The organism is Flavobacterium succinicans LMG 10402 (genome assembly GCF_000611675.1).
Classification (GTDB): Bacteria; Bacteroidota; Bacteroidia; order Flavobacteriales; family Flavobacteriaceae; genus Flavobacterium; species Flavobacterium succinicans.
Genome location: NZ_JATV01000004.1, coordinates 115,344 through 173,014, shown reverse-complemented (window position 1 = coordinate 173,014; position 57,671 = coordinate 115,344). Strand labels below are relative to the sequence as shown.

Here is a 57,671-nt window from a genome sequence, read left to right as displayed (position 1 = left end):
CAACGATTATTGTCGCACCATTTGTACAGTCAGCAGTGGCTGATACATCAATTAACAATTGATCAGGTGGCGGAAGTACTTGTATGTTACTAATAGTTTTAGAACAACCTTTAGAATCTGTTACTATCACTTCAAAATTACCAAAACTCAAGTTAGAGAATGTAAAGCTAGCTCCTGTTGGATCTGTATGAGTGATTACTGCACCTGTAATAAGATTTCTTAACGTATAGTTAAAAGGGCCAAAACCATTCGTAATTGCACTAACAGTAATTGAACCTAATTTAATATCTAAATCACATTTCATATTAACTGCTGAAACAGTGTATTCAATTTCAAACGGTTGATTCACAACTGCAAATCCATTAAATAAACAACCTTTACTATCTCTTACAACATAAGGATAACCAAGACCTGTAGAAGCAGCGAGATTAGAATAAGTTGATACATTTGAGAACCCTAAACCATTAAAATTATATTCAAATGGTGCTACACCTGCTGAAGGATTTATGGTTACCACACCATTTCCTGATTGATAACATGTCAAATTTGTTATCGATGTTGTAGCAGCAACTGGAGTTGGTGTATTAGTGTTTACAGTATTTGTAACTCTTGTACAACCATTAGCGTCTGTGATTTCAAATTGATATGAAGTACCTAATAAAGATAAAGCAGTATAATTTAATGTTGATGAGCCTGTAGTTGGGAAAGGAATTACTGGACCAAAAAAACCTGTTCCACCAATATTCACTCTATATCCAAAATCTGCTTTACCACCTGTAACATCTACTCTAATAGTAGCTTCTTCAGGTGTTGAGCAAGTAATGTCTTTCGTTTTAATAGCGGTTGCTGTTAATACTTCGCTTACAGTAACCGTTTCTGTATCAATACAACCAAAAGCATCTCTTACCGTAATAATATAATCGCCGGGGGCAACGTTAAACGTATTTAATAAAGCACCAGTTGGAGCGACCCCTGTATTGATAGAATAAGTATAAGTACCTGAACCTCCCGTTGCCGAAGCTACAATTACATTCGTATTTCCTGCAACAGAACAAGCCGCAGTAACTGTTGGAGTAAGTTCTAGTGCGGTGTAAGGTGCTATAGTAAATGGGATAGAAACGATACAACCATTAGCATCTTTAACGCTTGCGGTATAATCACCAACCGCCAGATTGTTAAAGGTTCTAGTCGTTTGTGTTACTGGAGCTACTACTGGTGCAGTTCCTGTAACGGTATAACTATTAGATCCCCATCCACCAGTGGTATTGATGGTGATACTTGCTGTAGCTTTAGAACAAGTAATAGGTGAAATAGTTGGAGGGGTAATAGCCAAAGGAGCACTTGGCGCTGCTACTGTTGCAGAAGCCTTTACGCTACATTTGGTCGTAGTGTTGGTAATTTCTAATTCATGAAGTCCAGCCGCTAAATTAGGAACTAAAATATCAAATGTAGATCCTGTTAATGGTGAACTTGCTGAACCTGCCGCTACACCATCTATAGTATAAGAATAAGGGGTATTATTGCCAAATCCGCCAACCGTATATCGAATAGATCCGTTGCTCTCACCAACGCATACTACATTGCTCACCACTACTCCACTAGCAGAAAGTGTTGGTAATACAGGTACTGAATAGGTCGTAGAGAAAAGACAATTTTTAGCATCTCTAACTTCAAAACGATAGGTTACGCCGGGATCTAGATTGGTAAAAGTAGCGCCAGACTGAAACGGTCTTACTGCAGCAGCCGGAGCACTAATTCTATATTCTACAGCTCCAAAACCACCTGTATAGGTATCAATTGTGATGTCTGTTTTATTATCTGGACAAGTAACTGGAGTATTCTTAAACGTCATTGCCGTTGGAGGCGTCAAAGCAACAATTGGCATTGCAGCCGAAGTAATTGGACATCCTTTGGCATCGGTAGCCGTTACCGTATAGCTTCCTGCTACAGTTAAATTAGGGAAAAGTCCAGTCGTGTTGGTAGCTACTGTTGTTTCTACCGTCGCAACGGTTCTTTTCAATACATAGGTAAAGCCTCCATTTCCTTTGGTAGCTATAGCTTCAATTATAGCTTCACTGTCACACGTATAAGGCGTTTTGATACTAGCGTTGATCTCTATAGCGTCTGGTTGTTTTACTTCAAATGAAAATTCTTCTTGACAATTTTTTTTATCGGTAACCGTGTATTTATAAGTTCCTGGCGCTAAACCGGAATAATTTGCCGTTGTATTAGTAGACAAACCGGTTGTAGCAGTACCAGCAGTGATCGCAAAAGTATAAGGCGCCACTCCAGTCAACGCTTCAAGAATGACACTTCCGTTATTTTCACCATTACACTTAACATCGGTTACTGTTGCTTTTGCAGTCACCGCAATTTTTGCATTAATAGTGGCAGAAGTAGTGGTTTTACAACCAATAGCATCCGTAATTTCAAATTGGTAGGTACCTGACACACCTGTTGTATAGGTAAAAGTAGTAGCAGTCCCTACAGGTCCAGCAAGTGTTCCTGTCGTTTGTCCAGAGGTTAGTACCACCGTAAAGGGTGCAGTTCCGCCTGAAATAGTTCCTGTAATCACAGCATCTGGAGATCCTGGCGCTGGATCACAATCCAAATCTGTAGTTACTTGCGCATTCGCGGTTACTTTAGCGTTAATTACTTGTTGTGCTGTTTCAGCAGGACAACCGTTACTATCGGTTACTCTAAAGACATAATTGCCTGTTACAGCAGCCGTATGGGTAAATGATAGTGTAGTAAACGTCGCGCTAGAGGCACTAAAAGTACCACCGTTTAAACTGGTTTGGTAGCTGTAAGGTCCTACGCCTCCATTAATTTCCACCTTAATCTCCGCCCCAGTAGTTGGATCAAAACACATCGCTGTGCTCGGAACAACTGCTGCAGATATAGTTGGAACTGCATCAATAGTAATGCTGTACTCTGTTGGATTCGAACAACTATTGGCATCAGTAGCTTTGATGAGATAGGTACCAGGAGCAACATCGGGCAAAACTCCATTAGCTGGAAACGCGATCACCGTATTAGGTGCCACAGTATTTATTAATTCAAATTTATAAGCTGGAGTTCCTCCTGTTGTACTTCTCGCATCAATGGTCGCTCCAGTAAGACAAGTCGCTTTAGTTTTTGTAGCATTCACAACAATTGGAGCTGGTTGACTAATGTTTACTGGAGGAAACGTTTTGGTACAAGCCGTAACGGTAGACCCAATTGGGCGAACAGCTACCGTATATGCCTTAGGTCCTAAATTGGTGATTGTATAAGGCGACGTGGTTAATACGGTTGTATCCCAATTCGTTCCGTTATCTAGGGAATATTGGTAGCCTGTAGTGGTATCAAAATTAGTGGCACTAATAGTGATTTCGCCATTGATTTCGCCATTACAAGTTACGTTTTTAGTACCTGTAATTTCAGCGGTAAAGGCTTTTCCGGTATCAATAGTTAAAGGGAAACTTTTTGAAGCAATACAGCTTTTTGGGAGTTGGAATACTTTAATGTCATCAATAGCTACATCGTTCCCATTGGTATTACTTTTATTAGAACGAATAATAAACGTTAGCGTGGTATTATTTCCTGGATCTAAAGTAATAGGCGTTTTTGGATATTTTTCCCATAATTCAGATTTGGGGACATCACCGGTTGTAAAGGTTTGGATTTCCTTTCCTGTGGCATCCACTAAGGCTACTGCCAGATTACAATCTATTTGATTGTTAGTTTTGTTAAGCAAATTCTTTACAAATAACTCAAAATTTATGGGTTGGTTGGGGATGATGTCCTTAATTACTTTTTTATAAATAACATCCGTTGTACCAATTTTGTCTCCTAAGTTCACCACTAAACATCTTCCATTAGGCGTTGGAGGGACAGTTTGGGGAGTGTGATCGCCAGGTTGTATCCAAGGTCCAAAAGGTTTAACGATTCTTGCAGTTACCGAATAATCACCATCATTTATTTCAATACTATTTCTACATTGTGTAGCGACTACTTGTCTTTCAAAACAATAAAAAGTAGTATTGATTCCAGGAGATTCAACATCTGCTCCGTATCCAAAATTTTCAAAAAGCAAATTACTTGGTGTAGGTACGCTATTCAATTTGTAGTCTACTCGTATGGAATGAGGATTAGGTACTGATGAAACATTAACGAATACATTACTTGGCACGTTGGTATTTTTCACACCATCCAAATAGTATTCATAGGTATAGGAAGCATTGGCTGGATTTTCCACCGTTACGGTACTTGTTGCCGTTCCATCACAATTGTAATCAATTTGTGGTGTAGCTTTAATTACGGGTTCTGCGGGTTCTGGATCTAAGATAACAGGCGCACTAAAAATACAACCGTTAGCATCTTTTACATACAAGGTATAAGTCCCTGGAGCTTTATAAGCATCCATTATGGTTGAACTCCAAGTGCCCTGATTGTCAAAACTGTATTCATATGGCGCAACACCTCCTTGCGGGTTGGTGATACGTACTCTACCGTAGTTTTTTGGAATAGTTACACCATCTCCACAGCCAGCCAATTCTGATACTCCAGCAGAAGCCGATAAGGCTGTAGTGGGTTCAGTAAGATTAATATCAGGTCGGGTTTCAAAACAGTTTACACCGCTTAAAGTGTATCTTAGGATTGGTTTGTAGGTACCTGCTGGTAAGTCAGAGAAAGTGCCATTGGCTACATAGGTCACACCATTGTCAATACTGTACGCCAAGGTATAACCATTGGCATTGGTTACATTAAACTTAATAGTTCCTGTTTTGGCGCCATAACAGTTGATGTTAGTCCCCGCCACAGTGAATTCTGGTTTAGGGTTGGCGTCTATTTTAATACCTGGGATGGTGTAGGAGCAGTTGTTTTTATCCAACACCCTAATGGAGTAAGTCCCTGCGGTAGTAATCACAATTTTAGGATCGGTTTGTGAAGTTGTGGATCCGTTTACATAATAGTAATAGGGAGCCGTACCATTTTTTGGTGTAACGGTAATTTCCCCATTCTCACATGTTAAGGGTTTGGTGATTGCTGGGGATGCGGTTAAGGCAGCTGGTGCAATAATTTCGGCCGTTCCATTATAGCTACAGCCGTCTTGAGTGGTCACCGTATACGTATACACTCCCGCGTCCTTACCAGTAAATTCATATTCTGAAGCTGTACTATTAATTACCTTTTCAACAGAAACTCCTCCTTTAAATAGCTCATAAGTGTATTGGGCGCCGTTATAAGCTGTTCCATATACTTTAATACTTCCTTTTGAATCATGACATAACGGTTGTGTGATGACAGGCGCAATAGGATTGAAAACAATTTTATAAATAGGAATATTTTTTACCTCAAAAATACAAGGATTGGTAGCAACACCTACTTGTCTAATGAAAACGGTATAAGTGCCCTCAGTAGTAATATTAAACGTATTACTAGATTGATAGCCAGAATCTTTGCTTAAACTATATTCGTAATTCGTTCCAAGACCATTGATGGTAATACTTCCGTCTTTCCCACAAATCATGTCTTTCTTGTCAACAGTATAGTTTAATTCATTTTTATACACATTAAAATAAAAACGACTAAAACAACCTCCGAAATAGATAGAAACGCGGTATTGCCCTGCGGTATCTGCTCTAAATGTGTTACCATCAGGGATGGCAGTGGTCCAAGTACAAGTCGGACTTACATTGGCACATAAATCAGACAAATTAGGATCAGGCACACAGGTAGTTTTTTCCCATGTGATTCTTGTTGCTCCTAAAGAAGATAAATTGATGTCTTTATATGCCTCATTCCCACATAAGAAAAATTTAGGCAATACACTACCGTCATTCACACACTTATCAATTAGACCCGTTGCTGGGTTTATGTTATCGGCAATATCAATTAAAGGATTTTTTGGTTTTGCAGCATAGTCGGCCACGGTGATTATTTCCTCTAAATCCACACAAGGCGGTGTTGCAGTATTTTTTACATAGTACGTTCCAGGTTTGGTCACTGTCAGCGTTTGAGAAGTTCCTATTACCGGAATACCCGTAGGACTAGTAGACCATGAATAAGAAGCATATCCACCAGTAGCTGATATCGTTACATTATCACCACACAATACATCATTTCTCTTTTTACAATCGTCTACCCCTACCAAAAAGTTGGTCGATTCGGGCACACTAATAGTACAAGCAGAATAGGACGAATAACTATCTTCTCCAAAACCTTTTCCATCATTGGTATTGATTTCTCCTGTATATTTAGATTTGGCGGTATTTTTTATAATATTATTACAAGGCTCCGTTAAGTTTTCACAAGTAGGCACCACTTGAACTTTAAAACGAATAGGGGTACTAAGATTTCCATTCTTATTGACTAAGTTATCTGGTATCCTAAAAGTAATTGTTCTTGTAGTTGCATTGTAGGTATGCGTCACTCCTGCTGGTAATGGCGCCTCAATGTCTGCTGGATAATTAAAATTAGTATTTGCAGGTAATTTATCTTCTATAGTAAAAGTTTTAGCGTTGTCATTACCTACATTTTGAAATTGAAGTTCATAGGTCAAAACTTCACTTAATTTTACCGGCTGATTAGCTGCATCCACACCACCTTTCAATACCTTTTTGGTCAAAATAATTTTGGGTTCAATAATTTCAACAGCGATTGCGTTAAAATAATAAAAGTAAACATCCCCAGTACTTCCTAAAGTGATCTTTGCGGAAGTGGCATCGTTCTTTATAGCAGAATTGTTATCGTTTTTTAATTCAATAATACCTGCATCATACCCCAAAGTATTGCTACTAGCTGGAGTACGGTTGGGTGCTGTAAAATTGGCTGTTTTTTTAGTATTTGGATCGATGTAAGTAATCGAACTATTGAAAAAATTGTCCGTAGGTCTCAGAGTAGTTCCTGTTGCTGTCGCAGCACTTTGCTTCACCCCATTAATTTCCAAATAATCGCCATCTATCTTCTTATCACCTTCTAAGGCCGCAAAAGCAAAACTTGCATTTACAGGTCCTTTAGGTATGGTTCTAAATCCAGAAACAGTTATGTCCAAAGTAGTTGTTCCACTAATCCCACTAAAACCATCATACGATGTTATTGAACGTGCGGGTAATTTAGGGTCTTCATAAACAATATACAACGACCAGCCCGCAGATAATCCCGTACTAGAATTATACCCAGTACTAGAAAGTACATTCGCTACAGTATACGTTCCATTAGCATCGGTTAGAGGCTGTACTAAAGAAGTAACATCGGCATAACAAGCATAAGGTCTGTTTTTATCTCTTCCAATTCCATTAGACTGATTAATAGCATCATAAATTAATTCTCCAGTTATATCTTTATAACCTCCAACTGGCGTTTTGAATTTAATAGAAGTAAATTTAGTTCTATCCACCGTATTATCTCCCTCTCTGATAATTCCCGACCAATACAAAGCGGCATACACGATTTTATAACACGCAGCGGCCGGAGCATTAGAATTTGGCACTGTTAATTCGGCGCTACTAGAACTAAAAGTAGTAGGATCACTGTCAATATTCACATATTGCATGTCAATATCTGAATTGTAAGAATCTTTATCATTGAAATTAGTATTATCCTGACTCAGAATATTATTTCCAATCATTAGTTGATCACCCTTTACATTTTTGTCAAAACGAATATTGAAAGGTTTCAAATTTTGCCCATACGAGCCTTGTGACATAAAAAACAACATCCCAACCATAGCCAAAGCATACGAAAGGCATCTGTTTTTAGACTGCTGAACAATTGGAAATGTTGGCAAATGGAACTTGCGCAACAAAGATATATTCTTGGAAATAAAGGTAAAAAACTCCAAAAATAGCAGGTGTAAAATAGTAGGTTTCTTCATGGTTTTGGTATGGTATTTACTTTTATCGTTGCTAATTCTTGGGGAGGAAAAAGCAACGATAAAAAAAACTTTTATAATGGTTATCTATATGGTATATCGTAATATTTTAACTGTTCTTCTTAATTTTCCACTTTTATAATCACCATTTTACTGGTAGAGGCATTCGTGGTTTTGTTTTTAATTTCTTCTTGTGCTTCTTGTAAATTATCAAACATGCCGTTATAGATGTAATAACTACTAGTGCTGGCATCGTAGTAGAATGATACATTTTTCATTCCCGAGGCTACGGCTTTGGTCAAAAAGGCATCACGTTTAGCGACATCTTTGTGAACCGCCATAATCATATAATAGCCACTAGGTGTATTTTCTACACGTTTCATAATTTGCATGTTCGATTGTTCTTCTCCAAAATCAAAATCGCTTACCGTCAAAGGAGTGGCACTCAGCTTCGTGGTCTCCTTGATGCGTTTCAAGGCGGCTTGATCCTGCGCCAAACGATCAGAAGAATTCAACGAATTGGCACGTTTGATGCGTCGTTTTTTCTCAACTTCTACTGCGACCTTAATGTTCTCTAACGACTGTACTAATTTTGTATTAGTTTGAACACTTGCCGCTTGTTCTGCTTTTAATTGATCAATCGATTTTAAATAGTTTATACTCAACGCATCGGTAGCGCTAGCTCCTTTTTTGATACGTTCATCAAACAAGTTTTTGATTTTAACAATGTTATCCTCTTGCATCTTGTTCATGGCTGAAATTTGTGATTTCAACGATTCAATCACTGCATTATCATTAACAGTGCTCTTAATTTCTTGTGGCTCTTTAAAAATACCTTGCTCGCTCAAATCATTTTCTTCCTTCATGTCTCTCAATTCTTTGGCTTTAGCCGCAACCTTCTGATCTAATTGAGCGATTAACGATTTTTGCATTTGACTAGAGGTTTCTGCTTGTTTGGCCAAATCATCAATAGCTATAGCACTCGCGTCTTTAACAACTGGAACAACTGCAGCGGCAGCAGCTATTTTAGCCAAGCGAATTCTCTCTGCTTCAGCATCCGATTTTTGTTTCGCGTCGGCAGCAGTTTTTGCTTTGGCATCAGCTTCTACTTTAGCTTTCGCTTCTGCATCGGCTTTTGCTTTGGCTTCTGCAGCTAATTTCTCTTGACGTAAACGCTCGGCTTCCGCAGCAGCTTTGGCTTTTGCGTCCGCTTCTACTTTAGCTTTCGCTTCTGCATCGGCTTTCGCTTTGGCTTCTGCAGCTAATTTCTCTTGACGTAAACGCTCGGCATCCGCAGCAGCTTTAGCTTTTGCGTCCGCTTCTACTTTAGCTTTCGCTTCCGCATCAGCTATTTCTTTGGCTTTAGCGTCGGCTTTCGCTTTAGCTTCAGCGGCTAGTTTCTCTTGACGTAAACGCTCAGCATCGGCAGCAGCTTTGGCTTTAGTGTCTGCTTCCAATTTAGCTTTGGCTTCTGCATCAGCTATTTCTTTTGCTTTAGCAGCTAATTTCTCTTGACGTAAACGTTCAGCATCCGCAGCAGCTTTGGCTTTAGTGTCTGCTTCCAATTTAGCTTTGGCTTCTGCATCAGCTATTTCTTTTGCTTTGGCATCCGCTTTCGCTTTGGCTTCAGTAGCTAATTTCTCTTGACGTAGACGCTCAGCATCGGCAGCAGCTTTGGCTTTAGTGTCTGCTTCCAATTTAGCTTTGGCTTCTGCATCAGCTTTCGCTTTGGCTTCAGCAGCTAGTTTCTCTTGACGTAAACGCTCGGCATCCGCAGTAGCTTTGGCTTTGGCGTCAGCTACTACTTTAGCTTTTGCTTCTGCATCGGCTATTTCTTTTGCTTTAGCGTCAGCTTTCGCTTTGGCTTCAGCAGCTAGTTTCTCTTGACGTAAACGTTCAGCATCCGCAGCAGCTTTAGCTTTGGCATCCGCTTCTAATTTAGCTTTCGCTTCTGCATCGGCTTTCGCTTTAGATTCTGCAGCTAATTTCTCTTGACGTAAACGCTCGGCATCCGCAGCAGCTTTGGCTTTGGCATCCACTTCTACTTTAGCTTTTTCTTCTGCGTCGGCTTTCGCTTTGGCTTCAGCAGCTAATTTCTCTTGACGTAAACGCTCGGCATCCGCAGCAGCTTTGGCTTTGGCATCCACTTCTACTTTAGCTTTTTCTTCTGCGTCGGCTTTCGCTTTGGCTTCAGCAGCTAATTTCTCTTGACGTAAACGTTCAGCATCCGCAGCAGCTTTGGCTTTTGCATCGGCTTCTAATTTAGCCTTCGCTTCTGCATCGGCTATTTCTTTTGCTTTAGCGTCAGCTTTCGCTTTGGCTTCAGCAGCTAGTTTCTCTTGACGTAAACGCTCGGCATCCGCAGCAGCTTTGGCTTTTGCATCGGCTTCAACTTTAGCTTTCGCTTCTGCAGCTAATTTTTCTTTACGTAAACGCTCGGCTTCTGCATCTGCTTTTGCCTTGGCATCGGTTGCAAGTTTAGCCAAACGTGCTTTTTCAGCTGCATCATTTACTGTAGTAGACGGCACTGCTGTTTTAGCCTTAGTAGCCGCTTCTGCTTTTAGTTTTGCATCAGCAGCCAATTTGGCTTGCTTCAATCGTTCCGCTTCTATAGCCGCTTTTTGTGCTGCTTCATTGGCCAATAGCTTCGCTTTCGCATCTGCATCTGCTTTGGCTTTCGCATCAGCAATTTCTTTTAATTTGGCCAAACGCAATTGTTCTCTTTCTGCTTGGGCCTCTTTACGTGCAGCCTCCAAATTCGCCTTGTCTATTGGAGACAATAGCGTACTTTGTTTGGGTTGTACTGGGGCTGTTTTTACAGATTTTTTTGGAGCAGGTGCTACATTAGGCACAATCAACGCAGCAGTCTCCTCATCATCTCCGTGGTAATAGTTTTTACTTTTAAACTTATAGGCTAGAACAATTTCATGAGAAAATCCAAAATTAGAAAACCCTGACAATCCTTTTTCTGTTATATATTCAAGGGAAATCGTCGGTGTAATATTCATTCCAATACCCCCTGACAAACCATACAAACTGTTATATCCCGCTTGCGCCCAAATCCCTAATGGGGTAGCAAAAGTAGCGGTCCCAGATAGGATGGTTTTTTCTTTTTTGAACTCGGAACGAATTAAAGCTGAAAATTTACTTTTATCAAAAAGACCATAGGTGTCCAAATAGCCTGTGTACATGACATGCGCTTGAATGCCCTTTTCTAGATCGTCTTGCAGCATTTTAGCACTTGAGAAGTTGTAAGTGATCATATTATTAAAGGCCACTCCAAAATCTAAAAATGCAGTACCATAGTTAATCCCTGGACTCACGGTGAGTAAAAAATTAGAGGGGATATTGTTTAAAGAGGGATCGGCAACGCCATTAGTAATTACTTTACCAGCATTTAAACCGCTTTTGTAAGCACCAAGATTCAATCCAAAAGTAAGATTGCTGTCTTGTTCCAATTCAACATTATGTGTGAAATTTACTATTCCTCCAAAAGTGGTCAATACGCCAATATTGTGTTGAAAAACACCAATTCCAATTCCTTCATTGTCTAAAAATCGACCCGAATAACTCGCAACATAAGTTGTGGGTGCATCATTAAACTGCAACCATTGTCGTTTGCTATATATCGTTGCAAAGGTGTTTTGCTCTCGAACAAAACTAAATGTTGGATTAATTACAAAGCGATTAAACTTTAAAGAATTTCTAAAGGGTAAGGAAAATGAAACAACTCCATCCTCCACCTGATTGGTTTGAGCATAGAGTTCTTGGTGTAAACCAACTGAAATGATAATAAATAGTAAAATTTTCCTCATATTATTTAATCACAGTTATGGATCCTTTTTTTACCTTGTTGTCGGGGGTCGTGATAATATAATAGTAGATCGGATTCACATTTTTAAAATCAATAGGATTGGTGATCGTAGGCCAATCGTTTTGGTAATTACGGGTTTGAACTACCACTTCGCCAAAAGCACTAACAATTACCACTTCAACATCTTTTCCATTGACATATTCTAAAGGGAGCACCCAGGTGTCATTGATAAAATCACCATTAGGACTGATGATATTTGGAATATTGGAAACTTCAGGAAACGGGTTGGGATCCGTCGTATAGGTTACTTCAAAAATAAGATCTTTGAAAATCGCACAATTACCTGGCTGTGTTATGGTCACTTTATAAGTTCCTTTAACGGTCGCGCTATAAGTACTGGCTGTTACATTTGGAATTTGATTCCCGTTTAAAAACCACTTATATGAGGGATTCGTAGCATCAGTAGAAACTGCCACATTTAAATTTTCTCCAGGAACAATGGAGCTAGTCGCCAGCACGTTTAAACTAGCATTAAATGTCCCTTCTTGCAAATCGATACTGGCATTGGCATCACAAGAGCCAAAACCAATTTTAACACTGTATTTACCTGGGATAGCCGTTGAATACGTTTGATTTGTTGCATTAGCGATGGCCTGATTGTCTTTAAACCATTGATAAGTATTTCCTTGGGTAGCCGACAAAACAGTAGCGCCTTGACTACTACAAAAAGGATTACCTAAACTTGACGTAATCACCGCAGTTGCGCCAGAAGTAGACGAAGTGACCGTTACCCTATTAGAATAGGAATCAGAGGTACAACTGCCATAATTCGTTTCAGCATAGTATACCCCTGGAGTAGATACCGTATAATTGCCTCCTACAGCTGAGGCTACTTTTGTAGGCAACACCGTGGGACCATTATCACGAAACCAATTGAATGTAAGTCCTGGATATTTGAGAGGAGAATCATTAGCTCCTGTTCCAGGATTATCGATAGATAAAACATAGGAACCGCCTGTGCAAATCACTACATTAGAATCGTTGTTGTTTATCGTAAATTGGGCATCTTGCGGTTTGTAATAGGCTGGAAAAGAATTAGACGATTGGCTGGTGGCTATTGGTGCAGTACTACGAACGCGAATTCTATAATTCTCACCACTAGTAGTAACCGGAACTGCAAAAGTAATCTTAGCAGGAGAGGTAGTAATAGCGCCTGCTGCACTAGTATGTAGCACTGTTGGAGTCGCAAAACTTCCTGCCCCATCTGAAAGTTCTACAATGAACTGATTGGAAGCACTAAGTCCTGTGGTAGGCGTAAAACTAAAATTGACTTCAAAGGTATTGAATACCGGATTGGCACAAATTTGTGTAAAAGGGAAAGTAGGTTTTCCTATTGAGACTTGAGCTTTTAACGATATAAACGGAGCTAATCCAATGTATAAAAATAAAAAACGAAGCAAAAAAAAGACTTTATTGTGCTGCCTGTACATATCGAAAATCAGATTTTTACATAAATTTATGATTATAAAAATAAAAACTTCGATCGTTGGGGGACAATCAAAGTTTTTATCTTTAAAAATAAACTAGTTGTTATTTGAAGCCGTAATTTTTGAAATTTTTAATCTGAAATCAGGTCTTTTTTCATTAAAAGCATCTAAAAAAGCTTCAGAATTATTTTGTTTGTCATACACATTAAAAAAAGCACTATTTCCGTACCAATTTTCTAACTCTTCATTATTAGGGTTAAACTCTGTAAAAATATTTCCTTTACAAGAATTAATGTACAATTGCTCTAACTTAATTTTTTTCAAATTGGTAGCAGTTACTTCAATATTTGCATCCAAAATTACAGCTGGATTAAAACCTGAAATCACACTTCTTTTTAATTCAAGAAAAGAATTTTCGGCCACTCTAACCGCATCCTTAATAAGATTTTTTTGCATGTCTGCTAACAAATCGGCACTATCATTAACCAATGTCATGTTCGTAGCTACTACATTGGTTTGTTTTTTAGTAAAATCAACTTCAGCTTTTTGCAAATAAGAAGCTACATCTAAACATCGGTAAGCAGTAGTACTACTAGAAATGTAAGAAGAACGAATAGCCAAAGAATTATCTAATTTACATTGTGCTCCATAATTAAATTTATAATCTATAGCACTAGATTTCAAAGAAACCATTTTTTTCATGGCTACGTCTCCACCGTACACAGTGAAAGAATCGCCTGCCGAAAAACTTACCATCACATTTTCAAGTACAGTTGCATTTCCTATTCCTGCTAATAGTAAACCATTGAAGTTTTCATCTCCTCTAACTTTGCTACCTGCATACTCTATGCGAACATAACGTAAAACACCAGCATTAGCAGCAGGATTTGAACCACCATAAACCGTCATAGCATTATCCAAACCATAGTTCACAGAAGAGACACCGCCAAACTTGTTAATTGGTGCATCACCAAGTATAATTATTCCTCCCCAGTCTCCTGGTTTTTTCAAACTACGACTAGAAGTAAAAACAATAGGATCTGTTTCTAAACCATCAGCCATAATTTTTGCTCCTTTGGTAATGACTAAAGCAGCTCCTGAACCAAAATCACCAATAATTACTGTACCTGGTTCAATAGTAAGAACGGCATTATTATTTACATAAACAGGACCTTGCAAAAGATAAATATTTCTTTTCAGCAATTTGGTGTCCGTTGATATGTTACCTGCTAAAATTTGATTCGCCTCACCATAATCCAATCGGGTAGGCTTAAATTCCGTCCAATTGTTTAACCAATTCAAAGAACCAAAAATACCTTTTTCTTGTTGTGCCTGAACAGAACAAGTAAACAATAGCATTAAAGCTAAAATCTGAGTTATTTTTTTCATAAGATTTAAAGATTTAGGGCGTTTCTTTTAAAAATCGATGACTTGCGATAAATTGGTTATTTTAGTAGGTAGGTTATTTGTAAACTTATTTATAAAAAACAAGTCTTAGGAGTTAATTATCTCCTAGACTGTTTAAAGATTTTAAAGTTTCTTCGTAGAATAAAATAGCTGAAATTAAATTTCCTTTATCTGCATAAGGCACCATTTTTCTTTGAAAATCAACGGTTACATCCAAAAATGAATTCATACTTTCCGCTTGAGTATTCAATGCTTTAGTATTGTTTGCATCTTCTGGAATACCTAAATCCGTCAAAGTAACTCCTGGTTTGCTAACCAAGGCAATATAAGGTAACGTTTTAACCAACACTTTGATTCTCTCAATATACAATTCCAACAAAGGTCCTTTTTGCAAAGTTTCCAATTCTGGCTTTGAATAGTATTTTTTTACCAAAGCTGTTCTACTAATAATACTCTGAGGCGCTTTAGTTTGTGCTGAAGCAACTCCAACTGTTAATAATAATACTAACCCAAAAAAAATAATTTTCCCTTTCATGCTTTTCTTTTTTGTTAATTAAAATGTTAATAACAAAAATAAACAAATTAAATTAACTCACAACTTTTAGCCATAATTTTATGCGTAAAAAATAGTACATATATTTAAAAAAAATGTATTTCATCGATAAAAAAAGTCTTTAACCCCTTGTTTTTATGCTACTTATACATCAAAACACATCAAGTATTAACAAGAAATAAAGTCAAGAAAATTAAAAATTTAACAAATAAAAATTGTTAATAAACAGTAATTATTTACAAACCAAAAAAATAAAAACTCACCAAATTTACATCACGATAAAGATTACACTCTAATATTTTAGACTTTATCAATTTCTTTTATCTTTGCTCAATGCAATTTTCAGCTATACTAGGTCAAAAACACATCAAAAATCACCTCACTCAAAGTGCCTCTTCTGGCAGAATACCTCACGCACAATTATTTACAGGACCAGAAGGCTCGGGAACATTGGCTACCGCCATTGCTTATGCACAATATATTTTATGTCAAAACACCCTTTCTGATAATAGTAATGGGAATGAAAGTTGTAATCTAAAATTTGAAAGCCTAGGACATCCCGATTTGCATTTTGTGTATCCCACTGTAAGTACCGAGGAGGTAAAAAGCAAACCCAAAAGCATCGATTTTATTTCAGAATGGAGAGCTTTTGTATTACAAAACCCCTATGGCAGTTTATCGGATTGGTACGCCTTTTTAGGGGTACAGAATAAGCAAGGTGAAATAAGAGTAGATGATGCGCAAGAAATTCTTAAATCTTTAGCTCTAAAATCGTACGAGGGAGGACACAAAATAATGATTGTTTGGATGGCGGATAAACTCAATACCGCAGCCGCAAACAAATTGTTAAAACTTTTGGAGGAACCACCTGAAAAAACCATTTTCATTTTAATTACTGAAAATGAAGAATCGCTCATTTCTACCATCCGATCGCGTTGTCAAGCCATTCATTTTAATGGTATTCCAGAAACAGAAATTACAAAAGCATTAATTGATTTACATAACATTGATTCAAAAATTGCTCAAAATATAGCTCATCAAGCGCAAGGAAATTATAACAAAGCACTCCATTTATTGCATCAAGATGCAGATGATTTAGTTTTTGAAGAGTGGTTTGTAGTTTGGGTACGTGCTGCTTTTAAAGCCAAAGGAAACGCCAGTGCCATTCAAGACTTGATTGAGTGGAGTGAACAAATAGCACAATTAGGAAGGGAAAGACAAAAAAAATTCTTGTCCTTTTGTATCGAAATGTTCCGACAAGCGCTTTTACTGAACTATCAAGCCAATTCTTTGGTGTATATGGAACCCAAAGTAGAAAAATTTAAGTTGGAAAATTTTGCCCCTTTCATTCATGGTGGCAACATTCAGCCTATTTATGAAAAAATAGCAGAAGCCATGTACCATATTGAAAGAAATGGTAATGCTAAAATCATTTTGACCGATTTATCCATTCAATTAACTCGATTAATCCATAAAAAATAACAATCATGAATAATACCGCCTCTTTATTATTACTTGTATTTTTGGCCATTACTTTTTTACAATCTGGATATGATAAAATATTTTATTGGAAAGATAATGTTTCCTGGCTAAAAGGGCATTTTGCACAAACACCCTTAAAAAAACAAGTACCCTTGGCCTTAGCACACGTATTACTATTAGAAATTATTTCAGGAGTATTATGCATCATTGGCAGTATCGAACTGTACATCACCAATGGGAAACTGTACGGATACTATGGCGCTTTGTTTTCTTGTATAACCTTACTCATGCTATTGTTTGGTCAAAGAATAGCCAAAGATTATGATGGTGCAAGAACAATTGTCATCTATTTCATTCCTGCCGTACTTGCGGTGTACTTGCTCAATTAAATTTAATTGTTTACATAACTATATGATTTCAAAACATCCTTCTGAATCCTTAACCATATTGACCGACTTGGTACTACCTAGCGAAACCAATCCGTTAAACAATCTTTTTGGCGGTGAATTACTAGCACGTATGGATCGCGCCGCAAGTATCGCTGCACGACGACACTCAAGACGAATTGTGGTGACCGCTTCTGTTAACCATGTGGCTTTCAATAGAGCCGTTCCAATAGGAAGTGTAGTGACCTTAGAGGCTAAAATTTCCAGATCTTTTAAAAGTTCCATGGAAATTTACATTGATGTTTGGATTGAAGATCGCGAATCTGGTTTGCGAACCAAAGCCAACGAAGGCATCTACACATTTGTAGCCGTTGATGACACCGGAAGGCCTGTAGAAGTAGCACCTATTATTCCAGAAACCGAACTAGAAAGACAACGTTTTGATGCCGCTTTACGTCGTAAACAACTCAGTTTGGTGCTCGCAGGAAAATTGAGCCCTCACGACGCAACCGAATTAAAGGCCTTATTTAACGACTAACGCTTTTTTTATTAACACAAATAGAAAGCAAGCATGGATAAGACATTAAAAAAATGTATTTTTACGTAAACAAGTAAGAAACAACAACTTTACACGCCAATCATAGAGTTTCCAACCCAAAAAAAGACGAAAGAAAAGATGAGTTCAGACAAAGAAGCCAAATTAAAAGCGTTACAATTAACGCTAGATAAATTAGACAAAACCTACGGAAAAGGTACCGTAATGAAAATGGGCGATAAAGCCATTGAAGAAGTAGAAACCATCTCTTCAGGATCCTTAGGTATTGATTTAGCATTAGGCGTAAATGGATACCCAAAAGGAAGAATTATAGAAATCTATGGACCAGAATCATCTGGTAAAACAACCCTAACATTACATGCGATTGCAGAAGCTCAGAAAGCAGGTGGAATTGCTGCTTTTATTGATGCGGAGCACGCATTCGATAGAAATTATGCAGAAAAATTGGGTGTAGATATCGAAAATTTAATCATATCGCAACCTGATAACGGAGAACAAGCCTTAGAAATTGCCGAAAATCTAATCCGTTCTGGAGCAATCGATATTGTGGTGATTGACTCTGTGGCAGCCTTAACGCCAAAAAGCGAAATTGAAGGTGAAATGGGAGATTCAAAAATGGGATTACACGCCCGATTAATGTCTCAAGCCTTACGAAAACTTACAGGAACCATCAGTAAAACTCATTGTACGGTTTTCTTTATCAACCAATTGAGAGAAAAAATCGGCGTAATGTTTGGCAATCCAGAGACCACTACTGGAGGTAACGCGTTAAAATTTTATGCATCTGTACGTTTAGACATCCGTCGTTCAACCCAAATTAAAGATGGGGAAAACGTATTAGGAAACAGAACTAAAGTTAAAATTGTAAAAAATAAAGTAGCACCACCCTTCAAAGTAGCCGAATTTGATATTATGTATGGTGAAGGTATTTCTAAAACCGGTGAAATTTTGGATTTAGCCGTTGAATTTGAAATTGTTAAAAAAGCAGGTTCTTGGTTTAGCTATGGTGATACCAAATTAGGTCAAGGTAGAGATGCCGTAAAAACATTAATCAAAGACAATCCAGAATTGGCTGATGAATTAGAAATAAAAATTAAAAATAGAATCAAAGAACTCGCTAACGAATAAAAATTGATTCTTAAATAAGAAAAAATACCGTTTCATTCACTTGAAACGGTATTTTTTTTGAAATACATCAATAATTTCTTATTTTTTTATATCGCTGAGAATCGCATATTTAAAAAATAAAAGTGTATTGTACGAAATATTAAAAGATAAAAAGGTAAAATAGAAAGATTACTCTTATAATTTACTATTCACTCATCAAAAGTTGTTTTTTAATGACCTGATAACAATCCTCTTTAATTCTTTTCTTTGTCTCAAGTGTACAACCTTTAGTACTTATCGGTTGATGGATGTACGCACGCATAGTACCAGGACTACCACTAAAAAAAGTAAACGAGAACCTTTTTTTATTGTCAGGAAACGTAATGGGTACAATGGGAATTTGATGTTCTATTGCTAATCGGAAAGCACCATCTTTAAAATGATCCAATAGAATAGATTCATCATCAGGCACTCCACCTTCCGGAAAAATACAAACACTTAATCCTCTATTTATTCTTTGTTGTGCTGCTTCAAAAACAGCAAGCCTGCTTTGGGCTGAACCACGATCGACTAAAATACAAGTGCGTTTATAGAAAAAACCAAACAACGGGATTGCAACTAATTCTTTTTTTCCTACAAAGACAAAAGGATTTTTAACTATAGCTAACATCAACATAATATCAATCATTGAAGTATGATTGGCTATTATCATATAACTGGTATTGGGCTCTAAAGTTGCTTCTTGCTGTACCTGATATCTAAAACCCATTCCAAACAAAATGAATTTAGCCCAAATTCGTGCAATACGAAAAAAATAAGGGTACCAACTTTCGGCTAAGATAGAGATCAAAAGAAAAGGCAAGAATACAACAATTGGAATAGCCATTAGAATGTAAAACCAAATCCTCCAAAAAAACCAAAAAATAATTTTTAAAATACTCATAGTTTAAAAGTAGCCAATGCTATTGTTTTAGATAATGAAAAAGCTAGTAAAAGTAAAATCTATTTAGCCGATAACCATGGTTTGGGATTCACATAATTAACATTCTCACACAAGGTAAACTTCAATAAAGTTTTGCCATCTGCGTTCGTGTTAATGGTTCCAAGAGGTTGCTTGGCGGTCACTTTATCGCCTTTAGCTACATTAATTGTCCCCAAATTTTGATACACTGTAAAGTAATCTCCATGTTGAATCATTACGGCCTTACTGTTGGCTATTGCAATTACTGAAAACACTTCTCCAGCAAAAACGGCTCTCGCTTTGGCTCCTTTGTAGGTTGTTATAGACAATCCGCTGTTTTGTATGGTTAAAGTTTTGTAGACTGGGTGAGGCTGTGTACCAAACCCTAAAAAAACTTCTCCTCTATCTACAGGCCAAGGTAATCGTCCGCGGTTGGCCTTGAAATTATCAGAAACTAATTTTCCTTCCGAAGTAAGCTCCATTTTGGTGGTAGATACAGGCGCCGCTTTTTTGGGAACTTCTTTCGCCGCAACAACTACTTTTGGTTTGGTCACCACAGTCGGATTTGCTTTGATATTCGATTTGCTAGCTACAGCCTTTTCTTTGGCAGCTAATTCTCTAGCAAGTTTCTCTTTAGCAAGTTTATCGGCTAAAGCTTTCTCTTTAGCCAACTTTTCTTTGAGTGCTTTTTCTTTGGCAGCTCTAGCTAAAGCCGCTTTACGATTGGCTTCGGCAATGGCTTTTCTGATTAAACGATCTATTTCCTTATCGATCGCTTTAGCTTGTTGGTGCTTTTTCTTAATTTCAGCTATAATTTTCTTCTGATCTTTTTGAAGCGATAAAACAATCTGTTGTTGTTCTTTTTTTTCAACTTCTAAAGATGTTTTTTCTTTTTCATTCTCAGCAATTAGCTGCTCTTTTTGGCTTTTTTGAACTTTTAATTTATCATAAAAATTGAGTAATTCTTTTGATTTTGATTCGATTTCCTTGCCTTGCATTACTCTATAACTAGAATATTGCTTCATATATTGTAAGCGCTTATAGGCCTGCAAAAAACTAGATGAAGACAAAATAAACATGGCTCTACTTTCTTCAGAACGGCTTTTATACGATTTGAGAATCATCTCTGCATAATCGGCTTTTAGCAAATGTAACTCGTGGTCTAATCTTTTTATCTTCAATTCATTAGACTGCATACCATTACTAAGCAATTGTGTTTGTTTCTCGGTAGTAGCAATTAAAGATTCCTTGAGTTTAATCTTTTGGTTTTGTAGATCAATCACATGAACTACTGATTTCTCCTTTTTCTTTACCGTTTGAAGTTTTTGCTCATTGGCTAGAATTTCTTTTTGAATTTTAGCTTTACTTTCTTCTAACTTTTTTTGTTGAGACGGCTGTGCCACAACAAAAGAAGTATAAGCAATCAACAATAAAACATAGAGAGACTTAGGCATGTAAAAGGTTTTTTTTGTGCAAAAATAGAAATTTATGAACTATAAAATTAGAAAGTACTCTTTAATCTTAAGCCAAAAAAAGCCATTACAATCAAATCGTGTGTTAAAATAATTTGTAGCAAAAGTAAAACAAAAAAAAGACGTTAACCATTATGATTGAAGTTAATGTCTTTTTTTGAGGTAATGGCATTTAAAAACCGAACATTCCTTTTACATATTATACAACCAATTCGCTGGATTGTTGTAATTAGCATTTTCAGATATGGTAAATTTTAAAACCGTTTTACCTTCATTATTGGTTCGTATCCTTCCTAAATTTTGTTTGATTCCTACTTTATCCCCTTTGGATACAGCTACAGAACTTAAATTTTGATAGACAGTAAAACAATCACCATGTTGAATCATCACTGCTTTATTAATCGGAGAAAGGACCATAATATTAGTCACTTCCCCTGCAAATACTGATCGAGCGGAAGCTCCTGACTCAGTAGTAATCTCGACACCACTATTATTGATTACTAGTGTTGGGAAAACGGGATGTGGTTGTTTACCATACCCCAAAGAGACAAAACCTTTTTCTACTGGCCACGGCAATTTTCCTTTATTGGCTCTAAAATTATCGGCCAAAATTTTAGCCTCAGCTGTTAATGCTATTCTTGAGGACGAGCCACCTGTTGCCGTTCCGTCTTTGGCTGCTTTTCTATTGGCCTCGGCAATGGCTTCCCGAATTAATCGGTCAATTTGACGATCAATCGCTTTGGTTTCGGATTGTTTTTTACGAATCGCAGCCATGATTTTATTTTTGTCTTTTTTAATGGCATTTACCAAGCGCTGCTGTTCCTTTCGTTGCTTTTCAAGTTCTTGTTTTTCCTTTTCTCGGTCAGCAATTACTTTTTGCTTTTCCTTTTTTTGAATGGACAATCGTCCGTTATAATCTTGTAATTGAAGGGATTTGGATTGAATTTCTTCACCCTGCATTTTTCGATAACTCGAATATTGTTTCATGTATTGTGCCCTTTTATAAGCTTGTAAAAAGTTTTCAGAGGATAATAAAAACATAGCTTTACTTTGCTCTGATCTACTCTTGTAGGATTTAACAATCATTCGAGCATAATCTTCTTTGAGTATTTCTAATTCTTTTTTAAGCTTATTAATTTTAACTTGGTTGATATACATGTCATTACCCAAGACCTTCGCTTGTTTTTCAGTGGTCTTAATTAACTTTTCCTGCAATTTAATTTTATTGGCTTGTAACATGACCACCGTTACTGCCGATTTTTCTTTTTTCTTAACCGACTGCAGCTGACTTTCATTTTCTCTAATTTCTTGAAGGATCTGAGCTTTGCGTTGTTCTAACTTTTCTTGCTGCGATTCTTGCCCCCAAACTAATGAAGTCAAACATAAAAAAAGTATACTTAGAAGGAATTTTGGCATGTTAAAAAAGTTTTGATTCAAATTTACTTAATTAAAATTCTTTTATATCCACTAGGAACACTATACGGAAAAGAAAGTGCTTCATTCACTGATATCGAATTGTAATTGAGATTGATTTCAGTATTTCCTTTGGGTTGCGAGGCTACAATCTGCACATTCGAAGGCAATATCATATTGGTGTGCTGTGCAAAATTTCCATAAGCTACTGCAATACTTCTTCCCTCTTTGGCTTGAGCAATTTCTTGCTTTTGAAGAACGAATTTTAAGGCATCAATAAAGAAGTATTTTTGAGTATTATCCTTAGACAAATCTTCTAGTTTATACTTTTCACCTGGCTCTAGCGTTTCATTGTATTTCCCTTTCGACAAATCATCTATGGCCTGTCCTACTAACAAGTTTTGAATTTTTGAATAATCCAAATCGGTGCCAAGCCATTGACTCAACCCTTTAAAATCGCCTTCAAAATAACTCCCATTAATTTTTTCGTAATAGCTTACTCCTTCAGGGGTAATTAACGCTTTGGCCATAGTAATTCCCAAAAAACGAACACTCACTAATATTTGTTCATCTTTTTTTATCTTAATTTCTGCCGTAACATTTTGAGTCATCTTTTCATCCGCATAATTCGCACTAGATTTGATGTACAAAGTCGAGAAATTGTTCTTGTTTTGATATAATTTTTCGATAACAGAACTAGTCATGTTCTTGTTTTCTTTAGGAATATCCATCACTGCTACCGACTTAGATTTACAAGAAATCAGTGTTATGAGCACAAAAAGTAATCCGTATTTCTTCATTATTTCTTTTCTTTTACTAATTGATTGGCTTTGGAAAAGTAGAAATTTTTCTTCGTCATATCTCCTAAACCATTAAATGTTTCTCCCAATTGAATATAAAAATTAGTCTCTAAAATTGGATTGTCAATAAGGTAATCAACTCCTGTTTCTAAAACGTCTTTGGCTTTTTTGTATTGCTGCAACTGATTGTAGGCTAGTCCAGCATAATAATAAAAATGAGGTTGCGAGGGATAAGACTCCATCAAGGATTGTGCCTTGGCCGCCAATACCTCAAATTTTTGAAGCTCAGTTAACGATTGGAGCATCAAAATGGGCGTTTCCATGGCAATAGTGGGGTCGGCTTTAATGGCTTTTTCATAATATTTTGCCGCTTTTTCCCATTGCTTTTTATTGTAATAAAAATTGCCTATTTCCTTGGCTACCGGAATGGTGGGATCAGCCTCCATTACTATAATCGCTTTCTCTAAATCCGATTCATATTGAGGATTTTTTCCGGCGAAAAGTAAAAACTCATTCAGCACTCGATGCTTGATTTTAGTATCTATTTTGTTACTTGCCAACACTATATTCATCGATTGAACCGCTTTCGGGCCATCATTTTTTTCGATATGAAATTTAAACAAACTCACTTGCGCCCATTCCGAAGTAGGAATTTCTCGTTCTAACTTTTTGGCTACTTCGAGCATTTTTTCTACTTCATTACTTTTGGAGTAGCGATAAATCAAGTCAATATAATTGGATTCTTCTTTTGGAAATTTCTCAATCTGTCCAATCAAATGCTCAATTTCAGTATTCTGATATTTACCTTGGGATAAAATTCGACTTTTATAGCCTTCGCGTACATCAGATTTACCGACGGTTTCATTGAGTTGATTGATCAATTCCAACGCTTTATCCAATTGATTGGTTGCCATATACAAGGTCACTAAATCTTCTTTGAACTTAGGGTCCAACACGATCAGTTTTTGCAAAACGATTATCCCTTTTTGATAGGCTTTGGTGGCATAAGTCACATCGTACATGCCAACGACAAACCACTTGTTTGTTGGATCTATAGTAGCTGCTTTTTCAAAAGAAGTATAAGCCTTGTCAAAGTTTTTTAATGCGAAGTAATTTTTACCCAATTCATAATGCACTGCTGCTTCTTCGGGTTGCGATTTTAAGCATTTTTCAAGAGATACAATAGCTTTATCATAATTCTCTATTCCCTTTTGCTTTAATGCTTCATAAAAAGAATCTTGAAATTCGTTTGTAGCCATAGCAATCTCTTCCGGTTCAGCTTGTGCCTGAACGAAAGATGGAATTCCAAAGAATCCCATAACTAAGATTGCTACAATGCTACGATTCATTTTACTTTATTTTTTATTCTAAAACCGAATAATCTCCAATACTTATGCTTGTAAAATTCCCATCATAGGTAACGTGATTTCCAATCATCGCATTATCTAAAGTTGCGTTTTTGATATGAGCGTGCGTTTGAATCAAACTGTTTTTGATGGTTGAATCAAAAACGTGGCAAGCTTTTCCTAAAGATACATTAGGTCCAATAGTTACATTTGACAAAACAACATTCTCCCCAATAAAACAAGGAGGAATAATAGTAGCATTCTCTAATTTTGCTGAAGGATCAATTAAATTAACACCGTCTTGCTGCAAGAATCCAAGCATACGACCATTAGTCTCGACAGTTACGTTTTTGTTTCCGCAATCCATCCATTCGTCTACACTTCCGGTTTTGAAAACTTTGCCATTGGCCATCATTCCTTTGATACCATCGTTGATTTGATATTCACCTCCATTTTGGATGTTGTTGTCCAAAACGTTTTGCAATTCTTGTTTTAAAACTTCCACTTGTTTGAAATAGTAAATCCCGATAACGGCTAAGTCACTCACAAACTCTTTTGGTTTTTCTACCAATTCTACGATTTCATTTTGCTCATTAAGTTTAACTACTCCATAGGCTTCTGGTGCATCCACTTGTTTTACCCAAATTACAGCATCGGCTTCTGGATCTAACTCAAAATCGGCACGAATTAAAGTATCAGCATAGGCAATAACTGCAGGTCCTGATAAAGATTCTTTGGCACACATAATAGCGTGACCCGTTCCCAACGGTAAATCCTGACGGTAAATAGAAGCTTTGGCACCTAATCCTTGTGCTAATTCTTGTAAACTCGACACAACATCGTCTCCAAAAAAGGCTTCGTCTCCTAAAATAAAAGCAATTTCCTCTATCGGTTGTTTTAAAATTTTGGCAATATCTTCTACTAATCTATGTACTATGGGTTTACCTGCAACAGGAATTAATGGTTTTGGAACGGTTAAAGAATGTGGTCTTAAACGAGACCCACGTCCCGCCATTGGTACTATTATTTTCATTATAACTTTGTATTAAGATTTTAGAATTAAGTATTAAGACAAAACGAAATACTCTTCTGATTAATTTTTGCCAGCTTTTATTCAAACACTGCCTTTATCGACTGCAAACTGAAGACTAAAAGCGGAACACTGTTTACTATTTTACTCCCGTGCTACCAAAGCCTCCAGCGCCTCTGGTGGTCTCAGATAATTCGTTAACAACAATCCACTCGGCGCGTTCGTGTTTGGCGATTACTAATTGGGCGATGCGTTCTCCGTTTTGGATTACGAAAGTCTCATTGGATAAATTTACTAAAATCACACCAATTTCCCCTCTATAATCGGCATCAATTGTTCCTGGGGCATTGAGAACGGTGATTCCGTTTTTGGCCGCCAAGCCACTACGAGGTCTTACTTGTGCTTCGTAACCTATGGGTAATTCAATAAACAAACCTGTTTTCACGATAGCTCTAGACAAAGGTGCCAAAGTAATGGGTTCGGTTATATTCGCACGCAAATCCATTCCCGCCGAAGCGATGGTTTCATAATGAGGTAAATCGTGTGCGGATGTATTGATGATGTTGATAGTCATTTTTTATTTTTTAATTGTTGTTCGTAGGAACGTATGGACAAGTCGCGACTTGTCCGTACCTTGTCCGTACATAGGGTTATTTTTTTCGTTTAATAATATTCAAAATTGTAGTTTTCTCATTGTGATAAATGAAATAAAGAAACACTAGCAATAACGGGATTCCTACGAAATAATTCTCTCTAAATCCATAAAAAGAAATCACCGAAAACAAAATTGAAATACCCAAATAAGCACCAATTTTTTCCATATCATAAGGAATAGGATAGTGTTTTTTGCCCAAAATATAGGAAATCAACATCATACTTCCATAAGCTGAAATCGTAGCGATTGCCGAACCGTAATAGCTAAATGTTGGAATCAAAATGTAGTTAAGAAGCAATGTTAAAAGTGCGCCAACAATAGATATGTACGCCCCAATAATCGTCTTGTCCGTTAGTTTATACCAAACCGAAAGGTTGTTGTAAATGCCTAAAAAGAAGTTGGCCAAGATAATTAAAGGAACCACTTTCATCGCTTCCCAATACGATTCATTGTCTAATAATAATAGCTTTAAAATATCAGCAAAAACAATGACACCCAAAAGAATCAAAGAACCAAAAATGACAAAATACTTGGTAATCATCGCATAAGTTTGAGGGGCGTTTTCATTACTAGCATGGCTAAAGAAAAACGGCTCTATTCCTAATCGAAAAGCCGTGGCAAAAAGTACCATAAAAAGCCCTAATTTATAACAGGCGGAATAAGCTCCTACTTCGGATTTGGCAATGTTGTCCGGCAACCAATAGCCTAATAAAATTTTGTCAAAATGTTCGTTTACCGCAAAAGCAATTCCTGCAATTAAGATAGGCAAACCGTAGCGCATCATTTTTTTCCAAAGTACCGCATCAAAATTGCGTTTCAACGAAACATAATTAGGTGAAAGTACCACAAAAGTGAGCAAACTCGCTAACAAATTAGAAACGAAAATATATCCAATTTCGAAATTATCGATATACATATTCCCTAAAAAAGAGTCGGGACTATCGGCATAAATTTTAGGCAAAACCAATAAGAAATAAAGGTTCAGTGCCAAGTTTACAACTACATTCCCTATTTTGATAATAGCATACATCATAGGGCGTTTGTTAGCCCTTAATTTTGAAAAAGGGATAATCACCAAGGCATCTAAAACCAAAATCCAAATGGTAAAAGTAATGTATTGCACATCTACATGAGCCCAAGAAGCTAAGGTGTTTCTAAAAATTAAGGCACCAAACAAAAACAAAATGGAAGACCAAAAAATAGAAATGGTACTGGTAGCGATGACATTTTCTTTATCGGTTTCGGCACTGTAGAAACGGAAAAAAGCGGTTTCCATACCGTAAGATAAAATTACGTTGAAAAAAACCATCCAAGAGAGAACGATAGAAACTTCGCCATACTCTGCTGTTGGTAAAATTCCGGTGTACAAGCGCACCAATAAAAAACTGAGCATACGAGGCAAAACGGTTGCTAATCCGTATATCGCAGTTTGTTTGAATAGACTTTTATATAATCCCAAAGTAGTTTTGATTTGACTTAAGAAAGCAAAAATAGCGAATTCAAGGTTGACTTAGTAAAAAAATTTAACCGCATAGATTCGGTTTTTTTTAAACATTGAAGCCATTGAAGTCTTTTTGGGATAGCAACTGTTATTTGAACCATATAAGGGCATGTAAGGTCATATAAGAATATCAGGCGTTTTCTTTGGTATTAAATTTAACCACAAAGAGCACAAAGGCTTACACAAGGTTCACAAAGAAAAAACTTAAATCACCTTATATGTATTAAATGGTTCAAAATTAACCGCATAGATTACGGTTTTTTTTAAACATTGAAGCCATTGAAGTCTTTTTGGAATAGCAACTGTTATTTGAACCATATAAAGGCATGTAAGGTCATATAAGAATATCAGGCGTTTTCTTTGGTATTAAATTTAACCACAAAGAGCACAAAGGCTTAAACAAGGTTCACAAAGAAAAAACTTAAACCACCTTATATGTCTTAAATGGTTCAAAATTAACCGCATAGATTACGTTTTTTTTAAACATTGAAGCCATTGAAGTCTTTTTGAATAGCAACTGTTTTTTGAACCATAAGGTCATATAAGAATAGTAGGTGTGCTTTGTGCTAAAGTAACCACAAAGTGCACAAAGGGTTACACAAAGTTCACAAAGGAAATTCAACATTTACTTCAAACGTGACTTATATGACCTTACGTGCCCTTTATATGGTTGAAAAAAATAACCACAAAGAACACAAAAACTTACACAAGGTTCACATAGAAAAAACTTAAATGACCTTATATGCCTTAAATGGTTTAAAATTTTAAGAAAGCCCCTCTTCGTTGATGATTTTCAAAAAATGAAAGCCTTTGGGCACGTACCCTTGGTTGTAATAAAAACGATGCGCATTGAAGTTTCCTGTAAATGCATCCAAAACTATCATAGTGCAGTTCGTCGCTTTGGCTTTAGCATCAATATAATCCGTCATCATTTTTCCAATACCTTTGGCGCGATGGTCGGGATGCACTACAAAATTATCGATTTCAATATACTTCCCAGACCATAATTTATACCCTTGCCAAAAACCCGTAATCCCTAAACAAACTTCGCCTTCAAAAACAGCAAGCTGTTTATAGTTATGCGGAATCATTTCGGTAAGATAGGTGTCGTATTTTTCAATGGTAAAAGTGGGATACAAATGACGCATCATGTCAATATGAGCCAGCATCTCTTCTTTAGTGCTCAATTCTCTAAGTTGAATTTCCATAGGTAATTTTAAAAGTGTAAAATTAGAGAAAAAAGGGATGAGATGGAAAGATGTGGGATGAGGAATTTTAGGAAATCCAATAAGACATTAATCTAGTTCATTCTACAATATGCTTGCAAACTATTAGAATAACACCAAAACTATTTTAATCTAATTCTTACGATTTTTAACTAAAAAAAAGCAATTGGCACAATTTTAGTTAGAGTACAGACAAACTAACCCTAAATTAACCATGCATAAAAAATTACTTTTTATATTACTATTTTCCATACTTTCTACTTTAGCTTATTCACAAAAAAAAGGAAAGATGGCCTTACCCACCATAGAAGAAGAAATAGCAACTTCTCTATGGGAAAATAAAAAATCAAAATCTTATTCTTGGTTAGTCATTTATGACCAGAAAAAAATAGACTCCATTTTAGCCATAAAAGTGCTGGTTAGCACCAATGAGAAACCAAAGCAAAAACAACAAGTATTAAAGTGGAATCATAAGAAATATTAAAAACAAAAAGAGCCAACGTCTGTTGGCTCTTTTTGTTTTTAAGTGTAGAACGGATTAAGCGTTCAAAGCTTCTGCACCACCAACGATTTCTAAGATTTCGCTTGTAATTGCAGCTTGACGGGCTTTGTTATACGTTAACTTCAATTGGTCACGTAATTCTGTAGCATTGTCTGTTGCTTTGTGCATAGCAGTCATACGAGCGCCATGTTCTGAAGCGAATGAATCTCTAATTCCTTTATATAATTGCGTTTTCAATGATTTAGGAATCAAAGTCAACACGATTTCTTCTTTTGAAGGCTCAAAAATATAATCTCCAGAAGTAACCGCTTTATCAGCTTTAATTGGTGCTAAAGGCAAAAATTGTTCCGTTTGAACGATTTGAGTAGCAGCGTTTTTAAATTGGTTGTATACCAATTCAATTCTGTCATAATTACCCACAATAAATTGTTGTGTTAAATTATCAGCAATTGTAGCAACGTTCTCAAAACTTAAGGCATCAAAAACTTTACTCTCGTTACCAACTACTGCAAAACTTTTACCCAAAACATCATTTCCTTTTTTACCAATAGCAAAAACATCCACTTGTTTTCCTGCATAATAGTCTGCACGTACTTTAACTTCCTTGATTACGTTAGAATTAAAAGCACCACACAAACCACGGTTAGAAGTAATAGCTACCAATAACACTTTTTTGATTTCTCTTTGTGTAGTATACTCACCTCCTACATCACCATCTAAGGTAGCAGAAAGGTTTTGTAGTAACTCCGTTTGTTTTTCAGCATAAGGACGCATCGCAGTGATGGCGTCTTGTGCTTTTTTCAACTTTGCAGCAGAAACCATTTTCATCGCCGATGTAATTTGCATCGTAGATGAAATGGAAACAATTCTATTACGGATTTCCTTTAAATTAGCCATTGTATTTTTAAGTAAATAGTAATAAGTAATTAGTGACTAGCTATTGACTAATCACTAATTACTATTCACTAGATTAGTTATATTTTGCTGAAATTTCTTTTGCTGCAGCTTCAATTACATCTGTAATTTCGTCTGTAAATTTACCTGCTTTCAAAGCATCCAAAGTTGCTCTGTTTTTGTTATTCATGTATTCTAAGAAATCTTTTTCGAATTCTTTTACTTTATTTACAGGAACATTTCTCAACAAGTTTTTAGAACCAGCATAAATAATTGCAACTTGGTCTTCAACAGTATAAGGGTCGTTCAAACCTTGTTTCAAGATTTCAACGTTTCTTTTTCCCTTTTCAATTACGTTCAAAGTAACAGCATCCAAATCAGAACCGAATTTAGCAAACGCTTCCAATTCACGGAATTGTGCTTGGTCTAATTTTAAAGTACCCGCTACTTTTTTCATGGATTTAATTTGAGCGTTACCACCCACACGAGATACAGAGATACCTACGTTAATCGCTGGACGAACCCCAGAGTTGAACAAATCTCCATCCAAGAAAATCTGACCATCTGTAATCGAAATTACGTTTGTTGGGATATACGCAGATACGTCACCCGCTTGTGTTTCGATAATTGGTAAAGCTGTTAATGAACCACCACCTTTAACGATTCCTTTTAAAGAATCTGGTAAGTCATTCATATTTTTAGCGATAGAGTCATCAGCAATAACTTTACAAGCTCTTTCTAATAAACGAGAGTGTAAGTAGAAAACGTCACCAGGGTAAGCCTCACGTCCTGGAGGTCTTCTTAACAAAAGAGACACCTCACGGTAAGCTACCGCTTGTTTAGATAAGTCATCATAAACAATTAAAGCTGGACGACCTGAATCTCTAAAGTATTCACCAATTGCAGCACCTGCGAAAGGAGCATAAACTTGCATTGGCGCTGGGTCAGAAGCATTAGCTGCAACAATCACTGTATAAGCCATTGCTCCTTTTTCTTCTAACATTTTTGCAATTCCAGCAACAGTAGAAGCTTTTTGACCAATAGCTACATAGATACAAAATACAGGTTGACCTGCATCGTAAAATTCTTTTTGATTTAAGATAGTATCGATACAAACTGTTGATTTACCAGTTTGACGGTCACCAATAACTAACTCACGTTGTCCACGTCCTACAGGAATCATAGCATCAACTGCTTTTACACCTGTTTGTAATGGTTCAGTTACTGGCTGACGGAAGATAACTCCAGGAGCTTTTCTTTCTAATGGCATTTCGTATAACTCACCTGTGATTGGTCCTTTACCATCAATTGGCTGACCTAAAGTGTTTACTACACGTCCTACCATTCCTTCTCCTGTTTTAAGAGAAGCAATACGTTGTGTTCTTTTGGCAGTAGAACCTTCTTTGATTCCAGTTGATGGTCCTAAAAGTACCACCCCTACGTTGTCTTCTTCCAGGTTCAAAACGATTGCTTCTAACCCATTTTCAAATTCAACTAACTCACCATATTGAACATTAGATAGCCCGTAAACACGAGCAATACCATCTCCAACATTAAGTACTGTTCCTACTTCTTCTAGTGTAGCACCAGATTCAAAACTTTCAACTTGCTTCTTTAATATTGCTGAAATTTCAGCAGGTTTGATTTCCGCCATCTTACTTTATAATTTAGACACTTAAATGTGTGATAAAACTAGTTACTTAATTCTCTTTTTAAAACTTGCAATTTGTTAGCAACAGAAGCATTGTATTGCTTGTCACCTATTCTTAAAACAAAACCTCCAATAATAGAAGGATCTATTGTGTTTTCGATTTGAATTTTTTTATCTGAAAGGGTTGCAATTTTAGCCAATACTTTAGCTTCTAAAGCGGCATCCATAGCGATAGCAGTTGTTACATTCGCAACTTCTACCCCATTCATACTATCAAATAATTTATTGTATTCTGAAGCAATACCTTCTAGAATTTCGAATCTTTTGTTTTCGAATAATAAATGAAATAAGCTTTTGGTCACGCCATTTGCTGAAGCAAATACTTCTAAAAGCGCTTGCTCTTTAACCTCAACTTTTAAAGTTGGGTTTTGAATGAAAGTGCTTAATTCCAAATTAGAAGCAATAGTATCACCTATCAACTTCATGTCATTGTTCACTGCTTCAGCTACTTGCTTTGCATTGGCAATGTCTAGAATTGCTTTCGAATATCGAATTGCTGCTCTTGTACCTGCCATAATTAGTTCAATTTAACGTCTCCTAACATTTTCTCAACCAATTTAGTTTGAGCTTCTTTGTTAGATAATTCGTCTTTTAATACTTTTTCTGCAATACTCAATGACAAAGTAGAAACTTGTAATTTCAACTCATTCATAGCTGCATTTTTTTCGCTTTCGATAGCCGCTTTAGCTTGCTCGATCATTTTTTGACCTTGAGTTTGCGCTTCATTTTTGGCATCAGCAACGATTTTTTCTTTCATTTCACGAGCTTCTTTAAGCATGCTGTCACGCTCTAATCTAGCTTCTTGTAAAATACGTTGGTTGTCTGCTTGCAATTCTTGCATTTCTTTCTTTGCATTTTCAGCAGATTCCAAAGCATTTTTGATTCCTTCTTCTCTTTCGTTTACTGCGTCAAGAATTGGTTTCCATGCAAATTTTTTCAACAAAAGAATCAATCCAACAAATATTACTATTTGCCAAATAAACAAACCAAACGAAAAATCATTAATTAACTTATCCATTTTTATCTCTATTATATAATTTTAATGTTTTAATTTTAAAACAATAGTCACAACCAACCGTTGCAACTATTGTTTTTCAGTTTTTAATTAAGCGAATAAAGCCGCGAAACCAATACCTTCAATTAGTGCAGCAGCAATAAGCATAGCTGTTTGGATTTTACCTGAAGCTTCTGGTTGACGAGCAATAGCGTCCATTGCTGAACCACCAATTCTACCAATACCTAAACCTGCTCCGATAACAATTAATCCTGATCCAACAATTTCTGGAATTTGCATAATATATATATTAAAAATTAAACATTCAATTTGAGGTTAGAGGTTAGAAATTCGAGGTTAGAAAATTTCTAACTTCTCACTTCTAATTTCTAACTTTTAGTGGTGTGCTTCGTCGTGGTGATGCTCTTCGTTACCAGCTCCAAAATAAAGAGCAGACAACATAGTGAAGATATACGCTTGAAGAAACGCGACTAATATTTCTAGAATAGAAAGTGCAAATGCCAATCCGAATGACAAAGTACTTCCAATCCAGCTTTTGAAAATAAACATCAACCCAATGATACTCATCAGTACTACGTGACCTGCTAAAATGTTAGCATACAAACGTATCATCAATGAAAATGGTTTAATGATTGTTCCTAATAATTCGATAGGCGCTAAGATAAATTTCATTGGGGTAGGTACTCCTGGCATCCAGAAAATGTGTGCCCAATAATTTTTGTTAGCGGTAAATGTTGTGATTAAATACGTCAAGATAGCTAATGAAAAAGTAATTGCAATATTACCTGTTACATTGAATCCAAACGGAGTTAATCCTAAAATGTTCAAGAAAAAGATGAAGAAGAAAATCGTCAATAAATAACTCATATATTTTTTGTACCCTTTCTCTCCAATGTTTGGAATAGCAATCTCGTCTCTTACATAGATTACTAATGGTTCAAAGAAACGTCCTGCTCCTTTTGCAATTCCTCCGTTTTTAGCATAAGACTTGGCTAAGCTTGAGAACAATACCAACATCAAAATAGCCACAAACAAAATACCAACTACACTTTTAGTTATTGACAAATCTAATGGCTGAACATTTGTTGGATGACCGTGCGCTTCAGTAAGTGTACCTTTAGCATCGGTTTTATAAATTTTTTCGTGGTGTAACTTGTAGAAGTTTCCGTTGTGCTCTGCAACATCAGCTACAGGACCGTGGTGAAATGCAGCTGAAGAAAATACTTGTAAACCATTATCCCAAAGAATAATTGGCAATGAAAAACCGTAGTGTTCTCCAGTTTCTTTATTTGCATTAAAATTAAAAGAATGTGAATCTAATAAGTGGTGATTGATGAATTCTTTGATTTCTGACTTAATATCTTTTGGAGCCGCATGAGCTACATCGTTTGAAGGATGATGCGCAACTGATTCTTCTTGAGATATTGCTACCACCTCTTGCTTAGTACTGTCGATAACAGGATTTGCTATAGAAAATAGAGGAAGGCAGGCTACTAAAATTGCAACTAAAAATCGAAGTGGTTTGTTTGAAATCACCATAACAGTTAAATATCTTTATTTATTACGTTTCTGAAAATTTGGTGCAAATGTACATTTTTTATTATTATCCAAAAGGATATAAAAAATTATTTTTTACCGAATTTAACTTTTTTTAACCCTACTTTTTCTTTTCATTTACAAGGTAAATGGTGAACAAAGTTTCAATGGCCAAAAATACAACAAATAGACCAAAAAAGTTCAGCTTTTCTATTGTATTATCTGGGCTTGAGCGTTGTAAAACGGGCCGTACAATCAAGTAACAAAATATCATTTTTACGCTTGTCGTCAATAAAAAACTCATTCCAACATTGTCAAAACTTTTATTTTGCACCAAAAGTAAAGTTATGATAACCAATATACTAAAAACAGTAAACCAAAAATAAAGCTCCTCCAAAGGATAAATAAAAGAGTGCGTACTGATGTTTAAAACATTAAAAAGAAAAGTGTGTACCACAAAAAGAAGCCCTATTACAAGTAAAACTGGAATTATTTTTTTTAGAACGCTAAGATTCATTTATTGATTTTTATTGATTTCATTTACTTGTCGATACACATTGTACATGGCCAAAAAAACACCGACAATTACTAAAATTTTGACATAATATATTCTTGGACTTGGGTGGTTTTCGTCTAGCCAATCGCCTAAATAGGCAAACAAAAAAATCAACACGCCCATTTGAATAGGAATATTGATTAAGGCCAGCCACTTATTAGGCTTGCGTTTATTTGGAATCGGTGCCATCAGATGTGTTAGTTTCGGGTATTTTCATCACACAATTGGCCGTAAAAATAGCCCCAGGTTCTATGGCTAATTTCCCTATGACAACTTCGCCTTCTACTGTAGCCGTTGCTTTTAAATTCAACAATTCAGCTACCATCAATTTGCCTTTAAAAACGCCTTCAATCTCGGCACTCTTACAAACCACATCGCCTACTACTTTGCCCGTTGGACCAATAACAAGCTTGCCATTAGAGGTAAAATTTCCAATCAATTCACCATCCAATCTAAAATCGGCGGCCGAAAAAATATCCCCTTTAATTTGGGTAGCTTCAACAATTCTATTAGTTTTTCCGAGTAAATCTGTGTAGGGCTGTTTTTCTTTTTTGGAGAACATATTATTAGGGTGTTTTGGGAACTAAATACGAGTCTAAATTTTTCTTCATTTGCACAATCGAATAATTTTCGTTGCTAATCGGAATCGCTTTTTGGATCTCTGAGGGCGAACCTGTTTTATTAAAAATTACCGATACATCATTGGCATACCATTGAGAAGTAAAACCATGCCAACAAATGATACGTTCCGTGTCGGTATAATTATCGCAAGTGTAATACAAATTTTCAAGATTTTCCTTGGCTACAAAATTTTTAATCCACTGCTCTATGGCTTGTTCTTGCTTGTAATCTTCGATTGGAATTCTAAAAATAACTTTCCAGTTTTTACTCTCCACTGTGCTAAAAGCCATACGTTCCAAAATAGGAATCTGAGTGCTCACAATATCGCCAGCTGTTTTTCCTTCCTCGGTAGCCGCGTAGGTAACGGCAACATATTGCATCGCTTCTTTGTAAGCTGGCAATCCTTTTATTTTACCCAAAGTATTAGCTTTGAGCAGCTCAAATTTGGCTACTATTTCCTCTCCGGTTAACTGTTCAATCATTTGATTGCACCGCTGAATTACCTCCGAAAACTTATCTTCCTTAAACCATTCATAACACATTTTATAGGTGTTCTCAGGAGATTCTTTATCCTTTGAGCTATCAAAAGTTGGATCATTGAGTATTCTTGCGTATCTAGAATCAGGATATTGTGCTGTTATAGCTTTTTTTACTCTCTCCGCTTGTAAAGTAGCCTTGCTTTCGTACATCTTATACAAATTATAAAGCGTGGGCGGAATCAACTTGTCTTCGGGCTGAAAAGTAAGCAACTGTTCTAGTTTACCAATTGCTAATTCATATTCTTTAAACTTTTCTTTGTAAACTACTCCCAATTGATAATACCCAAGATTACGTTCTCGATTGATGCTATCCATAGCTGAAGCAGAAACTGGTAATTGCTCTAAATAATAGGCCAAAGTGTAGCGGGGATCTTCCACGGCTTTCTCTACAACAATTTCAGTGTCTGCTGTCTCTTCAACAGAGGTGTTTGTTGCTCCCTTTTTGACCGATGAAAACATCCAGTTTTCGACCAAAGCACGGTTCCCGAAAGTTTTTCTGAATTCAACTTTACCAAAAGCTACCGTTTTCGGGTTGTAAAAATAAAACGTGTTGGTTGATTCGGATTGTTGAGTGTCGCTTGGAGGCAAAAATGCATTTTTGTTTGGCAATCCAGGACCCGTAGGAACTACGGAAGGATCAGAGGAAGAAGCCGATAAATTACGTTCAATATTCGCTAACTTTTGCTTTTGCTTTTCAGCCTCAACTCGTTTAATAGAATCTTGCTTTTTGATTGTGACAATATATTTCCCAAAATAGTCCTCTCGCTCTGTCGGGCTAAAAGCCAAAACCTTCAAAATACTATCGTTTCTTTTCGTACTTGTTTCTAATCGAATGGCCTCGTCTAAATCTTTACGCTTTTTTTGAATTTTATAAAACTCTCTCGTTTTAGGATTAAGCTTTACTAAAGTACTATCATAATATTTGGCTGCCAAAGTATAATCCGTCGCCTTGAAATAAATATTGCCTATATTTCTATAATTGGATGCCGTTAAATAAGGTTCTTTTGGCTGGTTTTTCAAAGATGTTTTGTAAAAAATAACCGCTGAATCTGGTTTCTTATAATTGTCATAAAACAATCCCATATTGTGGTAAATCACATCTAAAAAAGGGCGGTTCTCACGATCCTCCATTAATTCGTTATAAATGGCTACAAAAGCATTGGGGTCACCAGTTTCGTAATCAAATAATTGGGCTTTTCGAGCGTAGGACTGAATAATGTACTCTCTCTTAGCATTACGATTCATATCAATTACCGCATCGTAGCAAAAAAGCGCGCTGTCTCTTTTTCCTAATTCTTGATACAATTGTCCCAAGATAAAGCGATAACGAGCTCTTTCTTCATTTATTTTAGTATAATCTACCGCGATTTTGAGTTTTGCAACGGCGCTATCTTTTTGTTCTAAATTCAAAAAGGCTTCAGCCAAAAGTGCATTGGCATCTGCAAAAGGTTGGTCTTTGAATTCCTCGTCTTTGAGTAATTTGTTAATGTTTTTTACCACTAAAGCATCGTTGCCCAAGCGCATATTGGTTTTTTCGCGCCAGACTTTAGCTTCGTATATTTTATCACTTTCGGGATATTTGTATAATATATAGTTGAAAGCATCTAAAGCTGGTACAAAACGCTGGTCGTAATAACGCGCTTTCCCAAGCAAAAGATAGGCTTTGTCCATTTGATAATTGACCTCTCGCCCACCAATGTTCATCGAGTGTTTTTGAATGGCTTTGGTGGCCTTGGTTTCGGCCAATTCAAAATCGGTATTTTTGGGTTTGTCTTCAGCTGTTGTACTCTCTGAAAGCTGCATTCTTTCAATAGGTAACAACTCCCAAAAATTATCTTTATTACCCGATGTAAGCCCATTTATTCCTTTGTCTAAGCCAATTTGACCGTTGTACAAAATATTATATTTAGTACTCAAGGCGTGCGAATTTCTGGCCAAAAAAGTATTTCTCTTGGTAGAACAAGCTATCAAGAAAACGAAAAAAAGTAGGATAAAAATAGGCTTACAACCGGTAGTCTTCAATAGGAAACGTTTTATCATTTAACTTGAAAAACATCATTTTAGTATAATGACTGGTAAAAATACGTTTCTTTTTGAAATATTCGAATTTAAACCGCAAAAAACGCTTCCAACTCGGCTAAAGTCTCGGTTGATGTTTGAATATCTTTCACTACTTCTCCTTTATTCAAAGCGACAATTCGGTTACAAACTTCAACGGTATGCAACAAATCGTGACTAGAAACTAAAACGGTTACGTCTGGATTTTGCGCCAATTCTTTGATGATTTTTTTCAATCGGTTTACGGTCGTTGGGTCTAAATTGGCAAAAGGTTCGTCTAAAATAACGACCTCGGGATTGCCAATTAAAGTCGCAATTATCCCAACTTTCTTTTGATTTCCTTTAGACAAGTCTCTCAAGTATTTTTTGTTTTTTAGGATTTCGCCATTAAAAAACTCTTCGTGTTTTGCCAATAAAGCATCCACATCGGCTTTGTTTTGTCCGCGTAAATCTCCAATGAAATAAAAGTATTCCTCGGGGGTTAAATACCCAATCAAAAAGCTTTCGTCCAAAAAGGAACCCGTAAAAGGTTTCCAACTTTCGCTGGTATTCACTTGAACACCATTATTAATAACGGCACCAGTGGTTGGGTGAATTAAATCAAGTAGTAAACTGAAAAAAGTGGTTTTTCCAGCACCATTATTTCCGACCAATCCAAAACTTTCTCCTTTTGGAATTTCTAATTGATCTATTTTTAATACGGTGGTTCCGTTGTATGATTTTGAAAGGTTTTGTACTTGTATCATGTGAGAAGTGAGAGGTTAAAAGTTAGAGGTTAGAAGTGTTTTTGTTTTAATTAGCTTTTTTGTTTGTAAGCCGCAATGGTTTTGTATTTTTCTCTTTTGTAAATTTTTTCAATTTGAAGGAATACCCAGTTTCTCAAGGCAAAGCCAATCACTCCTGCAAGAGCAACAAGGGCCAAACCTAATGCTTGTCCGCCAAAATATTTCCCTAAGGCATACAAAAGCAAGGGCAACACCATTTTTGGAATCGAAAGCAACATGGTGTTGACATTGAACGCTTTTTTGTCACCAAAAGCACCTTTACTTTGGGTTAAATCAATAGGTGTTTTGGTAAAAGCCCCTCCCAACAACACCAGATGTGAATTGATTCCAATATTGTAAATCGCACCAGCTACAATGGTCAAATACACTTGCCACCCAAAATAAAGATAGAAACTAGCCAAAATCGTAGAAGCAAAAGTTGCTATTACAATTAACCACCATTTGGAATTCAAATAACCACGATACGGAATATTTTGCGTCATCATTAATTGATAATACGAACTATCCCAACTCGGTACAAACTGGCCAAATGTGAATAAAAAACCACCCGAAACAAAAATTCCTGCAAAAATGTACATTACTTCAGGTTGTGTTGGATTGCCAAAGAAAATCAATCCATAAAACAAAAACAGCACACTCATAAGAACCGTTGTTTTAGAACGTTTGTTTCTTTTGATTAACTTGATGTCGTTCTTTAAAAAGGTACCCAAAGTTCCAAATTGATTCAACCAAGTAAAATCTTCGGTTTTAGCGATTTCACCTTTTACTGCCAAACCAGCATCGAGATATAATTCGTTTTTGAAATAAACAAAGGTATAATAGTACAACAATCCTAAGATTACAAGTGGAATAAGAAACACTCCTACAGTATGAAATAAAGCCTCAAAAAACGGAGCACTGTATAGCGTTACATCAAAATAACCGTAATATTGTAATCCACCGAGCACTGCAAGAATCGCAAGAAAAACACCAAATAATTGGTCTTTATTACTCAATATAATGTTCAAAAAATTATTGATGTACACCAAGGCAAAAACACCCAAATGCCAATACACTACAGATGCCACATCATACCCTTCATAAATCAAAACGACACTCAAAGGAATAAAAAGAAAAGCGTGCAAAATATTAAAAAAAGATAAGGCTGTCTTTCCTAGAGAAAAATGCACAATCGTAGGTCTCTTAATCGGTAACACCAGTAAAGGACGAATGTTGAGCACTGGGATTTTTTGAAGCATTAATCGAAAGGCCAAATCAAACAGAAAATAGTAGACCAAAAATTTATTAATCGTTACTAATGGGTCTAAATTCATTTTCTTAAGGGCATAAAAACCGCCAATGCCTAGCACTAAAAACAACAAGGTAAAATAAGCAATCAAAAAGCCCATTAAAATTCTCATCGCCAAGCTCGTTCCAAAGGAAGCTGAACGCAAAAAGGCTTTCCACTCGAGGTAAATAAAACGTAAAAACATAGTTATTTGGGTTTAGTTGAAGAGTAAGTAAACAAAAGATATAAAACGTTACAAGGTTTTATCATCGATAATCTAACTTTTATAAATTAAAATTTATTTATTTTTTGAACCATTAAGTTATTAAGGTTCATTAAGTCTAAGAAAACTTAACTTTTCTTCATTTCTTAATGGTGAAAAATTTTGGCTCTTTTTTAAACATTCATGGTAATATCCTTCAAAAATTAGCCAAAGAATATTCTGGATAGGTTTGTAAAAGGTATTTTTTAGACTGTGAAGGAATTTCAAAAAAGATAACATACATTAAAATAGTCATAAGCACCAAAAAGAAACTGGCGAAACCTAAAAGATATGTATTATCCAAGTAATGTTCAGCTCGATTAAAGAGTTGTAAAAAAATATTTAGTGGCAAAACTATCGCGCCAGCAAAACTCCCATGTTGGTGTAAAATATCTTCAAACAACCAGCGTTTTTCTTGATTCTGAATTTGTTTTTTGTGTTTCAACCGATTTGAAATCATTCCATAAAAAGCAAAAACTACCAATAACCCATAGAAAAGCAACACCCAATCGCCGTTGTACTGACTCTCACGAAACAATAAAAACAGTAAGCCAGTGGCGCCAATTGTTCCCATGATTTTGGGCAGCGTAAAAAAAGTCTTTACGATAGCCCAAACAATCTGATTGTATTTCTTTTGTAAAAATCGTTGTTTGCCTTCTACCACGTCCATAAAGCCAAAAACACCAAATTTTTTGAATTCGTTTTGTAAGGCTTGATCAAACGAAAGCTTTGGATTTTCTTGCCATTGTTCCTCAATAGCATTGGCCAAATGATCCACCAATTCGGTTTGGAGATCATACCACTCTACATAATGTTGGCGTGTGAATGTATATAATTGGTCTATTTGTTCGGCGGTAAGTTTCATAATTACACTCTTTTAATTTTTTGTACAAAATGATAGTGTTGGTATAAAAATCGCGCTGAAGAAAAAAGAAAGAAACCATACAAAACAGTGGCTGCGACTGCACTTATTCTTATATTCTCAATATTTTCAGTTCGGAAAAATGAAAAACCACCCAAGCTAATAATGACACAAAATGGTACAGATAATAAAAATGATTTATTAAACAACACTGAATAAGTTGTCTTCAATTTTGATTGATACAATACCATTTTGGATACTAGTAGCACTATAATAGTTAGCAAAAATAATTTTAGAATAATTAATTCAACATAATGCAGTACGGTTCTAAAAACTGGCATAGTACTCATACCATAAAACAGAAGTGTTACTATAAAACAAAACACGAGTCCTGTTAAAAGTTCTCTTTTCTTCAAAGAAGATAATCGATCAATTACAATTTTAGGAGCCACTAAATTTCGTCCTAAAAAAGCAGCACTCTGACTTGGCTTCAATTGCGCCTTCCAAGTATCGAAAACAATATAAAAAGCGGGCATAAAAGAGATTTCCTCAATAGCCATTTTTACTTCAATTTCGGATGCAATATGATCAATCAATTCAAATTTAAGATCTTCAAAATCAAGACCATTTTTAACTAAAGTATGTTCTATATAATCAATTTGTTCGGTGGTTAGTTTCATAGTAAATAATTAAATTCGGTTGGTTTTAAATTTCTGAATAGTAGCAAAAGCGTAACGACTGTAGGCAAAAAACAAGGTTATGCTTATTGAAAGCGTTATAGCATTTCCTTTAAAATCATCAAACGAACCATTGAGCATAGCACTTATAAAATAAATTGTCATTAAAGCGTAATTCAAATACTCTAATCGTAAATAGTGTTTTTTCATCACCAAAGAGAAGTACATTCTTTGCGTTAATCCTAAACACAAAATCAAAAAATAACTTGCGTAATGAATTTCTTGTAGCGATAAAATCGAATCAAAATACCAACCTAAGAAAAGCATCATACCACCAAAAATTAAGGTAATGGGATGCCATAACGTGGGACAAAAACTAACAATACCTTCTTTTAAATAAGCAAAAGTCCCATTGTTCCTCTGTAACAACTGGGATTTATTGACTGCCATAAACGCTTTAAAAGCTTCATAAAAATCCAGCGCTTCGTCTTGCATTTTATGTTCTACAGCTGTAGCGATATGGTCTGTTAATTCGGAACGCACATCGACATAGCGTACTTTAGAACCTTGTAAATAATCATCAATAAATCTTATTTGTTCTTGATTTAAAACTACCATAGCACACTAAAATTCTAATTTTGGATTCACTAAACTTTGCATATTTCGGATAAAATCTTCCAATTCTGCCAATCGATTAACGGTTTCTGTAGTTCCTTTTTCGGTGAGTTTATAATACTTTCTCAAGCGGTTGTCTACTCGTTCTATCTCTACATCAAGCAATCCTTCCGCTTCCAATTTGTGCAACGCTGGATACAAAGCGCCCTCGGTAATGGTCAATTCTCCTTGCGTCAACGCCTTCACTTTCTGGGTAATTTCGTACCCATACATTTTGCCATTTTCTTCCAACAACTTCATAATAATGGTGTTGAGACTGCCTTTGTATAACTGTGAGTTTTTCATATTTTGAAGGATTAGAAAATCTGTTTTTGAAATTCAAATATACATAAGATTCTTATACATAACAAAATTAGGTATAAAAAATTCAATCGGTTGCGCTATCAAAGTTATGGTCTTTGCTATCTTTGTAAAAAAAATTAACCTATGCCATCCTTTTTAAAACTCCTTATCAAAGAAGTAAAACGCGAAACCAAAGACGCCGTTTCCATACTTTTTAATGTCCCAGAAGAACTTACCTCCAATTATACTTTTACCGCAGGACAATACCTTAACTTGCGTTTAACCCTAGACAATCAAGAGATTCGCAGAGCTTATTCTATTTGTTCTGCTCCTGAAAGTGGCGAGTTGCGCATTGCCGTAAAAGCGGTAAAAAATGGACTATTCTCACAATTTGCCACTAGCCGATTAAAAGCGGGAGACGTACTCGAAGTAGGACAACCTGAGGGGAAATTCACCTTCACTCCTGATGCCGAGCGTCAAAGAAACTACGCTGCTTTTGTAGCAGGTAGCGGAATCACTCCTGTAATTTCTATCTTAAAATCGGTATTAAAAAGTGAACCAAAAAGTTCTTTTGTATTGGTTTACGGTAATAAAACTCCTGAAGAAACCATCTTTCATCAAGAATTACACGACTTGCAATTGCAATATGTTGGACGTCTTTTCGTACATTATGTTTACAGCAAAGTACACGCTGGAGAAGGCTTTTTTGGCCGAATTGACAAATCGGTTGTGAATGCTGTGCTTACGCAAAAACACGCCGCTTTGAATTTCGACAAGTACTTTTTATGCGGTCCAGAAGAAATGATTACAACCGTTTCTACAATCTTAAAAGAGAAAAATGTAAAAGAATCGGCTATTAAGTTTGAATTGTTTACTTCTTCTACACAAGAAAAGACCATTTCTGCAGCTGTAGATGGTCACACTACTATTACCGTATTGGTAGACGACGAAGAAACTACTTTCGAAATGTCGGCCAAACAAACCCTACTTGAAGCGACTCTTAAACAAGGTATCGATGCTCCTTATTCTTGCCAAGGTGGAATTTGCAGCAGCTGTTTATGTCGTATCACCGAAGGTACTGCCGAAATGAAGAAAAATTCTATTCTTTCTGATGATGAAATTTCCGAAGGTTTAATTCTAAGTTGTCAAGCTTATCCAACTTCTTCAACACTTCGTGTGGATTTTGATGATGTGTAAACCCCCTAAACCCCCAAAGGGGGAATAAATGAAAACAGCTTGGTTTTATGAAATCCATACGTGAAATTTTTAAAAACAAAGACTATCTTTTGGATGAACCTGAAGTGTTAGAATTGATGGACTATTGCGAAGCCTTGCAAGATGAAATTGTGGAATTCAAATTTCAACAAGCCAAGAACAAAGAATTGACGATGCTCGATATGCTGAAAGAAGTGCTCAAAGGTTGCAACGCTATCGAGAAAGAACAAATGGAACACGAGCGTTTTGGTTATGAAGCTCCGAATTATCAAGCCACAATTTCGAATTTGAAAAGGTATATCCTTGAACGCTGTCGAGATGAGAAGATTTATTTATGATGAAATTCCAAATTCATCAAATCACAATAAAAAAATTCCAAATTCCAAGAGCTATAACTTTTGGAATTTGGAATTTTTATTACTGATTACTATAAAAAAGCATTCCACAAGAACATATTTTTTTGTCTTTTGTTTTCTTCTTTATCCTCACCATAGGTAAACCATTCCTTTGTTTTCTCTTCCATCAACGATTTTAAACCTATTACGTCATATGTTTTTTTGGCTGCAATGGGTTTTATAATGGTAGTATCTTTAACTGAGACATCTACTTTAGTAGCTACATAAGAAGTATATAGTCGTGGAATGGTAAGCCCTAAAATCATACCAGGCAAACCACTTATTGAAACTGGACCACCAGAAATCGTAATTTCATCAGTGTAAAATGCAAATACATAGACGTCATCCAGTATTTTACCAACTGCTTTTCTGCAATTATAACCCGCAATTTCTCGGTTTTCGTTCGTAATCTTCCATTCAATTTTTGGAATACTATCAGATACAACAAAATTAGTACCTATAATTTGCTTTTGCATATTGAATATTCCTAGATTAAAATCAAAATACCAACTGTTTTCTTCATCTGAATCTTTTAGGTATTTTGGAATTCTTGTTTTTTGACTCCATCTATCAAATTTAAATACACTTTTATTATCAGCAAAAGTATAGTTGAAATAAGAAATTTTAAGGTCCGAAAGATTGTCCTTCATCATCTCATCCCAACTATCGTTGCTCATCGTCTTTTTTAGATTGGTATTTACTTCATATTCAATTACAGCTTTATCTATAAATTGCTGAGCAGTTGATGTTATTGTAAAAAAGAGTGCTGTTATAAAAAAAATTATTGTTTTCATTGTTTTTAAGTTATGAGTTAAGGTTACAAGTTGTAGTATTCATTGGGATTTTTACTTATTATAACCTAATTAGCAAGTAATCTATTTTTTCTCTATTTCACCTTTATTTTTAAAATTCCAGGTAAAACCTATCATAGCATATCTTTTTAGCCTATCGTTTTGTTCCTGACTAATGGTATTTCCGAAAATATTTCTTTGTATACCTATGTTTTGATTCAAAATATCGCGTACCATAAAATAGGCCGTAAATTCGTCGTTTTTAAAAGTACGTTGTAATCTAGCGTTCCACAATTGATTGGTTAGATTATCTTGAAAATCTACCGTCTTTTGTCTTGTATTTAAACTATAATCAGTAGATAGTTTCCATTTTTCGGCAAAATAAACGCCCATGTCTAAGCTCAAAGCATTAACGTTGAACGATTTAATTTCACTGTTTTGGGTAGTACTGTTTCGATTATAGGTAAACCTATTGCTTACAGTAATATCGTATTGCTTTTGTTTGGACTTGTTTAAATAAATCGAAAATCCGGTATTTAAATTCTCAGCACTACCTAATTTTTCATTAATACTTTGGGCTGTTTTATTAAACCCAAAAAAGGGACTGAAATCAGCTCTGACATCTATTTTCTTGAGTTTTAATCCGTATCCTAAATAAATATTCCCTGAGAAATTTCCATTAGAATTAATAGGTTTAGAAATGGTTTTAGCTGATTCTGGATCGACTATACTACTATAAATAATAGCATTTGTCGTTGTGTTAAAATAAAGTCCTTGATAAAATTGAGTTTCCGTCAACATATCATAACTATGTTGGAATATTTCTATTTTATTTGTAAAAGATTGCTTTAAATCCGGATTCCCTAGTGTTTGATTAAAAAAATCTTGATTATTTCTTAACGGTTGCAATTGATCAAGAGTAGGCTGAATGGTTGATCCTTGATATTTAAACCTTAAGTTGCTATTGCCTTTATACTTGAATGAGAAACTTGCAGAAGGAAAAAAGTTAGTATAGTTGCGTTTGTATTGTTTTACCATCGTTTTATCAAACAAATCAAAAGAAGTAAAGCCAAAACCACTTCCTACACTATAATTGAATCTTTTAGCATTGTAACTCAATTTTAAATTGGGTCTGTGAGTAATTATTGCTTGATCAAATTCATTCGACAATGAAGCAACCAATTGATCATACTTTCCTGTATTTGCTGAAAAATCATAGGTATAAAAGTTGTTTTTCCCTGTATCATAAGCAATTTGATAAGCGAACTGAAGGGAGAATTGTTTAGCAATAGGTTCTGAATAACTAAAACTAGCTGAAAAATTTTCATTGGTTCTATCACCAATTTTATTTTGATTTATATCATTTTTTGTATCAAAAACACCATCGATATAACTATCATTTGAAGATTTTAAAAAATTATTAGAGTTGGTACTCAACATATTCCAACTACTATTTACAGCAAACGTTCGACGCGGTTTAGCAAATTTATGTTTGAACAAAATACTTGTAGACAATGCAGTTTTATCGGAATTTGTGATGAAAGCACGCTGTTGTTCATTCTTCAATATACCACCATTTCCTGTTGTAATTCCTTTTTTAAAGTCATCACTTTCGGTATCATAAAAATTTGAGTTGGCTGTAATTTTCAAAGAATTTACTGAATCTAATTTTACATCATAAATAGCTTTGAGTTTAAAATTGCTTCTATTTACGTTTGTTACTGTCGATTCATCCACATTCAATTGGGTTTCTCCAACTTGTGTTTGAGAAAATCTACTATTATTATTAGTATAAATTTGCTTATTGAATTTTGGAGATACATTCAAATTTTGTTTCTCATTCCACTTATTAGAGTATTGTACTCCTGCATTCGTGTTTTTGATAAATCCATTTTGAGAATCTACGTAAGGCTCATCATCATTATTATCTCCTGCCCATTCATAATTTACATTACCATCATCATCCATGTTCATACTAAAACTGTCATCGCGAGATCCAAATTTTTCACTATCCTCCCAACCTAGTCCATCTTGACCAGTATTCCCGTTTAGTAAAAATGCAGATAGTTTTCTTTTGCCTTTAAAACTACTAAACATAAGATTAGTATTGTATCGTGAATCAGCAGCTGTAAATGGCTCATTGGCCCCATCTATCTTACCAAAATAGCCTTTTTTCTTATCCTCTTTTAATTTTAAATTAATTGTTTTTTTGGTGTTACCATCGTCAATTCCTGTAAATTCGGCTTGATCACTTTTCTTATCAAAAACTTGTACTTCTTTTACTGCATCGGCTCGTAAGTTTTTTACCGCCATACCTGGGTCATCTCCAAAAAATTCTTCACCATCTACCAAAACTTTTTGCACCGTTTCACCCATAGCTTTTATGGTTCCATTTTTATCTACTTGTATTCCAGGTAATTTTTTTAAAAGCTCTTCTACGTTTGCGTTTTCACTAACAACAAAATCACTTGCTCTGTAACTGGTAGTATCCCCTTTAATTCTGATCGAACCGGTTTTTATAACCACTTCACGGAGTAGTTCTATCTTGCTTTTCAAAGCAATCGTTTCCAACTTATTTTCGTTTTCCTTAATAATTATAGGGTCTACATAATCGGCATATTGATAATGTGAAGTCATCAGGATATAGTTTCCTGCTTTTACATTTTTAAAATTAAAATTTCCCTTTTTATCGGAACGGGTAAACTTATATAAAATAGAATCTACGGGAGTTAATAAAGCAACAACTGAATTGTAAACGGGTGCTTTTTCATTTCCATCGGTTAGAGTACCCGAGAGATGTGATTGTTGAGAAAAGACTGGAAATGAACATAAAAACAAAATTGTAATTAATCCTGTAATTCTTTGCATAAATAGTTTCTGTTTAATTGTATTAAAATTTCGCGAATAACAAAGCATGCCTTATAACTACTCTATTCGCTTTAATTTAACTTCTACTTGTAAGAGCTAACTCACAATGAGCCAAAATAATGTTTTTAACACTAATTAACCAAAGACTATTTGTTAAAATATTAATAAATTATTCCTTCCATAAAACACTAAGAATGCAACTTAATTTACTTACTTATAGCAATTTCAAAGCTTTTAAAATAGAATCAACAGCAATCGTACGCATAGCGTCTTCATAGCCTTCTACTTTTTTATTGCCATAGACCGAAGTAGGTAACTTTGGAAATAAATTTCTATCCGCCAACAAGGCATTTTCTAAAGGTTGGTTAAAGGGCGAAAAACCAGCATAAGGATGGGTTGCTCCCCAAAGCGTAATGACTTTTACGCCCAACATCGCGGCTATATGTGCATTTCCAGAATCCATAGACAACATCACGTCAAGGTTACTAATCAATTGTAGTTCTTGTGTAAACTTTATTCTTCCTGCTATGTTAATTACATTATCAAATGGTTTTGCCAAGGTATCCAATAGCTCCGCTTCTTTTTTCCCTCCACCAAAAAGCAAAATAGTTTGGTCTGGATTCGCTGCTAATTTTGCGATGACTTCCTCCATTAAGTCCAAAGGATAGACTTTCGATTCATATTGTGCAAAAGGAGCAATACCAATTAATTTTTTAGACGGATTGCCAATGATTTTCAAGATCTCATCGGATAAAACCGCTTTTTCAGGAAAAATAGGATTGGATAAATCTAAAGTAAAACCCAGTTCTTTAAAAACTTGGCGATGTCTTTCAAACATCGTGGTCAGGGGTTTGAAAACCTTATTTTCAGGACGTGTTAGGGCTTTTTTGCCAGCTCTGCCTTTATCTACGGCTACCACTTGTTTTCCAGATATCCTAAAAAGGGTTCGCACGACCTGAGAACGAAGTACATTGTGTAAATCTACGAAAGCATCTATTTTAAGCGAATGCAACTCACGAAAAAGACGTACTAGCCCCAAAAAACCTTTGTGTTTTACTTTTTCGTCAAAAGCAAAAAAAGTAAGGTTGGGAATCTCTTCAAAGAAAGGTTGAAAAAAAGGTCGAGAGACCATTGTAATTTTTACTTTGGGATACTGCTGAGCAAAAGCACGAATAACAGGAACGGTCATCGCCACGTCTCCCATAGCCGAAAGTCGGATAATCGCGATATGTTGAATTTTTTTTGACAATAGAACTAAGGCATTAAAAAACCATTAAGAAAGTAAGTTCATAAAGCTTGGCTAAATTTTCTTAATTTCTTAATGGTTCCATTATTTTGTTTTATTTCTTATTTTGATACAAAACAGGATTTAAATCATCGTCGTTGTACATTTTCATTTGCTTGTACACTTTCATGAATTTGTCACCGTTTTCAATATCTTGCAACAAATCGTCGATGGCTGTAGACAAATCAGTTCTTTGTTCTAAAAGAATATTTAACTTGGTTTGACAATTGTCTCTGTGTTCCTGAGAAGCTTCAGCACGAGTCGCTTCTTCGTTCATATGATAAATTTTCAAAGCCAAAATAGATAAACGGTCAAATGCCCAAGCTGGACTTTCAGAATTGATTTTTGCTGAATCTTTTACCGCTACACCGCTGTATTTTTGAAGAAAATAACTATCGATGTATTCTACCATATCGGTACGTTCTTGATTCGAAGCATCGATTTTTCTTTTCAAAGTCAAAGCTGCAACTGGATCGATATTCGGATCACGGATGATGTCTTCATAATGCCATTGTACAGTGTCAATCCAGTTTTTCAAGTATAATAAATGTTCGAATTTTTCTTTTGGAAATGGATTGTTTATAGGTTGATCGACGCTATCAAATTGATGATAATCTTTGATGCTTTGCTCGAATACGGAATACGCTAATTTTGAAAACATATTTATAAATTTAAAAGACAAAGATACTTTTTATACTTTTATACCATAAAAAATATCAATAAAATTCAAATCCAAATTCGAATCTCATGCAAATTCATAATTTATCAGAATCCAATAGTGTTTTAAATCATTTTTTGGCACAAATTAGAGCTGTTGATGTTCAAAAAGACAGCATGCGTTTTCGAAGAAATATAGAACGCATTGGCGAAATCATGGCCTATGAATTGAGTAAAATTCTTCCCTATGAATCCGTAACTATTCCAACGCCTTTGGGAATAAAATCAACAACAGCTATAAAAGATCCTGTGGTTATTTGTTCTATTTTAAGAGCGGGATTGACCTTACACAATGGTTTTTTGAACTATTTTGATGCCGCAGAAAATGGATTTATTTCTGCTTATCGTCATCATCCGAATAATGATGATTACTTTGATATTTTAGTCGAATACCAAGCCATAGCCGACATTGATCAAAAAACCGTAGTATTAGTGGATCCGATGTTGGCCACCGGACAATCGATTGTAGCTGTGTACAAAAAAATAATGGCGACTAAAAACCCGTCGTCGGTTCACATTGCGGTGGTTATTGCTGCGCCTGAAGGAATTGCTTACTTAAAAGAACATTTGCCAAGCAATTGTCATTTATGGGTGGGCTCTATAGACGAAAAGTTAAACGAAAAAAGTTATATCGTTCCTGGATTGGGTGATGCTGGCGATTTGGCCTATGGCGTTAAATTATAAAACGCAATGCTATTGGATGCAACCTTTTGCGTTAGGGATTACTTCACTCATACTATTTTCATAGGAATTCAGTGAACTTCGTTTGCAGTGAAAATCCTTTTTGAGGCTTTTTCTACCTCAAAAAGATTGTAACGTAAGAGCCCGACCCTTGTGGTAAAGCCCAACTATTGAGATTAAAAAAATATATGGTTTGGTATAGCGTTAAAGGAATTATACTTGCGTGAAAAAAAGTACCAAGCTGCATAGCATTAACACTCCTAATATCATTTCTTGCTTTAACTTTTGTTGAAAAACTTCTAATGCGTTGTTCGCCATTATGGACAATGGTGCGAAAGTAAACAACAACAACTCGTTATTCTTGCCAGGCGACAGAAAAAAAACAGCCAAAGCCAATACAAAAAATGCAATGATTTTTTTATAGGAACTATGTAGTAATTGTGGTTTACTACCATAAGAAAACAACATGATTACCAAGAAAAAAAGGGCTATAGTAACCAATATAGAAAAAGCCCAATTTTGATAAATGTTGGTGAAATAATTCAGAGAAAGATCCACATACAACTTGTCTAGCCAAAATTCTTGAACGGTAGTTTCTTGAATAGTGATGAAAACCAAAAAACCAATAGACACGGCTAACAACGCAATAAATGGCACCACCCAATTTCTATAATCATTGGAAACATGAAAAAATACGGAAATAAAAACCAACAACAGCAACAATATACACCAAGGTTGAACGATAGAGGCCAACAATATCCAAAGTGACGCATCAAATATTTTTTCTTTAGCTGCTTTCAAGGACTGTAATGAAAGTAAGCGACGAAGGCCGAGAAGCAATAACAAATTAGTTACAACAAGCTTTAGATTATTGAATATCGAGGGTATAAAAAGAAGGAACAAAAAGAAAAATAAAACCGTGTAGGTACTGTCTTTGCTCAATCCGTTCTTTTTAGAAATAAAATTGGTAATAAAAAGTGTGCCTATCAAAAATAAGAATACAAATACTTTTTCTGTAATCAATACTACAGAATTAAGGCTAGCTATTTCTTGAGATTGATACACTAAAAAGAAAAACAACATCAATATTGCTACTAGCGAATAATTTAATGGAGTAGATTTTTTAAAAACACTTGTAATCATAAGGATATTTTATACTTTTGTGACTGTAAATATAATACATGTTTAAAAAACGAAGGACGCAAGCGACCAAAGATTATTAGAATATTTGATGGACCAGTTTCTTTCAAACTAACAAAACCAAAATATATTATTAAATATCATACTATTATGAAAGCATTTTTTGAAGCCATACAATTTTTATTTGTAGACATTTTATTAAAACCATTGGATTGGTTACGTGATTTAGAGCTTATTTCTTGGTTTGGTGCCAACACGATCAACTGGGTATTTATGATCATTTGTGCTGCTGCCATGGTGTATTGGATCAAGCAATTACAAATTTTTGATGAAGCAGGAACTGAAAATCAAGACACAACAGCACATTCTTTCTTAAAATAAGAACCGCTTCTTTTTTTAAGATCTAAAATAAAAAAAGCCCAGTAGTTATTGACATTACTGGGCTTTGTTGTATCATTATTTCTAGATCAAATCGAATCCGATGTCTTTTCTATAATTCATTTTCTCGAATTGAATTTTAGATACATTGTCATAAGATTGCTGCAAAGCTTCTTGAAAATTGTTTCCGTAAGAAGTAATGGCCATTACTCGACCACCATTAGTAACAACAGCTCCGTTGTCTAATTTGGTACCCGCATGAAAAACAATAGAGTTTTCAACTTTTTCTAATCCTGAAATTACTTTCCCTTTCTCGAAATCTTCTGGATAACCTCCTGAAACTATCATCACGGTAGTAGCGCTTCTTTCATCAACTTCTAAATTGAATTCGTCTAGTTTTTCATTGGCTACTGCCAAAAACAACTCCACTAAATCTGACTTCAATCGAGGAATAACAACTTCTGTTTCTGGATCCCCCATACGAACATTATACTCAATCACAATCGGTTCGTTATTCACGTTAATCAAACCAATAAACACAAAACCTTTGTACGGAATGCCATCTTTTTGCAAACCAGCAATGGTAGGTTGTACAATTCGCGTTTCAATTTTTTCCATCAAAACATCATCTACATAAGGCACAGGAGAAACCGCTCCCATTCCGCCAGTGTTCAATCCCGTGTCCCCTTCACCAATGCGTTTGTAATCTTTGGCGGTGGGCAAAATTTTGTAGCTTTTACCATCGGTTAATACAAAACAACTCAATTCAATTCCGTCCAAAAATTCCTCGATAACTACTTTTGAACTTGCAGCGCCAAATTTTTGACCTACCAACATGTTACGTAATTCGGTTTGGGCTTCGGCTAAATCCTGAATAATTAAAACGCCTTTTCCAGCAGCTAATCCATCGGCTTTAAGAACGTATGGCGGTTGAAGTGTCGCTAAAAATTCGCACCCTTTTTCTACTGTTTCGGCTGTAAAACTATCGTAAGCTGCAGTAGGAACTTGATGCTTCATCATGAATTCTTTAGCAAATTCCTTACTTCCTTCTAGTTGTGCTCCCACTTTTGATGGGCCAATAACAGGGATGTGTTTTAAATCGGCATCATTCAAAAAGAAATCATACACGCCTTTTACTAATGGGTCTTCTGGCCCTACGACTACCATTTCTATGTTTTCTTTTATCACTACGGCTTTGATGGCTTCAAAATCTGTAGCGCTAAAATCTAAATTGGTTGCTATCGTTGCTGTTCCTGCATTTCCAGGCGCCACAAATAGCGTGTCACAAAGTGGACTTTGAGTCATTTTCCAAGCAAAAGCGTGTTCTCTTCCGCCGGAACCTAATAGTAAAATATTCATGTTGTAGTGGTTTATTGTGTTGATTTTTCTCCTTTTAAAGAAGTGATGCAAAAATAATTGCTTTTGAACGTAAAAAATAATTTAATTGTAAAAAGTTCGTGTATATCTACCGATGCCCACTTAGATAGTTTATTTTTGATAAAATTTTATGCAATGTTTCGTCTTTTTAATTTAACCCTTCGACTTAATGGTTTCCCAATTCGTGAAGCAGAATTGGAATTGGATACCATTTTTAAATTATCCGATGCCGAACACCAGGTCTTTTTAGCCAAAAAAAAGAAGGAAATTGTGGCGTATCATATAGAGAACAATGCTTTTTATAAAACATTGGTTGGCAAAACAATCATTGAAAACTGGAACGATTTACCTGTTTTGAACAAACATCATCTTCAAAAACCATTGGCAGAACGTTTGTCGAAAGGCTTTACAACCAAAAATGTTTATCTCAATAAAACCTCCGGCTCAAGTGGAACTCCTTTTGTTTTTGCCAAAGACAAATACGCCCATGCGCTAACTTGGGCATCGAATATTACACGATTCGGTTGGCACGGTATCGATTTTAACAGCTCGTATCAAGCCCGATTTTACGGCATTCCGATGGATTTTTTGGGGTATAGAAAAGAACGACTCAAAGACTTTTTGAGTCATCGCTATCGCTTTCCGATTTTTGATTTATCGGATACCATTTTAGAAGGATTTTTGAAACCATTCGAGACCAAAAAATTCGATTATATCAATGGCTATACTTCTTCTATTGTTTTGTTTGCCAAATTTTTACAGCAAAAAAACATAGTGCTCAAAACGATTTGTCCAACGCTGAAGGTGTGTGTAGTCACTTCAGAAATGCTTTTCCCGGAAGACAAAACCTTATTAGAAAAGCAATTTGGAATCCCAGTAGTTAATGAATACGGTGCCTCTGAGTTGGATTTGATTGCTTTTCAAAATCAAGATGGAGAATGGCAAGTCAACGCTGAAACCTTGTTTGTAGAAATTTTGGACGAAAACAATCAAGTGGTTCCGAATGGAACTCCTGGACGAATTGTGATTACTTCTCTTTTCAATAAAGCGCATCCTTTTATTCGCTATGACTTGGGTGACATTGGTGTTTTGGATAAAAAAAGCACTCCAAAAAAACCTATTCTCAAACAACTAATTGGGCGAACCAATGATGTGGCTCAATTACCAAGTGGAAAAAAATCACCAGGACTGACTTTTTATTATGTAACCAAAAGCATCATAGAAGACGACGGTACTATCAAAGAATTTATCATCAAACAAACCCAAATCGATTCGTTTGAAATTGAATATGTAAGCCAAACCGATTTGACCACAGCACAAATTCAAAAAATTGAAAGTGCGATAGCCTTGTATTTAGAAAGTGGATTAATTTTTAGTTTCATTCGAAAAGAAAAACTTGAACGGAGTCAACGTGGCAAATTGAAGCAGTTTACTTCATTTTTAAAAAGTAAATAAAATCGTATATTTGTGTTTTCAAAAGAGAACCTATGACTATCAATTAGCTACTTTCGGAAGAAACTATTGCTAACAAAATATACTTTATCCGTAACCAAAAAGTGATGCTGGATCGTGATTTGGCTACACTTTACGGGATTGAAACTAGAGTTTTAAAGCAAGCTGTAAAAAGAAATATATCACGGTTTCCAGAAGATTTTATGTTTGAGCTTACTAAATCAGAGTTTGAAAATTGGAGGTCACAATTTGTGATCTCCAATTCGGATAAGATGGGCTTGCGCTATTTACCGATGGCTTTCACCGAACACGGTGTTTTAATGTTATCGAGTATATTAAAAAGCGATAAAGCCATTCAGGTGAATATCCAAATTATGCGCATCTTTGCCAAAGTAAGACAAATGCTTTTGGACACTACGGAGCTAAAAATAGACATCCTGCAGATTCAGAAAAAACTAGAAAATCACGACAAGAATATTGAATTGGTTTTTTCGTATTTGGATGAGTTGACTGAGAAAAAAGAGAACGAACCAAAGAAAACAACGATTGGGTATAAAAAATAGACAAAAAATGAAAATCACCATAATTGCAGGAGCAAGACCCAACTTCATTAAGATTGCACCGTTAATAAAAGCAATCGAAAAAAAACAAAAAGAAGGATACAAAATATCGTATCGGCTAATTCATACCGGACAGCATTATGACAAAAATTTGAGTGATACTTTTTTTGAAGAACTAAATATTCCAAAACCTAATGCAAATTTAGAGGTAAAAAGTGGTTCGCAAGCAGAACAAACGGCAGCCATCCTAATCGCTTTTGAAAAAGAAGTCATGGCCAATCCTTGCGATTTAGTATTGGTAGTGGGCGATGTCAATTCGACGATGGCTTGTGCGATTGTCGCCAAAAAACAAAATAGAAAAGTAGCACATGTTGAAGCCGGAATTCGTTCTGGCGATTGGACCATGCCCGAAGAAATCAATCGCATTGTAACCGATAGCATAACCGATTATTTCTTTACAACTTCCACTTCAGCATCTGAAAATTTATTAAAAACTGGTGTCGATTCCTCTCAAGTTCATTTTGTGGGCAATGTGATGATAGACACTTTATACCAAAATTTGAATCGGATAAAGGAACCTGCTTTTTGGAAAGAATTTAATTTAAAAAATGGAAATTATATCATTCTTACGCTTCACCGCCCTTCCAACGTGGACGAAGAACAATCGCTAATTCAATTGCTTTTGGGCATTGATAAATTAGCTGGTGATAAAAAAGTAATTTTTCCGATTCATCCTCGAACCAAGGCTATTTTGGGAGAAAGAAATTTAGATCTAAAAAACATTCTTTTTGTGGAGCCACAAGGTTATTTGAACTTTATGTTTCTCATCAAAAATAGTTTTGCTGTGATTACGGATTCAGGCGGAATTTCAGAAGAAACAACCGTTTTGGGCATTCCGTGTTTTACTATGCGAGACAACACCGAACGTCCCGAAACCCAAACCATTGGCACAAATACTTTGGTAGGAACTTCTATAAAAAATCTAGAAAAGCACTTTGAAGCGTTTTTAAACAAAGAAAGTACTTCTAAAAAAACATATGGAATTCCTGAGCTTTGGGACGGAAAAGCTTCGGAACGAATTGTTGCTATTTTACTTCAAATCTAATGAAAGACATTCTCATTATATCCAATTATTATCCGCCAGAAAAAGGAGCCGCCGCCAATAGAATTGAGCAATTGGCTTTGAAACTGAGTCAAAATAATTATAAAGTAACGGTTCTTTGTCCTTTGGGAAATTACCCAAAAGGCGAATTATTTCCTGAGTATAAAGGTAAATTTTCGGTTGTAGAAAACAGGCAAAACATTACCGTCAAACGTCTTTGGATTTATCCGAGTGTAAGCAAAAACATCTTCAAGAGAACACTCTCAGTTTTATCGTTTTCGAGTATGCTTTTTTTGAATCTACTCTTCAAAAAAACACCTCAAAAAGTCATCGTACAATCGCCTCCGCTCTTGCTTTCGTTTGTCGCGGTTTTGGCACTTTGGATTACTCGAAAAACCATTCTCTTGAACGTTT

Annotated in this window: 48 protein-coding genes (2 of these 48 cut by a window edge); 13 read left to right on the top strand and 35 right to left on the bottom strand. The window is 35.7% G+C overall.

Annotated elements, in window-relative coordinates; all coding sequences use genetic code 11:
* From AO58_RS0104690 to AO58_RS0104665, 5 genes are all read right to left on the bottom strand, one after another.
* On the bottom strand, positions 1–7,861 hold the 5' portion of the coding sequence (locus AO58_RS0104690) for a T9SS type B sorting domain-containing protein (protein WP_024980595.1). It extends 6,584 nt beyond the left edge of the window; the window shows 7,861 of its 14,445 coding nt (coding positions 1–7,861); the start codon lies at positions 7,859–7,861; the stop codon falls past the left edge of the window.
* 119 nt (positions 7,862–7,980) lie between these two features.
* Positions 7,981–11,673 (bottom strand): PorP/SprF family type IX secretion system membrane protein, encoded by a 3,693-nt coding sequence (locus AO58_RS0104680; protein ID WP_024980594.1) that lies wholly within the window; start codon positions 11,671–11,673, stop codon positions 7,981–7,983.
* A gap of 1 nt (position 11,674) precedes the next feature.
* On the bottom strand, positions 11,675–13,132 hold the full coding sequence (locus AO58_RS0104675) for a T9SS type B sorting domain-containing protein (protein WP_244530668.1): 1,458 nt from the start codon (positions 13,130–13,132) through the stop codon (positions 11,675–11,677).
* A gap of 123 nt (positions 13,133–13,255) precedes the next feature.
* Complete coding sequence (locus AO58_RS0104670; RefSeq protein ID WP_024980592.1) at positions 13,256–14,548, bottom strand: beta-helix domain-containing protein; 1,293 nt, start codon at positions 14,546–14,548, stop codon at positions 13,256–13,258.
* A 112-nt stretch (positions 14,549–14,660) separates the two neighbouring features.
* The gene (locus AO58_RS0104665; protein WP_024980591.1) at positions 14,661–15,101 is read right to left on the bottom strand and encodes a hypothetical protein; all 441 of its coding nucleotides are present in this window, start codon (positions 15,099–15,101) and stop codon (positions 14,661–14,663) included.
* A 351-nt stretch (positions 15,102–15,452) separates the two neighbouring features.
* On the opposite strand from AO58_RS0104665, the gene AO58_RS0104660 reads away from it, so the two are divergent.
* From AO58_RS0104660 to recA, 4 genes are all read left to right on the top strand, one after another.
* Positions 15,453–16,601, top strand: a complete 1,149-nt coding sequence (locus AO58_RS0104660) for a DNA polymerase III subunit (RefSeq protein WP_024980590.1) — start codon at positions 15,453–15,455, stop codon at positions 16,599–16,601.
* A 5-nt stretch (positions 16,602–16,606) separates the two neighbouring features.
* Positions 16,607–16,990 (top strand): DoxX family membrane protein, encoded by a 384-nt coding sequence (locus tag AO58_RS0104655; RefSeq protein ID WP_024980589.1) that lies wholly within the window; start codon positions 16,607–16,609, stop codon positions 16,988–16,990.
* 22 nt (positions 16,991–17,012) lie between these two features.
* Positions 17,013–17,525: an acyl-CoA thioesterase gene (locus AO58_RS0104650; RefSeq protein WP_024980588.1), complete on the top strand. Its 513-nt coding sequence runs from the start codon at positions 17,013–17,015 to the stop codon at positions 17,523–17,525.
* A gap of 138 nt (positions 17,526–17,663) precedes the next feature.
* A complete protein-coding gene (recA, locus tag AO58_RS0104645) occupies positions 17,664–18,671 on the top strand; it encodes a recombinase RecA (RefSeq protein WP_024980587.1) in 1,008 nt (335 codons plus the stop codon).
* Between the two features lie 184 nt (positions 18,672–18,855).
* On the opposite strand, the gene AO58_RS0104640 is transcribed toward recA, so the two are convergent.
* The 9 genes from AO58_RS0104640 to AO58_RS0104600 all read right to left on the bottom strand — a co-directional run bounded on the left by AO58_RS0104640 (position 18,856) and on the right by AO58_RS0104600 (position 29,036).
* Positions 18,856–19,593, bottom strand: coding sequence for a lysophospholipid acyltransferase family protein (locus tag AO58_RS0104640; protein WP_024980586.1), 738 nt, complete (start codon positions 19,591–19,593; stop codon positions 18,856–18,858).
* 59 nt (positions 19,594–19,652) lie between these two features.
* A complete protein-coding gene (locus AO58_RS0104635; protein ID WP_024980585.1) occupies positions 19,653–21,065 on the bottom strand; it encodes a murein hydrolase activator EnvC family protein in 1,413 nt (470 codons plus the stop codon).
* A 210-nt stretch (positions 21,066–21,275) separates the two neighbouring features.
* The gene (locus tag AO58_RS0104630; RefSeq protein WP_024980584.1) at positions 21,276–22,499 is read right to left on the bottom strand and encodes a murein hydrolase activator EnvC family protein; all 1,224 of its coding nucleotides are present in this window, start codon (positions 22,497–22,499) and stop codon (positions 21,276–21,278) included.
* Positions 22,500–22,522: 23 nt separating this feature from the next.
* A complete protein-coding gene (lolB1, locus tag AO58_RS0104625; RefSeq protein ID WP_024980583.1) occupies positions 22,523–23,296 on the bottom strand; it encodes a lipoprotein insertase outer membrane protein LolB1 in 774 nt (257 codons plus the stop codon).
* The gene (locus AO58_RS0104620; RefSeq protein WP_024980582.1) at positions 23,296–24,645 is read right to left on the bottom strand and encodes a tetratricopeptide repeat protein; all 1,350 of its coding nucleotides are present in this window, start codon (positions 24,643–24,645) and stop codon (positions 23,296–23,298) included. The genes lolB1 and AO58_RS0104620 overlap by 1 nt, the downstream gene beginning before the upstream one ends.
* A gap of 13 nt (positions 24,646–24,658) precedes the next feature.
* Positions 24,659–25,675 (bottom strand): sugar phosphate nucleotidyltransferase, encoded by a 1,017-nt coding sequence (locus AO58_RS0104615; protein WP_024980581.1) that lies wholly within the window; start codon positions 25,673–25,675, stop codon positions 24,659–24,661.
* A gap of 136 nt (positions 25,676–25,811) precedes the next feature.
* Positions 25,812–26,246, bottom strand: a complete 435-nt coding sequence (dut, locus tag AO58_RS0104610) for a dUTP diphosphatase (RefSeq protein ID WP_024980580.1) — start codon at positions 26,244–26,246, stop codon at positions 25,812–25,814.
* Positions 26,247–26,322: 76 nt separating this feature from the next.
* Complete coding sequence (locus AO58_RS0104605) at positions 26,323–27,786, bottom strand: lipopolysaccharide biosynthesis protein (protein ID WP_024980579.1); 1,464 nt, start codon at positions 27,784–27,786, stop codon at positions 26,323–26,325.
* 806 nt (positions 27,787–28,592) lie between these two features.
* Complete coding sequence (locus AO58_RS0104600) at positions 28,593–29,036, bottom strand: GNAT family N-acetyltransferase (RefSeq protein ID WP_024980578.1); 444 nt, start codon at positions 29,034–29,036, stop codon at positions 28,593–28,595.
* Positions 29,037–29,343: 307 nt separating this feature from the next.
* Here AO58_RS0104600 and AO58_RS0104595 point away from each other — a divergent pair, with 307 nt between their 5' ends.
* Complete coding sequence (locus tag AO58_RS0104595; RefSeq protein ID WP_139225519.1) at positions 29,344–29,538, top strand: hypothetical protein; 195 nt, start codon at positions 29,344–29,346, stop codon at positions 29,536–29,538.
* A 54-nt stretch (positions 29,539–29,592) separates the two neighbouring features.
* Here the strand turns inward: AO58_RS0104595 and atpG are convergent, their stop codons facing one another.
* The 15 genes from atpG to AO58_RS0104515 all read right to left on the bottom strand — a co-directional run bounded on the left by atpG (position 29,593) and on the right by AO58_RS0104515 (position 43,299).
* Positions 29,593–30,453 (bottom strand): ATP synthase F1 subunit gamma, encoded by an 861-nt coding sequence (gene atpG, locus AO58_RS0104590; protein ID WP_024980576.1) that lies wholly within the window; start codon positions 30,451–30,453, stop codon positions 29,593–29,595.
* Between the two features lie 73 nt (positions 30,454–30,526).
* On the bottom strand, positions 30,527–32,104 hold the full coding sequence (atpA, locus tag AO58_RS0104585) for a F0F1 ATP synthase subunit alpha (protein WP_024980575.1): 1,578 nt from the start codon (positions 32,102–32,104) through the stop codon (positions 30,527–30,529).
* Positions 32,105–32,142: 38 nt separating this feature from the next.
* The gene (atpH, locus tag AO58_RS0104580) at positions 32,143–32,676 is read right to left on the bottom strand and encodes an ATP synthase F1 subunit delta (protein WP_024980574.1); all 534 of its coding nucleotides are present in this window, start codon (positions 32,674–32,676) and stop codon (positions 32,143–32,145) included.
* Positions 32,677–32,678: 2 nt separating this feature from the next.
* Entirely contained in the window at positions 32,679–33,179 is a 501-nt protein-coding gene (locus AO58_RS0104575) for a F0F1 ATP synthase subunit B (RefSeq protein WP_024980573.1), read from the bottom strand.
* A gap of 87 nt (positions 33,180–33,266) precedes the next feature.
* Positions 33,267–33,455, bottom strand: a complete 189-nt coding sequence (gene atpE, locus AO58_RS0104570) for an ATP synthase F0 subunit C (protein WP_024980572.1) — start codon at positions 33,453–33,455, stop codon at positions 33,267–33,269.
* A 96-nt stretch (positions 33,456–33,551) separates the two neighbouring features.
* Entirely contained in the window at positions 33,552–34,715 is a 1,164-nt protein-coding gene (atpB, locus tag AO58_RS0104565) for a F0F1 ATP synthase subunit A (RefSeq protein ID WP_024980571.1), read from the bottom strand.
* Positions 34,716–35,229: 514 nt separating this feature from the next.
* Positions 35,230–35,457, bottom strand: coding sequence for an AtpZ/AtpI family protein (locus AO58_RS0104555; RefSeq protein ID WP_024980569.1), 228 nt, complete (start codon positions 35,455–35,457; stop codon positions 35,230–35,232).
* Complete coding sequence (locus AO58_RS0104550; RefSeq protein ID WP_024980568.1) at positions 35,438–35,830, bottom strand: bactofilin family protein; 393 nt, start codon at positions 35,828–35,830, stop codon at positions 35,438–35,440. Before AO58_RS0104550 ends, AO58_RS0104555 begins: the two co-directional genes overlap by 20 nt.
* A 4-nt stretch (positions 35,831–35,834) precedes the next feature.
* The gene (porW, locus tag AO58_RS0104545; RefSeq protein ID WP_024980567.1) at positions 35,835–38,450 is read right to left on the bottom strand and encodes a type IX secretion system periplasmic lipoprotein PorW/SprE; all 2,616 of its coding nucleotides are present in this window, start codon (positions 38,448–38,450) and stop codon (positions 35,835–35,837) included.
* An 86-nt stretch (positions 38,451–38,536) separates the two neighbouring features.
* Entirely contained in the window at positions 38,537–39,232 is a 696-nt protein-coding gene (locus AO58_RS0104540; protein WP_024980566.1) for an ABC transporter ATP-binding protein, read from the bottom strand.
* A gap of 50 nt (positions 39,233–39,282) precedes the next feature.
* Positions 39,283–40,743 (bottom strand): DUF5687 family protein, encoded by a 1,461-nt coding sequence (locus AO58_RS0104535; RefSeq protein ID WP_024980565.1) that lies wholly within the window; start codon positions 40,741–40,743, stop codon positions 39,283–39,285.
* A gap of 214 nt (positions 40,744–40,957) precedes the next feature.
* Positions 40,958–41,665: a hypothetical protein gene (locus AO58_RS0104530; RefSeq protein ID WP_024980564.1), complete on the bottom strand. Its 708-nt coding sequence runs from the start codon at positions 41,663–41,665 to the stop codon at positions 40,958–40,960.
* Between the two features lie 2 nt (positions 41,666–41,667).
* Complete coding sequence (locus AO58_RS0104525; protein WP_024980563.1) at positions 41,668–42,342, bottom strand: hypothetical protein; 675 nt, start codon at positions 42,340–42,342, stop codon at positions 41,668–41,670.
* A 9-nt stretch (positions 42,343–42,351) separates the two neighbouring features.
* Positions 42,352–42,957: a hypothetical protein gene (locus AO58_RS0104520; RefSeq protein ID WP_024980562.1), complete on the bottom strand. Its 606-nt coding sequence runs from the start codon at positions 42,955–42,957 to the stop codon at positions 42,352–42,354.
* 6 nt (positions 42,958–42,963) lie between these two features.
* Positions 42,964–43,299: a PadR family transcriptional regulator gene (locus AO58_RS0104515; protein WP_024980561.1), complete on the bottom strand. Its 336-nt coding sequence runs from the start codon at positions 43,297–43,299 to the stop codon at positions 42,964–42,966.
* Positions 43,300–43,440: 141 nt separating this feature from the next.
* On the opposite strand from AO58_RS0104515, the gene AO58_RS0104510 reads away from it, so the two are divergent.
* Both AO58_RS0104510 and AO58_RS0104505 read left to right on the top strand, forming a co-directional pair.
* Positions 43,441–44,493: a ferredoxin--NADP reductase gene (locus AO58_RS0104510; protein ID WP_024980560.1), complete on the top strand. Its 1,053-nt coding sequence runs from the start codon at positions 43,441–43,443 to the stop codon at positions 44,491–44,493.
* A gap of 47 nt (positions 44,494–44,540) precedes the next feature.
* On the top strand, positions 44,541–44,849 hold the full coding sequence (locus AO58_RS0104505) for a hypothetical protein (RefSeq protein ID WP_024980559.1): 309 nt from the start codon (positions 44,541–44,543) through the stop codon (positions 44,847–44,849).
* A gap of 89 nt (positions 44,850–44,938) precedes the next feature.
* Here the strand turns inward: AO58_RS0104505 and AO58_RS17530 are convergent, their stop codons facing one another.
* The 4 genes from AO58_RS17530 to AO58_RS0104485 all read right to left on the bottom strand — a co-directional run bounded on the left by AO58_RS17530 (position 44,939) and on the right by AO58_RS0104485 (position 50,511).
* Entirely contained in the window at positions 44,939–45,700 is a 762-nt protein-coding gene (locus tag AO58_RS17530; protein WP_024980558.1) for a GLPGLI family protein, read from the bottom strand.
* A gap of 81 nt (positions 45,701–45,781) precedes the next feature.
* Positions 45,782–48,565 carry an outer membrane beta-barrel protein gene (locus tag AO58_RS0104495; RefSeq protein ID WP_024980557.1) on the bottom strand — a complete coding sequence of 928 codons (2,784 nt, stop codon included), beginning with the start codon at positions 48,563–48,565 and terminating at the stop codon, positions 45,782–45,784.
* A 214-nt stretch (positions 48,566–48,779) separates the two neighbouring features.
* Positions 48,780–49,769, bottom strand: a complete 990-nt coding sequence (locus AO58_RS0104490; RefSeq protein ID WP_051536616.1) for a glycosyltransferase family 9 protein — start codon at positions 49,767–49,769, stop codon at positions 48,780–48,782.
* Positions 49,770–49,905: 136 nt separating this feature from the next.
* Positions 49,906–50,511: a DUF4254 domain-containing protein gene (locus AO58_RS0104485; RefSeq protein WP_024980555.1), complete on the bottom strand. Its 606-nt coding sequence runs from the start codon at positions 50,509–50,511 to the stop codon at positions 49,906–49,908.
* Positions 50,512–50,597: 86 nt separating this feature from the next.
* Between AO58_RS0104485 and upp the strand changes: the two genes are divergently transcribed.
* The gene (gene upp / locus AO58_RS0104480; protein WP_024980554.1) at positions 50,598–51,251 is read left to right on the top strand and encodes a uracil phosphoribosyltransferase; all 654 of its coding nucleotides are present in this window, start codon (positions 50,598–50,600) and stop codon (positions 51,249–51,251) included.
* 210 nt (positions 51,252–51,461) lie between these two features.
* Here upp and AO58_RS0104475 read toward each other — a convergent pair whose 3' ends face one another.
* Complete coding sequence (locus AO58_RS0104475; RefSeq protein ID WP_024980553.1) at positions 51,462–52,391, bottom strand: DUF6427 family protein; 930 nt, start codon at positions 52,389–52,391, stop codon at positions 51,462–51,464.
* Between the two features lie 147 nt (positions 52,392–52,538).
* On the opposite strand from AO58_RS0104475, the gene AO58_RS0104470 reads away from it, so the two are divergent.
* Positions 52,539–52,769: a DUF6341 family protein gene (locus tag AO58_RS0104470; protein ID WP_024980552.1), complete on the top strand. Its 231-nt coding sequence runs from the start codon at positions 52,539–52,541 to the stop codon at positions 52,767–52,769.
* Positions 52,770–52,850: 81 nt separating this feature from the next.
* Here AO58_RS0104470 and purD read toward each other — a convergent pair whose 3' ends face one another.
* On the bottom strand, positions 52,851–54,125 hold the full coding sequence (purD, locus tag AO58_RS0104465) for a phosphoribosylamine--glycine ligase (RefSeq protein WP_024980551.1): 1,275 nt from the start codon (positions 54,123–54,125) through the stop codon (positions 52,851–52,853).
* 153 nt (positions 54,126–54,278) lie between these two features.
* On the opposite strand from purD, the gene AO58_RS0104460 reads away from it, so the two are divergent.
* The 4 genes from AO58_RS0104460 to AO58_RS0104445 all read left to right on the top strand — a co-directional run.
* The gene (locus tag AO58_RS0104460) at positions 54,279–55,598 is read left to right on the top strand and encodes a phenylacetate--CoA ligase family protein (protein WP_024980550.1); all 1,320 of its coding nucleotides are present in this window, start codon (positions 54,279–54,281) and stop codon (positions 55,596–55,598) included.
* 65 nt (positions 55,599–55,663) lie between these two features.
* Positions 55,664–56,158 (top strand): ORF6N domain-containing protein, encoded by a 495-nt coding sequence (locus tag AO58_RS16935; protein ID WP_255211329.1) that lies wholly within the window; start codon positions 55,664–55,666, stop codon positions 56,156–56,158.
* A gap of 7 nt (positions 56,159–56,165) precedes the next feature.
* Positions 56,166–57,260, top strand: coding sequence for a non-hydrolyzing UDP-N-acetylglucosamine 2-epimerase (wecB, locus tag AO58_RS0104450; protein WP_024980549.1), 1,095 nt, complete (start codon positions 56,166–56,168; stop codon positions 57,258–57,260).
* On the top strand, positions 57,260–57,671 hold the start of the coding sequence (locus tag AO58_RS0104445; RefSeq protein ID WP_024980548.1) for a glycosyltransferase family 4 protein. Its footprint extends 773 nt past the window's final position; the window shows 412 of its 1,185 coding nt (coding positions 1–412); it begins with the start codon at positions 57,260–57,262; its stop codon lies beyond the right edge, outside the window. Before wecB ends, AO58_RS0104445 begins: the two co-directional genes overlap by 1 nt.

Bases quoted from the DNA above. Each gene is read 5' to 3' on its own strand.
- AO58_RS0104680 (WP_024980594.1), bottom strand. From the start codon at position 11,673: ATGAGGAAAATTTTACTATTTATTATCATTTCAGTTGGTTTACACCAA.
- AO58_RS0104670 (WP_024980592.1), bottom strand. From the start codon at position 14,548: ATGAAAAAAATAACTCAGATTTTAGCTTTAATGCTATTGTTTACTTGT.
- AO58_RS0104665 (WP_024980591.1), bottom strand. From the start codon at position 15,101: ATGAAAGGGAAAATTATTTTTTTTGGGTTAGTATTATTATTAACAGTT.
- AO58_RS0104660 (WP_024980590.1), top strand. From the start codon at position 15,453: ATGCAATTTTCAGCTATACTAGGTCAAAAACACATCAAAAATCACCTC.
- AO58_RS0104655 (WP_024980589.1), top strand. From the start codon at position 16,607: ATGAATAATACCGCCTCTTTATTATTACTTGTATTTTTGGCCATTACT.
- AO58_RS0104650 (WP_024980588.1), top strand. From the start codon at position 17,013: ATGATTTCAAAACATCCTTCTGAATCCTTAACCATATTGACCGACTTG.
- recA (WP_024980587.1), top strand. From the start codon at position 17,664: ATGAGTTCAGACAAAGAAGCCAAATTAAAAGCGTTACAATTAACGCTA.
- AO58_RS0104640 (WP_024980586.1), bottom strand. From the start codon at position 19,593: ATGAGTATTTTAAAAATTATTTTTTGGTTTTTTTGGAGGATTTGGTTT.
- AO58_RS0104635 (WP_024980585.1), bottom strand. From the start codon at position 21,065: ATGCCTAAGTCTCTCTATGTTTTATTGTTGATTGCTTATACTTCTTTT.
- AO58_RS0104630 (WP_024980584.1), bottom strand. From the start codon at position 22,499: ATGCCAAAATTCCTTCTAAGTATACTTTTTTTATGTTTGACTTCATTA.
- lolB1 (WP_024980583.1), bottom strand. From the start codon at position 23,296: ATGAAGAAATACGGATTACTTTTTGTGCTCATAACACTGATTTCTTGT.
- AO58_RS0104620 (WP_024980582.1), bottom strand. From the start codon at position 24,645: ATGAATCGTAGCATTGTAGCAATCTTAGTTATGGGATTCTTTGGAATT.
- AO58_RS0104615 (WP_024980581.1), bottom strand. From the start codon at position 25,675: ATGAAAATAATAGTACCAATGGCGGGACGTGGGTCTCGTTTAAGACCA.
- dut (WP_024980580.1), bottom strand. From the start codon at position 26,246: ATGACTATCAACATCATCAATACATCCGCACACGATTTACCTCATTAT.
- AO58_RS0104600 (WP_024980578.1), bottom strand. From the start codon at position 29,036: ATGGAAATTCAACTTAGAGAATTGAGCACTAAAGAAGAGATGCTGGCT.
- AO58_RS0104595 (WP_139225519.1), top strand. From the start codon at position 29,344: ATGGCCTTACCCACCATAGAAGAAGAAATAGCAACTTCTCTATGGGAA.
- atpG (WP_024980576.1), bottom strand. From the start codon at position 30,453: ATGGCTAATTTAAAGGAAATCCGTAATAGAATTGTTTCCATTTCATCT.
- atpA (WP_024980575.1), bottom strand. From the start codon at position 32,104: ATGGCGGAAATCAAACCTGCTGAAATTTCAGCAATATTAAAGAAGCAA.
- atpH (WP_024980574.1), bottom strand. From the start codon at position 32,676: ATGGCAGGTACAAGAGCAGCAATTCGATATTCGAAAGCAATTCTAGAC.
- AO58_RS0104575 (WP_024980573.1), bottom strand. From the start codon at position 33,179: ATGGATAAGTTAATTAATGATTTTTCGTTTGGTTTGTTTATTTGGCAA.
- atpE (WP_024980572.1), bottom strand. From the start codon at position 33,455: ATGCAAATTCCAGAAATTGTTGGATCAGGATTAATTGTTATCGGAGCA.
- atpB (WP_024980571.1), bottom strand. From the start codon at position 34,715: ATGGTGATTTCAAACAAACCACTTCGATTTTTAGTTGCAATTTTAGTA.
- AO58_RS0104555 (WP_024980569.1), bottom strand. From the start codon at position 35,457: ATGGCACCGATTCCAAATAAACGCAAGCCTAATAAGTGGCTGGCCTTA.
- AO58_RS0104550 (WP_024980568.1), bottom strand. From the start codon at position 35,830: ATGTTCTCCAAAAAAGAAAAACAGCCCTACACAGATTTACTCGGAAAA.
- AO58_RS0104540 (WP_024980566.1), bottom strand. From the start codon at position 39,232: ATGATACAAGTACAAAACCTTTCAAAATCATACAACGGAACCACCGTA.
- AO58_RS0104535 (WP_024980565.1), bottom strand. From the start codon at position 40,743: ATGTTTTTACGTTTTATTTACCTCGAGTGGAAAGCCTTTTTGCGTTCA.
- AO58_RS0104530 (WP_024980564.1), bottom strand. From the start codon at position 41,665: ATGAAACTTACCGCCGAACAAATAGACCAATTATATACATTCACACGC.
- AO58_RS0104525 (WP_024980563.1), bottom strand. From the start codon at position 42,342: ATGAAACTAACCACCGAACAAATTGATTATATAGAACATACTTTAGTT.
- AO58_RS0104520 (WP_024980562.1), bottom strand. From the start codon at position 42,957: ATGGTAGTTTTAAATCAAGAACAAATAAGATTTATTGATGATTATTTA.
- AO58_RS0104515 (WP_024980561.1), bottom strand. From the start codon at position 43,299: ATGAAAAACTCACAGTTATACAAAGGCAGTCTCAACACCATTATTATG.
- AO58_RS0104510 (WP_024980560.1), top strand. From the start codon at position 43,441: ATGCCATCCTTTTTAAAACTCCTTATCAAAGAAGTAAAACGCGAAACC.
- AO58_RS0104505 (WP_024980559.1), top strand. From the start codon at position 44,541: ATGAAATCCATACGTGAAATTTTTAAAAACAAAGACTATCTTTTGGAT.
- AO58_RS17530 (WP_024980558.1), bottom strand. From the start codon at position 45,700: ATGAAAACAATAATTTTTTTTATAACAGCACTCTTTTTTACAATAACA.
- AO58_RS0104495 (WP_024980557.1), bottom strand. From the start codon at position 48,565: ATGCAAAGAATTACAGGATTAATTACAATTTTGTTTTTATGTTCATTT.
- AO58_RS0104490 (WP_051536616.1), bottom strand. From the start codon at position 49,769: ATGGGAGACGTGGCGATGACCGTTCCTGTTATTCGTGCTTTTGCTCAG.
- AO58_RS0104485 (WP_024980555.1), bottom strand. From the start codon at position 50,511: ATGTTTTCAAAATTAGCGTATTCCGTATTCGAGCAAAGCATCAAAGAT.
- upp (WP_024980554.1), top strand. From the start codon at position 50,598: ATGCAAATTCATAATTTATCAGAATCCAATAGTGTTTTAAATCATTTT.
- AO58_RS0104475 (WP_024980553.1), bottom strand. From the start codon at position 52,391: ATGATTACAAGTGTTTTTAAAAAATCTACTCCATTAAATTATTCGCTA.
- AO58_RS0104470 (WP_024980552.1), top strand. From the start codon at position 52,539: ATGAAAGCATTTTTTGAAGCCATACAATTTTTATTTGTAGACATTTTA.
- purD (WP_024980551.1), bottom strand. From the start codon at position 54,125: ATGAATATTTTACTATTAGGTTCCGGCGGAAGAGAACACGCTTTTGCT.
- AO58_RS0104460 (WP_024980550.1), top strand. From the start codon at position 54,279: ATGTTTCGTCTTTTTAATTTAACCCTTCGACTTAATGGTTTCCCAATT.
- wecB (WP_024980549.1), top strand. From the start codon at position 56,166: ATGAAAATCACCATAATTGCAGGAGCAAGACCCAACTTCATTAAGATT.